General features: G+C 61.2%; 68 protein-coding genes (2 of these 68 cut by a window edge). 15 read left to right on the top strand and 53 right to left on the bottom strand.

The genetic code is table 11. The features are described 5' to 3' along the window. The 3 genes from LK03_RS08000 to LK03_RS07990 form a co-directional block, all read left to right on the top strand. Positions 1 to 881, top strand: partial view of a polyprenyl synthetase family protein gene (locus LK03_RS08000; RefSeq protein WP_038411824.1) — the 3' portion only. Its footprint begins 7 nt before the window's first position; 881 of the gene's 888 nt are visible here — the last part of the coding sequence; the start codon falls outside the window, past its left edge; it ends in the stop codon at positions 879 to 881. Between the two features lie 165 nt (positions 882 to 1,046). Further along, positions 1,047 to 2,960 carry a 1-deoxy-D-xylulose-5-phosphate synthase gene (gene dxs, locus LK03_RS07995; protein WP_038411823.1) on the top strand — a complete coding sequence of 638 codons (1,914 nt, stop codon included), beginning with the start codon at positions 1,047 to 1,049 and terminating at the stop codon, positions 2,958 to 2,960. Positions 2,961 to 3,119: 159 nt separating this feature from the next. Continuing rightward, positions 3,120 to 4,994 (top strand): TonB-dependent receptor plug domain-containing protein, encoded by a 1,875-nt coding sequence (locus LK03_RS07990; protein WP_038411822.1) that lies wholly within the window; start codon positions 3,120 to 3,122, stop codon positions 4,992 to 4,994. On the opposite strand, the gene LK03_RS07985 is transcribed toward LK03_RS07990, so the two are convergent. From LK03_RS07985 to nrdR, 10 genes are all read right to left on the bottom strand, one after another. Further along, entirely contained in the window at positions 4,972 to 5,823 is an 852-nt protein-coding gene (locus tag LK03_RS07985) for a cobalamin-binding protein (RefSeq protein ID WP_430962061.1), read from the bottom strand. The genes LK03_RS07990 and LK03_RS07985 overlap by 23 nt on opposite strands. Further along, on the bottom strand, positions 5,820 to 6,437 hold the full coding sequence (ribA, locus tag LK03_RS07980; RefSeq protein ID WP_038411821.1) for a GTP cyclohydrolase II: 618 nt from the start codon (positions 6,435 to 6,437) through the stop codon (positions 5,820 to 5,822). Before ribA ends, LK03_RS07985 begins: the two co-directional genes overlap by 4 nt. A 74-nt stretch (positions 6,438 to 6,511) precedes the next feature. Continuing rightward, positions 6,512 to 7,252 (bottom strand): substrate-binding periplasmic protein, encoded by a 741-nt coding sequence (locus tag LK03_RS07975; protein WP_038411820.1) that lies wholly within the window; start codon positions 7,250 to 7,252, stop codon positions 6,512 to 6,514. Positions 7,253 to 7,341: 89 nt separating this feature from the next. Then, positions 7,342 to 8,307, bottom strand: coding sequence for a thiamine-phosphate kinase (thiL, locus tag LK03_RS07970; protein ID WP_038411819.1), 966 nt, complete (start codon positions 8,305 to 8,307; stop codon positions 7,342 to 7,344). Between the two features lie 18 nt (positions 8,308 to 8,325). Then, positions 8,326 to 8,826 carry a transcription antitermination factor NusB gene (nusB, locus tag LK03_RS07965; RefSeq protein WP_038411818.1) on the bottom strand — a complete coding sequence of 167 codons (501 nt, stop codon included), beginning with the start codon at positions 8,824 to 8,826 and terminating at the stop codon, positions 8,326 to 8,328. Next, a complete protein-coding gene (gene ribH / locus LK03_RS07960) occupies positions 8,823 to 9,299 on the bottom strand; it encodes a 6,7-dimethyl-8-ribityllumazine synthase (protein WP_028695463.1) in 477 nt (158 codons plus the stop codon). Before ribH ends, nusB begins: the two co-directional genes overlap by 4 nt. 89 nt (positions 9,300 to 9,388) lie before the next feature. Further along, complete coding sequence (gene ribBA / locus LK03_RS07955) at positions 9,389 to 10,483, bottom strand: bifunctional 3,4-dihydroxy-2-butanone-4-phosphate synthase/GTP cyclohydrolase II (protein ID WP_038411817.1); 1,095 nt, start codon at positions 10,481 to 10,483, stop codon at positions 9,389 to 9,391. 23 nt (positions 10,484 to 10,506) lie between these two features. After that, a complete protein-coding gene (locus LK03_RS07950) occupies positions 10,507 to 11,172 on the bottom strand; it encodes a riboflavin synthase (protein WP_038411816.1) in 666 nt (221 codons plus the stop codon). A 43-nt stretch (positions 11,173 to 11,215) separates the two neighbouring features. After that, positions 11,216 to 12,346, bottom strand: coding sequence for a bifunctional diaminohydroxyphosphoribosylaminopyrimidine deaminase/5-amino-6-(5-phosphoribosylamino)uracil reductase RibD (ribD, locus tag LK03_RS07945; RefSeq protein WP_038411815.1), 1,131 nt, complete (start codon positions 12,344 to 12,346; stop codon positions 11,216 to 11,218). 2 nt (positions 12,347 to 12,348) lie between these two features. Further along, entirely contained in the window at positions 12,349 to 12,813 is a 465-nt protein-coding gene (gene nrdR / locus LK03_RS07940) for a transcriptional regulator NrdR (RefSeq protein WP_033727684.1), read from the bottom strand. 105 nt (positions 12,814 to 12,918) lie between these two features. Between nrdR and LK03_RS07935 the strand changes: the two genes are divergently transcribed. Genes LK03_RS07935 through trxA form a run of 3 tightly spaced genes read left to right on the top strand, consistent with a single transcriptional unit; the run spans position 12,919 to position 14,931 of the window. Then, the gene (locus tag LK03_RS07935; protein ID WP_038411814.1) at positions 12,919 to 13,374 is read left to right on the top strand and encodes a YbaY family lipoprotein; all 456 of its coding nucleotides are present in this window, start codon (positions 12,919 to 12,921) and stop codon (positions 13,372 to 13,374) included. A gap of 1 nt (position 13,375) precedes the next feature. Beyond that, positions 13,376 to 14,026, top strand: coding sequence for a class I SAM-dependent methyltransferase (locus LK03_RS07930; RefSeq protein WP_038411813.1), 651 nt, complete (start codon positions 13,376 to 13,378; stop codon positions 14,024 to 14,026). A gap of 29 nt (positions 14,027 to 14,055) precedes the next feature. Further along, the gene (gene trxA, locus LK03_RS07925) at positions 14,056 to 14,931 is read left to right on the top strand and encodes a thioredoxin (protein WP_038411812.1); all 876 of its coding nucleotides are present in this window, start codon (positions 14,056 to 14,058) and stop codon (positions 14,929 to 14,931) included. A gap of 1 nt (position 14,932) precedes the next feature. On the opposite strand, the gene LK03_RS07920 is transcribed toward trxA, so the two are convergent. After that, entirely contained in the window at positions 14,933 to 15,295 is a 363-nt protein-coding gene (locus tag LK03_RS07920; RefSeq protein WP_038414647.1) for a hypothetical protein, read from the bottom strand. Between the two features lie 133 nt (positions 15,296 to 15,428). On the opposite strand from LK03_RS07920, the gene LK03_RS07915 reads away from it, so the two are divergent. The 5 genes from LK03_RS07915 (at position 15,429) to LK03_RS07895 (ending at position 19,349) form a co-directional block, all read left to right on the top strand. Beyond that, positions 15,429 to 16,013, top strand: a complete 585-nt coding sequence (locus LK03_RS07915) for a DUF2796 domain-containing protein (protein ID WP_038411811.1) — start codon at positions 15,429 to 15,431, stop codon at positions 16,011 to 16,013. Beyond that, positions 16,014 to 16,724: an ABC transporter ATP-binding protein gene (locus LK03_RS07910; protein ID WP_038411810.1), complete on the top strand. Its 711-nt coding sequence runs from the start codon at positions 16,014 to 16,016 to the stop codon at positions 16,722 to 16,724. After that, positions 16,724 to 17,989, top strand: a complete 1,266-nt coding sequence (locus LK03_RS07905; protein ID WP_038411809.1) for an ABC transporter permease — start codon at positions 16,724 to 16,726, stop codon at positions 17,987 to 17,989. Before LK03_RS07910 ends, LK03_RS07905 begins: the two co-directional genes overlap by 1 nt. A gap of 77 nt (positions 17,990 to 18,066) precedes the next feature. Then, the gene (locus LK03_RS07900; RefSeq protein ID WP_430962072.1) at positions 18,067 to 18,558 is read left to right on the top strand and encodes a DUF3299 domain-containing protein; all 492 of its coding nucleotides are present in this window, start codon (positions 18,067 to 18,069) and stop codon (positions 18,556 to 18,558) included. Between the two features lie 107 nt (positions 18,559 to 18,665). Beyond that, positions 18,666 to 19,349 (top strand): OmpW/AlkL family protein, encoded by a 684-nt coding sequence (locus LK03_RS07895; RefSeq protein ID WP_028695450.1) that lies wholly within the window; start codon positions 18,666 to 18,668, stop codon positions 19,347 to 19,349. Positions 19,350 to 19,425: 76 nt separating this feature from the next. Here the strand turns inward: LK03_RS07895 and LK03_RS07890 are convergent, their stop codons facing one another. From LK03_RS07890 to LK03_RS07880, 3 genes are all read right to left on the bottom strand, one after another. Next, entirely contained in the window at positions 19,426 to 20,358 is a 933-nt protein-coding gene (locus LK03_RS07890; RefSeq protein ID WP_038411807.1) for an NAD-dependent epimerase/dehydratase family protein, read from the bottom strand. Further along, the gene (locus tag LK03_RS07885; RefSeq protein ID WP_038414646.1) at positions 20,351 to 21,235 is read right to left on the bottom strand and encodes a sugar nucleotide-binding protein; all 885 of its coding nucleotides are present in this window, start codon (positions 21,233 to 21,235) and stop codon (positions 20,351 to 20,353) included. Before LK03_RS07885 ends, LK03_RS07890 begins: the two co-directional genes overlap by 8 nt. A 96-nt stretch (positions 21,236 to 21,331) precedes the next feature. Further along, positions 21,332 to 22,150, bottom strand: coding sequence for a Cro/Cl family transcriptional regulator (locus tag LK03_RS07880; RefSeq protein WP_038411806.1), 819 nt, complete (start codon positions 22,148 to 22,150; stop codon positions 21,332 to 21,334). A 174-nt stretch (positions 22,151 to 22,324) separates the two neighbouring features. Here LK03_RS07880 and LK03_RS07875 point away from each other — a divergent pair, with 174 nt between their 5' ends. Together LK03_RS07875 and LK03_RS07870 are read left to right on the top strand one after the other, a co-directional pair. Continuing rightward, positions 22,325 to 23,767, top strand: coding sequence for an alanine/glycine:cation symporter family protein (locus LK03_RS07875; RefSeq protein WP_038411805.1), 1,443 nt, complete (start codon positions 22,325 to 22,327; stop codon positions 23,765 to 23,767). A 70-nt stretch (positions 23,768 to 23,837) separates the two neighbouring features. After that, positions 23,838 to 24,827, top strand: coding sequence for an asparaginase (locus tag LK03_RS07870; RefSeq protein WP_038411804.1), 990 nt, complete (start codon positions 23,838 to 23,840; stop codon positions 24,825 to 24,827). Positions 24,828 to 24,906: 79 nt separating this feature from the next. On the opposite strand, the gene LK03_RS07865 is transcribed toward LK03_RS07870, so the two are convergent. After that, the gene (locus LK03_RS07865) at positions 24,907 to 25,653 is read right to left on the bottom strand and encodes a sulfite exporter TauE/SafE family protein (protein WP_038411803.1); all 747 of its coding nucleotides are present in this window, start codon (positions 25,651 to 25,653) and stop codon (positions 24,907 to 24,909) included. Between the two features lie 118 nt (positions 25,654 to 25,771). Between LK03_RS07865 and LK03_RS07860 the strand changes: the two genes are divergently transcribed. Continuing rightward, positions 25,772 to 26,671 (top strand): LysR substrate-binding domain-containing protein, encoded by a 900-nt coding sequence (locus tag LK03_RS07860; RefSeq protein WP_038411802.1) that lies wholly within the window; start codon positions 25,772 to 25,774, stop codon positions 26,669 to 26,671. An 81-nt stretch (positions 26,672 to 26,752) separates the two neighbouring features. Here the strand turns inward: LK03_RS07860 and LK03_RS07855 are convergent, their stop codons facing one another. The 3 genes from LK03_RS07855 to LK03_RS07845 form a co-directional block, all read right to left on the bottom strand. Next, a complete protein-coding gene (locus LK03_RS07855) occupies positions 26,753 to 27,241 on the bottom strand; it encodes a hypothetical protein (RefSeq protein WP_156109523.1) in 489 nt (162 codons plus the stop codon). Between the two features lie 204 nt (positions 27,242 to 27,445). Next, the gene (gene ssb / locus LK03_RS07850) at positions 27,446 to 27,985 is read right to left on the bottom strand and encodes a single-stranded DNA-binding protein (RefSeq protein WP_038411800.1); all 540 of its coding nucleotides are present in this window, start codon (positions 27,983 to 27,985) and stop codon (positions 27,446 to 27,448) included. A 9-nt stretch (positions 27,986 to 27,994) separates the two neighbouring features. Beyond that, positions 27,995 to 29,389, bottom strand: a complete 1,395-nt coding sequence (locus LK03_RS07845; protein WP_038411799.1) for an MFS transporter — start codon at positions 29,387 to 29,389, stop codon at positions 27,995 to 27,997. Between the two features lie 129 nt (positions 29,390 to 29,518). On the opposite strand from LK03_RS07845, the gene uvrA reads away from it, so the two are divergent. After that, complete coding sequence (gene uvrA / locus LK03_RS07840) at positions 29,519 to 32,353, top strand: excinuclease ABC subunit UvrA (RefSeq protein ID WP_038411798.1); 2,835 nt, start codon at positions 29,519 to 29,521, stop codon at positions 32,351 to 32,353. A gap of 69 nt (positions 32,354 to 32,422) precedes the next feature. Here uvrA and bfr read toward each other — a convergent pair whose 3' ends face one another. The 35 genes from bfr to rpoC all read right to left on the bottom strand — a co-directional run. Further along, complete coding sequence (bfr, locus tag LK03_RS07835) at positions 32,423 to 32,887, bottom strand: bacterioferritin (protein WP_038411797.1); 465 nt, start codon at positions 32,885 to 32,887, stop codon at positions 32,423 to 32,425. 163 nt (positions 32,888 to 33,050) lie between these two features. Then, positions 33,051 to 34,490: a catalase gene (locus tag LK03_RS07830; protein ID WP_038411796.1), complete on the bottom strand. Its 1,440-nt coding sequence runs from the start codon at positions 34,488 to 34,490 to the stop codon at positions 33,051 to 33,053. A gap of 170 nt (positions 34,491 to 34,660) precedes the next feature. Then, positions 34,661 to 35,047: a 50S ribosomal protein L17 gene (gene rplQ, locus LK03_RS07825; protein ID WP_028695417.1), complete on the bottom strand. Its 387-nt coding sequence runs from the start codon at positions 35,045 to 35,047 to the stop codon at positions 34,661 to 34,663. Positions 35,048 to 35,089: 42 nt separating this feature from the next. Continuing rightward, a complete protein-coding gene (locus LK03_RS07820) occupies positions 35,090 to 36,091 on the bottom strand; it encodes a DNA-directed RNA polymerase subunit alpha (protein WP_028695416.1) in 1,002 nt (333 codons plus the stop codon). Between the two features lie 22 nt (positions 36,092 to 36,113). After that, complete coding sequence (gene rpsD / locus LK03_RS07815) at positions 36,114 to 36,734, bottom strand: 30S ribosomal protein S4 (protein WP_028695415.1); 621 nt, start codon at positions 36,732 to 36,734, stop codon at positions 36,114 to 36,116. Positions 36,735 to 36,749: 15 nt separating this feature from the next. Continuing rightward, positions 36,750 to 37,139: a 30S ribosomal protein S11 gene (gene rpsK, locus LK03_RS07810; RefSeq protein ID WP_003255454.1), complete on the bottom strand. Its 390-nt coding sequence runs from the start codon at positions 37,137 to 37,139 to the stop codon at positions 36,750 to 36,752. An 18-nt stretch (positions 37,140 to 37,157) separates the two neighbouring features. Next, a complete protein-coding gene (rpsM, locus tag LK03_RS07805) occupies positions 37,158 to 37,514 on the bottom strand; it encodes a 30S ribosomal protein S13 (RefSeq protein ID WP_028695414.1) in 357 nt (118 codons plus the stop codon). A 130-nt stretch (positions 37,515 to 37,644) separates the two neighbouring features. Beyond that, complete coding sequence (rpmJ, locus tag LK03_RS07800; protein ID WP_002555468.1) at positions 37,645 to 37,761, bottom strand: 50S ribosomal protein L36; 117 nt, start codon at positions 37,759 to 37,761, stop codon at positions 37,645 to 37,647. Positions 37,762 to 37,788: 27 nt separating this feature from the next. Continuing rightward, entirely contained in the window at positions 37,789 to 39,120 is a 1,332-nt protein-coding gene (gene secY, locus LK03_RS07795; RefSeq protein WP_038411795.1) for a preprotein translocase subunit SecY, read from the bottom strand. Next, on the bottom strand, positions 39,121 to 39,555 hold the full coding sequence (gene rplO, locus LK03_RS07790) for a 50S ribosomal protein L15 (protein WP_038411794.1): 435 nt from the start codon (positions 39,553 to 39,555) through the stop codon (positions 39,121 to 39,123). It lies immediately after the preceding gene. Between the two features lie 3 nt (positions 39,556 to 39,558). Continuing rightward, the gene (rpmD, locus tag LK03_RS07785; protein WP_028690238.1) at positions 39,559 to 39,735 is read right to left on the bottom strand and encodes a 50S ribosomal protein L30; all 177 of its coding nucleotides are present in this window, start codon (positions 39,733 to 39,735) and stop codon (positions 39,559 to 39,561) included. Positions 39,736 to 39,737: 2 nt separating this feature from the next. Beyond that, positions 39,738 to 40,238: a 30S ribosomal protein S5 gene (gene rpsE / locus LK03_RS07780; protein WP_023382626.1), complete on the bottom strand. Its 501-nt coding sequence runs from the start codon at positions 40,236 to 40,238 to the stop codon at positions 39,738 to 39,740. 3 nt (positions 40,239 to 40,241) lie between these two features. Then, a complete protein-coding gene (gene rplR / locus LK03_RS07775; RefSeq protein WP_003255467.1) occupies positions 40,242 to 40,592 on the bottom strand; it encodes a 50S ribosomal protein L18 in 351 nt (116 codons plus the stop codon). A gap of 10 nt (positions 40,593 to 40,602) precedes the next feature. Then, the gene (rplF, locus tag LK03_RS07770) at positions 40,603 to 41,136 is read right to left on the bottom strand and encodes a 50S ribosomal protein L6 (protein WP_003255469.1); all 534 of its coding nucleotides are present in this window, start codon (positions 41,134 to 41,136) and stop codon (positions 40,603 to 40,605) included. A 12-nt stretch (positions 41,137 to 41,148) separates the two neighbouring features. After that, positions 41,149 to 41,541, bottom strand: a complete 393-nt coding sequence (gene rpsH, locus LK03_RS07765; RefSeq protein WP_028695411.1) for a 30S ribosomal protein S8 — start codon at positions 41,539 to 41,541, stop codon at positions 41,149 to 41,151. Between the two features lie 209 nt (positions 41,542 to 41,750). Then, complete coding sequence (gene rpsN / locus LK03_RS07760) at positions 41,751 to 42,056, bottom strand: 30S ribosomal protein S14 (RefSeq protein ID WP_038411793.1); 306 nt, start codon at positions 42,054 to 42,056, stop codon at positions 41,751 to 41,753. Between the two features lie 13 nt (positions 42,057 to 42,069). Next, complete coding sequence (gene rplE, locus LK03_RS07755) at positions 42,070 to 42,609, bottom strand: 50S ribosomal protein L5 (protein WP_023535025.1); 540 nt, start codon at positions 42,607 to 42,609, stop codon at positions 42,070 to 42,072. 20 nt (positions 42,610 to 42,629) lie between these two features. Further along, entirely contained in the window at positions 42,630 to 42,944 is a 315-nt protein-coding gene (gene rplX, locus LK03_RS07750; RefSeq protein WP_028695409.1) for a 50S ribosomal protein L24, read from the bottom strand. Positions 42,945 to 42,955: 11 nt separating this feature from the next. Beyond that, the gene (gene rplN / locus LK03_RS07745; protein ID WP_008089810.1) at positions 42,956 to 43,324 is read right to left on the bottom strand and encodes a 50S ribosomal protein L14; all 369 of its coding nucleotides are present in this window, start codon (positions 43,322 to 43,324) and stop codon (positions 42,956 to 42,958) included. A gap of 23 nt (positions 43,325 to 43,347) precedes the next feature. After that, complete coding sequence (gene rpsQ, locus LK03_RS07740; protein WP_023534981.1) at positions 43,348 to 43,614, bottom strand: 30S ribosomal protein S17; 267 nt, start codon at positions 43,612 to 43,614, stop codon at positions 43,348 to 43,350. Positions 43,615 to 43,616: 2 nt separating this feature from the next. Then, positions 43,617 to 43,808: a 50S ribosomal protein L29 gene (gene rpmC, locus LK03_RS07735; RefSeq protein ID WP_002555481.1), complete on the bottom strand. Its 192-nt coding sequence runs from the start codon at positions 43,806 to 43,808 to the stop codon at positions 43,617 to 43,619. Then, entirely contained in the window at positions 43,808 to 44,221 is a 414-nt protein-coding gene (gene rplP, locus LK03_RS07730; RefSeq protein WP_009397508.1) for a 50S ribosomal protein L16, read from the bottom strand. Before rplP ends, rpmC begins: the two co-directional genes overlap by 1 nt. Positions 44,222 to 44,233: 12 nt before the next feature. Next, the gene (gene rpsC / locus LK03_RS07725; RefSeq protein ID WP_003255481.1) at positions 44,234 to 44,920 is read right to left on the bottom strand and encodes a 30S ribosomal protein S3; all 687 of its coding nucleotides are present in this window, start codon (positions 44,918 to 44,920) and stop codon (positions 44,234 to 44,236) included. A gap of 13 nt (positions 44,921 to 44,933) precedes the next feature. Continuing rightward, the gene (gene rplV, locus LK03_RS07720) at positions 44,934 to 45,266 is read right to left on the bottom strand and encodes a 50S ribosomal protein L22 (RefSeq protein WP_003103908.1); all 333 of its coding nucleotides are present in this window, start codon (positions 45,264 to 45,266) and stop codon (positions 44,934 to 44,936) included. An 11-nt stretch (positions 45,267 to 45,277) separates the two neighbouring features. Continuing rightward, entirely contained in the window at positions 45,278 to 45,553 is a 276-nt protein-coding gene (gene rpsS / locus LK03_RS07715; RefSeq protein WP_003255482.1) for a 30S ribosomal protein S19, read from the bottom strand. 16 nt (positions 45,554 to 45,569) lie between these two features. Continuing rightward, entirely contained in the window at positions 45,570 to 46,394 is an 825-nt protein-coding gene (gene rplB, locus LK03_RS07710; protein ID WP_038411792.1) for a 50S ribosomal protein L2, read from the bottom strand. A 14-nt stretch (positions 46,395 to 46,408) separates the two neighbouring features. Next, positions 46,409 to 46,708 carry a 50S ribosomal protein L23 gene (gene rplW / locus LK03_RS07705; RefSeq protein ID WP_003255484.1) on the bottom strand — a complete coding sequence of 100 codons (300 nt, stop codon included), beginning with the start codon at positions 46,706 to 46,708 and terminating at the stop codon, positions 46,409 to 46,411. Then, positions 46,705 to 47,307 (bottom strand): 50S ribosomal protein L4, encoded by a 603-nt coding sequence (rplD, locus tag LK03_RS07700; protein ID WP_009397517.1) that lies wholly within the window; start codon positions 47,305 to 47,307, stop codon positions 46,705 to 46,707. The genes rplW and rplD overlap by 4 nt, the downstream gene beginning before the upstream one ends. A gap of 12 nt (positions 47,308 to 47,319) precedes the next feature. After that, positions 47,320 to 47,955 (bottom strand): 50S ribosomal protein L3, encoded by a 636-nt coding sequence (gene rplC / locus LK03_RS07695; RefSeq protein ID WP_028695407.1) that lies wholly within the window; start codon positions 47,953 to 47,955, stop codon positions 47,320 to 47,322. Positions 47,956 to 48,035: 80 nt separating this feature from the next. After that, positions 48,036 to 48,347 (bottom strand): 30S ribosomal protein S10, encoded by a 312-nt coding sequence (gene rpsJ / locus LK03_RS07690; RefSeq protein WP_003186070.1) that lies wholly within the window; start codon positions 48,345 to 48,347, stop codon positions 48,036 to 48,038. Positions 48,348 to 48,488: 141 nt separating this feature from the next. Further along, the gene (tuf, locus tag LK03_RS07685) at positions 48,489 to 49,682 is read right to left on the bottom strand and encodes an elongation factor Tu (RefSeq protein ID WP_038411791.1); all 1,194 of its coding nucleotides are present in this window, start codon (positions 49,680 to 49,682) and stop codon (positions 48,489 to 48,491) included. A gap of 27 nt (positions 49,683 to 49,709) precedes the next feature. After that, positions 49,710 to 51,854, bottom strand: a complete 2,145-nt coding sequence (fusA, locus tag LK03_RS07680; RefSeq protein WP_028633702.1) for an elongation factor G — start codon at positions 51,852 to 51,854, stop codon at positions 49,710 to 49,712. A gap of 30 nt (positions 51,855 to 51,884) precedes the next feature. After that, positions 51,885 to 52,355 carry a 30S ribosomal protein S7 gene (gene rpsG, locus LK03_RS07675; protein WP_003246741.1) on the bottom strand — a complete coding sequence of 157 codons (471 nt, stop codon included), beginning with the start codon at positions 52,353 to 52,355 and terminating at the stop codon, positions 51,885 to 51,887. A gap of 106 nt (positions 52,356 to 52,461) precedes the next feature. Next, positions 52,462 to 52,833 carry a 30S ribosomal protein S12 gene (rpsL, locus tag LK03_RS07670; protein ID WP_003257088.1) on the bottom strand — a complete coding sequence of 124 codons (372 nt, stop codon included), beginning with the start codon at positions 52,831 to 52,833 and terminating at the stop codon, positions 52,462 to 52,464. Between the two features lie 209 nt (positions 52,834 to 53,042). Beyond that, positions 53,043 to 53,655, bottom strand: the end of a protein-coding gene (gene rpoC / locus LK03_RS07665; RefSeq protein ID WP_038411790.1) for a DNA-directed RNA polymerase subunit beta'. Its footprint extends 3,587 nt past the window's final position; only the last 613 of its 4,200 coding nucleotides appear in the window; its start codon lies off the right edge, out of view; the stop codon is at positions 53,043 to 53,045.

Raw genomic sequence — 53,655 nt, 5'->3', positions numbered from 1 at the left:
GCGCCTACCAGGCCAGCAGCCAGGCGCGCGTCGACGCGGCCCTCGAACCGCTGTTCCAGGCCCCGGCGCCTGAGCTGGAACGGCTTTACGCAGCGATGCGCTACAGCGTCATGAATGGTGGCAAACGGGTCCGCCCGCTGCTCGCCTATGCGGCCTGCGAAGCATTGGACGCGCCCGCCGAACTGGCCAACGGTGCGGCCTGCGCGGTCGAGCTGATCCACGCCTATTCGCTGGTGCATGACGATCTGCCGGCCATGGACGACGACGACCTGCGCCGCGGCCAGCCCACCACCCACAAGGCCTTCGATGAAGCCTGCGCGATTCTCGCCGGCGACGGCCTGCAAAGCCTGGCGTTCGGCGCGTTGCTCGACCCGCGCCTGAGCCCGCAGAGCGACAGCATTCGCCTGCGCATGGTGCAGGCCCTGTCGGCCGCAGCGGGCCCTGCCGGGATGGTCGGCGGTCAGGCCATCGACCTCGGTTCGGTGGGTGTGAAACTCGACCAACAGGCCCTGGAGTTCATGCACCGGCACAAGACCGGCGCCCTGATCGAAGCCAGCGTGCGCCTCGGCGCCCTGGCCAGCGGCCAGGCCGACGAGCAACGCCTGCAGGCATTGCAGGTGTACGCCCGGGCGGTGGGCCTGGCGTTCCAGGTGCAGGACGACATCCTCGATGTGGAAAGCGATACCGCCACCCTGGGCAAGCGCCAGGGCGCTGACATCGCCCGTGACAAACCCACCTACCCGGCATTGCTCGGGCTGGAGGCCGCCAAGGCCTATGCGATCGAACTGCGCGACCAGGCGCTGGTCGCAGTGCAAGGGTTCGGTGAAAGCGCCGAGCCCTTGCGCGCCTTGGCCCGCTATATCGTCGAACGCCGCCACTGAAGCGTTTCTGACCATTGCGCAGGTCTAGCCCGGCCGACCTCGGTCGTCGCTGACCTTCAGCCGATACCCGCGATTTCGCTCAACCTGGCGCCGCCCAGTGCAGGGGGCAGCTTTTCCCTCAATGGGGTAAACTGCCGCGTCTTCAAACCTATAACGACTCGCCTGATGCCCACGACGTTTCAAGAGATTCCCCGCGAACGCCCGGTCACGCCGTTGCTCGACCGCGCCGACACGCCCGCCGGCTTGCGCCGCCTGGCCGAAGCCGACCTGGAGACCCTGGCCGACGAGTTGCGCCAGGAACTGCTCTATACCGTGGGCCAGACCGGCGGTCACTTCGGTGCGGGCCTGGGCGTCATCGAACTGACCATCGCCCTGCATTACGTCTTCAATACCCCCGATGATCGGCTGGTGTGGGACGTCGGTCACCAGGCCTATCCGCACAAGATCCTCACCGGTCGCCGCGAGCGCATGCTCAGCCTGCGCCAGAAGGACGGCATCGCCGCCTTCCCGCGCCGTGCGGAAAGCGCCTACGACACCTTTGGCGTCGGTCATTCGAGCACCTCGATCAGTGCCGCGCTGGGCATGGCCATCGCCGCCCGCCTGCAGGACGACCCGCGCAAGTCCATCGCCGTGATCGGCGACGGCGCGCTGACCGCCGGCATGGCCTTCGAAGCGTTGAACCACGCCCAGGAAGTCGACGCCGACATGCTGGTGATCCTCAACGACAACGACATGTCGATTTCGCGCAACGTCGGCGGCCTGTCCAACTACCTGGCCAAGATTCTCTCCAGCCGCACCTACGCGAGCATGCGCGAGGGCAGCAAGAAAGTGCTGTCGCGCCTGCCTGGCGCCTGGGAAATCGCCCGCCGCACCGAGGAGTATGCCAAGGGCATGCTGGTGCCCGGCACGCTGTTCGAAGAGCTGGGCTGGAACTACATCGGCCCCATCGACGGCCACGACCTGCCGACGCTGATCGCCACGCTGCGCAACATGCGCGACCTCAAGGGCCCGCAGTTCCTCCACGTGGTCACCAAGAAGGGCAAGGGCTTCGCCCCAGCCGAAGTCGACCCGATCGTCTACCACGCCATCACCAAGCTCGAACCGCTGGACAAGCCGGCCGCGCCTAAGCCGGCCGCACCGAAAACGGTCAGCGGGCCGAAGTATTCCAGCGTGTTCGGCCAGTGGCTGTGCGACATGGCCGCAGCTGACCCGCGCCTGGTCGGCATCACCCCGGCGATGAAGGAAGGCTCCGACCTGGTGGCCTTCAGCGAGCAGTACCCTGAGCGCTACTTCGACGTGGCGATCGCCGAGCAGCACGCGGTCACCTTCGCCGCCGGCATGGCCTGTGAAGGCGCCAAGCCGGTGGTGGCGATCTATTCGACCTTCCTCCAGCGCGCTTACGATCAGCTGATTCACGACGTCGCGGTGCAGAACCTCGATGTGCTATTCGCCATCGACCGCGCCGGGCTGGTTGGCGAAGACGGCCCGACCCACGCCGGCAGCTTCGATCTGTCGTACCTGCGCTGCATCCCCGGCATGCTGGTGATGACCCCAAGCGACGAAAACGAACTGCGCGCGATGCTCACCACCGGCCACCTGTACGACGGTCCGGCAGCGGTGCGCTATCCACGCGGCACCGGGCCGAACGCGCCGATCAGCGCCGAACTGCAGCCGCTGGACATCGGCAAGGGTGTGATTCGCCGCCAGGGCAGCAAGGTCGCCCTGATGGTGTTCGGCGTGCAACTGGCCGAAGCGCTCACCGTCGCCGAGACGCTCGGCGCCACGGTGGTCGACATGCGTTTCGTCAAGCCGCTGGATGAAGCCCTGGTGCTGGCGCTGGCCGCCTCCCATGAGTTGCTGGTCACCATCGAGGAAAACGCCATCATGGGCGGTGCCGGCTCGGCGGTCGGCGAGTGCCTCGCACGCGAGGCGGTGGTCAAGCCGTTGTTGCAGCTGGGCCTGCCTGACGTTTACGTCGAACACGCCAAACCTGCGCAGATGCTGACTGAGTGCGGCCTGGATGCCGCAGGGATCAAGGCGTCGATTGAAGCCCGTATGGCCAGGCTGGGCCTGTCATAACCCTGTAGGAGCGACGCGAGTCGCGAAAGGCCGGCAAAGCCGGCCCAGTGTCCGCGATTCAATCCCCCAGGAGACGCAGGGTCGCCTGGCTTGGGCCGGCGTTGCCGGCCATCGCGACTTTCCCGGAGCGCCGGCCGGTCGCTCCTAAACGGTACCCTTATGAAACGACCTGCCCTCGCCACCCTGCTCTGCCTGCCCGGCACCTTGTTTGCCGTAGAACCTGATCGAGACGAAGCACTCAAGCTGGCCGATGTCGTGATCAGCGCCAACCGCCAGGTTGAATCGCGCAGCACCAGCAGCGCCGCCAGCACGGTGTTCACCCGCGCCGACATCGACCGCCTGCAACCACCTGGGGTCACCGACCTGCTGCGTCGGGTGCCAGGCGTGCAGGTAGCGCCGACCGGGGGCCGCAGCAGCGTGCCAGGCATCTTCATACGTGGCACCAAGACCGCCCAGGCGCTGGTGCTGGTCGATGGCGTGCGCATCGCCAACGCGACCTCCGGTGACAGCGGCCTGCAGTTTCTCGACATCGACCAAGTCGAACGGGTCGAAGTACTGCGCGGCTCGCGCTCGGCGGTGTACGGCAGCGACGCCATCGGCGGCGTGATCCAGATCTTCACCCGCCGCAGCAGCGGCCCTGGCCTGCAACCTCGCCTGCACCTGGCTGGCGGCAGTCAACACACCTGGCAGCGCAGCCTGGGGCTTTCCGGCGGTGACGACGCCACCCGCTTCAACCTCGGCGCCAGCCTCGATGAGAGCGCCGGCATCGATGCCACCGGCCCCTCGTTCGCCAGCGACGCTGACCACGAGGCGTACCGCAATCGCTCGCTGAACCTGAGCCTGAGCCACACCTTCAACGAACGTTTCGAGGCTGGGCTGAACCTGCTCGACAGCCAGGGCCGCAGCGAATACGACAACCCTTACGGACGCTTCGACCCGGTCACCTTCGACAGCCTGGCGCAGAAGCCGTACACCGATTTCACCGTCAGCAGCCTGGGCAGCTACCTCGATGCACAACTGAGCGAACGCTGGCACAGCCGCCTGGAGCTGGGCCACAGCGAGAACCGCAGCGAAAGCCGCGACAAGCTCAGCAGCGAGCGCTCGGCGTTCAACACCTACCGTGACCAGCTCACCTGGCAGAACACCCTGACCCTGAGCGAGCAGCACAGCCTGTCAGCGGGCGTCGACGGTTATCAGGACCGTGTCCACGCCAGTGAACGCTTGGCGCGAGATAGCCGCTGGAACCGGGCAGCGTTCGTTCAGCACCGCTTCGAAGGCGAGCACTTCAACACCGAACTGGGCGTGCGCCGCGACCAGAACCAGCAGTACGGCGGACAAACCAGCTGGAGCGCGAGCCTGGGCGTGCCGCTGAATCCGGCCAACGACCTGCTACTGTCCTACAGCGAAGGCTTCCGCGCACCGACCTTCAACGACCTCTACTACCCCGGCTACAGCAACCCTACGCTGGACCCTGAACACTCCAAGAGCGTCGAGCTGCAATGGCGCAGTCGATTGAGCAGCGATAGCCGCCTGGAGGCGTCGCTGTACCGCACCGAGCTGCGCGATGCCATCGTCTTCGCCGGCCTGCAACCCGAGAACGTCGCTGCCGCGCGGATCAACGGTTTCGAACTGAGCCTCGACCAGCGCTGGGGCGCCTGGCAGAGCCAGCTCGGCCTGGCGCTGATCGACCCGCGCGACCGCGACAGCGGGCATACCTTGGCCCGCCGCGCCCGCCGCACCCTGAGCCTGGACCTTGATCGCCAGTTCGATGCCTTCAGCGTCGGCGCCAGTTGGCAGGCGGTCAGCGCCAGCTTCGATGGCGAAGACAACCGCCAGCGCCTCGCCGGCCATGGCGTGCTTGGACTGCGCGGGGAATGGTCAGCCAGCCCTGCGCTGAAGCTGCGCCTGAGCCTCGACAACCTGTTGGACACGTCTTACAGCCGGGCCTTGTACAGCTTTGACGGCGCCAGCTATGGCTACCGGGAAGAGGGCCGCACCTGGCTGATGAGCGTTACTTGGACGCCGGCGCTGTAGTTTCGATCAGGGCGCAGAGCTTGGCCGTCGCCTCGATCATCTGCCCGCTGGGCCGCTCGATGCCGTTGTCCGGCACCACCAGCAAGCGCGCGTGGGCAACCGCATCGACCTGTTTGCGGGCCTTCCAAGCGTTGAGCTGGGCCTGATCGTTGCCCAGGATGACCTGCGGATCACGTTCGATCACCGACTCGACACTGACCATCGGCGCGGGTGGGTCGAGGTCTTCGAACACATTGCGCGCGCCGCACACGCGCAGGGCATTGCTGATGATCTGTTTGCCACCGAGGGTGTACAGCGGGTTGTCCCACACCTGGTAGAACACCTTCAGCGGCTCTGCCCGACGGTACTGTGCACGCAGTGCCTGTAAGCGCGTGCGCAGGGCGGCGGCGTGCTGCCTGCCTTGCTCGGAACGGCCGAGCCGCACGGCCAGCGCTTCGATCTTGTCGATCAGTTGGTCGAGGTCACGTGGCACGATCGACAGGCTGGCAATGCCCAGATTCTGCAATTGCTTGAGCTCAGCCGGCGACACCCCGCCCTCCCACAGCAACACCAGATCCGGCTTGAGGCTGACCAGTCGCTCCATGTTCAGTGCACCATAGGTGCCGACCGAAGGCAGTCCGGGCAGCGGCGCTGCAACGCCATTGGCCTCGACCACACCCACCAGCAGGTCCTGGGCATCCAGCTCGATCATCATCTCGGTGAGTGCCGGGGCCAGGCTGACCACCCGGGACAGCGCGGCCTGGGCGCTGGACGCAAAAAGCAACGACAGACCCAGCAACGACTGCGCCAGGCAGTGACGGACACGGCCTGCTCTGGCCAGGAAACTCACCCCTGTGGCACTTCGCCCTGATGCTCGTTGCCCATCATGTGGCCGAGCTTGCCGGCCTTGGTGGCCAGGTAGTGCAGGTTGTGTGGGTTCTGCCCGGTGTGCAGCGGCACACGCTCGGCCACGGCGATGTTCATGCTGGTGAGCGCCTTGACCTTGCGTGGGTTGTTGGTCATCAGCCGTAGCGAACTGACGCCAAGGTGCTCGAGCATCGGCAGGCACATGGCGTAGTCGCGCTGGTCGGCGGCAAAGCCCAGGCGCTCGTTGGCCTCGACGGTATCGGCACCGCCATCCTGCAGCTCGTAGGCGCGAATCTTGTTCAGCAGGCCGATACCACGGCCTTCCTGACGCAGGTACAGCAACACGCCACGGCCCTCGCGGGCGATGGCCTGCAACGCCGCCTCCAGCTGTGAGCCGCAGTCGCAGCGCTGACTGAACAGCGCATCGCCCGTCAGGCACTCCGAATGCAGACGCCCCAGCACCGGCTGACCATCGGCAATGTCACCCAGGCTAAGCACGACGTGCTCGCGGCCAGTGGCTTCGTCGAGAAAGCCATGCATGGTGAAGGTTGCGAAGGGCGTCGGTAGTTTTGAGGCGGCGACAAAGACGACGGGCACGTTGTGCTCCTGATAGGTAACTAGGGGTTTCACGTGGGGCGATTGTATCAGCAGACCCGGCAACTGTGCGCAGGCTACTGCGGCTGGCTGTTGGCGGTGAATGGATACGGTTGTTGCCAACGCTGGAAGATCGGCTTGAGCTCGCCGCTGCGTACCAGCTCAGCCATGCGCCGATCGAACAGCTCCAGCAACTGGCGGGCGTCGTTGGTATCGGCGAAGGCCAGGTACAGCGGCAGTTCGGCGATGTGGGTGCGTCGAAAGCGCTGCGGTTCGGCGGCGTGGCCCAGCACGTAGTCGACCTCGGTCAGGGCGTCGATATAGAAGTCGACGCGGTGATGCTCGAGCATCGGCAGAATGCCTTCACGGCGCTGCACCTCGCGGCCATTACCGACGTTGGGCAGGTAGCGCGCGTAGTCGTAGCCGCGCACCCAGGCCAGGCGATAGCTGCCGATATTCTCGGCGCTCGGCACAGGCCCGTCGGCGAGGCCCAGGGCGTAGATGTGATCGACATCGAAGTGCCAGCGCGGGTACAGGTTGTCGGCATTCTCGGCCTTGTACGAGCCAACCCAGGCGTCGGCCTCGGCGCGCTTCACCAGGCCGATGGCACGGCTGTACGGCGCGGTTTGCGCCACCACCTTGACCCCGGCCGGCTCGAACACCTTGCGCAGCACGTCCCAGGCCAGGCCGCTGCCATCGGCCTCGGTGTACTGATCCCAGTCTTCACTGACCAGAATGATCTGCGCAGGCGATGCTGCACAGGCAGCCCCCGCGCAGACCATCATCACCAGCATTAGCAGAACCGCTCTCATGCTCAACCCCTTGTCGCTCCACAGCGTCCACGTTTGCAGCCAAGCGAAGACCGCGACCAGCGGCTCGTCAAGCTCACTGCGGCTTTCGGCATCGCTCAGGGCACGGCGTGGAAATGCTGATAACCGCGTAGCGCCGGCGTGACATCACGTCCCTGATCGTCGACCACACTCACACCCTGCCCGGGCAACACCCGGCCGATGACGTGAACACCCGCCACGGCCCGGGTCAGACCTGCCAGCTCTGCAGGGGGCACGGTGAACGCCAGCACGTAGTCATCGCCGCCACTGAGCGCCGCCTGCAACGCGCCCTGCTCGCCCAGCAGCGCGTGCAAGGCCGGCGACACCGGAACACGCTGCCGGTCGATCTGCAACGCCACCGCCGAGGCCTTGGCGATATGGCCGCAATCGGCCAGCAATCCGTCGGAGATATCCAGCGCTGCGCTGGCGCGTCCCCGCAGCGTCTGGCCCAGGGCCAACTGCGGTGGCGGCGACCAATAATGCGCCAGCAGCGGCGCGCTGATGTGCTGGGCCGCCGTTTGGCTGCCGAGCACCAGCGGCAAGGCACCGGCGGCATTGCCCAGGTTGCCGCCCACGCACAGCAGGTCGCCCGGCTGCGCGCCACTGCGGCGCAGCGCCTGGCCGTGCGGCACGCGACCGAACACGGTCAGGGTCAGGCTCAGTGGGCCACGGGTGGTGTCCCCGCCAACCAGGCTAAGCCGGCATTGCCCGGCCATGCACTGCAGGCCCTCGGCAAAGGCCTTGAGCCAGGCAGCGCCGACATCGGCAAGGGTCAGGGCGAGGGTAAAGGCCAGGGGCGTGGCGCCCATGGCGGCAAGATCACTGGCAGAGACGGCCAGCGCGCGCTGGCCGAGCAGGTAGGGGTCGGCATCGTGGGGAAAATGCACACCGGCCACCAGGGTATCGGTGGACACCGCCAGGTGCTCGCCAGGGGGCACCTGCAACAGGGCGCAGTCGTCGCCGATCCCCAGCGCCACGCCCTCGCCACCTTGCGCGCAGGGCGCCGCAGCGAAGTAGTGGTTGATCAGCTCGAACTCACCCATTGAGCGTCAGCGCCGTACTCAGCGCTTGTTCGCCTTGACTTCGACTTCGCGCAGAATCGGCGCCAGCTTGTCGAGCACGCCGTTGACGAACTTGTGTCCATCGGTTGCCCCGAACACTTTGGCCAGCTCGACGCCTTCGTTGATCACCACGCGGTACGGCACATCGACACGCTTGATGAACTCCCAGGTGGACAGGCGCAGAACCGCCAGCTCCACCGGGTCGAGTTCGTCCAGGGCGAGGTCGAGGCACGGCGCCAGGGCCGTGTCGATTTCCACCTTGCTGGCGGGAACACCGTGGAGGATTTCGCGGAAGTAGGCGCCATCGACATCGGAGAAATCGTTATCGACCCGGAACTGCGCTTCGATCTCGTTCAGCGAGTGCTTGGCCATGTGCCACTGATACAGCGCCTGGGTCGCGAGCTTGCGGGCTTCACGACGCTTGGCGCTTTTCGAGGGCTTGCCAGCATCCGCAGGTTTTGGATCGCGCGGGTTGAAACGATCGCTTTCGTCGCTAATCACTTGGCCTCCAGCTGCGCCAGCAGACTTACCATTTCCAGGGCCGACAGCGCCGCTTCGGCGCCTTTGTTGCCAGCCTTGGTGCCGGAACGCTCGATGGCCTGTTCGATGGAGTCGACGGTCAGGACACCGAAGGCCACCGGCACGCCGAACTCCATGGAAACCTGGGCCAGGCCCTTGGTGCATTCACCGGCAACGTATTCGAAGTGCGGGGTGCCGCCACGAATCACTGCGCCCAGGGCGATGATGGCGTCGTATTCGCCCTGCTGCGCGACCTTCTGCGCCACCAGCGGGATTTCGAACGCGCCTGGCGCACGGATCAGGGTGATTTCGCTTTCGCTGACGCCGTGACGCACCAGCGCGTCGACCGCGCCGCTGACCAGGCTTTCGACGACGAAGCTGTTGAAGCGGCCAACCACCAAGGCATAGCGACCTTTGGGGGCGATGAAGGTACCTTCGATGGTCTTCAGGGTCATTCCAGAGTTCTCATATTCAGTAGCGAGGCCGCGCTAGGCGGCCTCGCAGGGTTCGGACTCGAGGTCCAGGGCCTGGGCGGCGCCTGGTGTCACTCGGAGGGCACGTATTCTACAACTTCCAGATCGAATCCGGATATCGCATTGAACTTCATCGGCGAACTCATCAGGCGCATCTTGCGCACGCCCAGGTCACGCAGGATCTGCGAGCCGGCACCGACGGTGCTGTAGGTGGTCGGGGTCTTGACGACCGGTGCTTCGCCGGCGCTTTCACGAATGTGCGAGAGCAGCACGTCGCCATCGAGCGGATGCCCCAGCAGCAGCACCACGCCGCTACCGGCCTCGGCCACGGCCGCCATGGCCGCGCGCAGGCTCCAACGCCCCGGCTGCTTGACCAGCAGCAGGTCGCGCAGCGGGTCCATGTTGTGCACCCGCACCAGGGTCGGCTGCTCGCCATTGATGTCGCCCAGGGTCAGCGCCATGTGCACGTCGCCTTCCACCGCATCGCGGTAGGTGACCAGGTTGAACTCGCCCAGCTCGCTTGCCACCGACTGCTCGGAAACCCGCTGAACGGTACGTTCGTGGATCATGCGGTAGTGGATCAGGTCGGCGATGGTGCCGATCTTCAGGCCGTGCTCGGCAGCGAACACTTCCAGCTCGGCGCGGCGCGACATCGTGCCGTCGTCGTTCATCACCTCGCAGATCACCCCGCTCGGCTCGAAACCGGCCATGCGCGCCAGGTCGCAGGCCGCTTCGGTGTGCCCGGCGCGGGCCAGGGTGCCGCCGGGCTGGGCCATCAGCGGGAAGATGTGGCCGGGGCTGACGATGTCTTCAGCCTGGGCATCCTTGGCCGACGCCGCCTGCACGGTGCGCGCGCGGTCAGCGGCGGAGATGCCGGTGGTGACGCCTTCGGCCGCTTCGATGGACACGGTGAACTTGGTGCCGAAGCCCGAGCCATTGCGCGGCGCCATCAATGGCAACTTGAGGGTTTCGCAGCGCTCGCGGGTCATGGGCATGCAGATCAGGCCACGGGCATGCTTGGCCATGAAGTTGATGTGCTCGGCCTGGCAGCACTCGGCGGCCATGATGATGTCGCCTTCGTTCTCGCGGTCTTCGTCATCCATGAGGATGACCATTTTGCCCTGGCGGATGTCTTCTACCAGTTCTTCGATGCTGTTGAGCGCCACGCGGCACCCCCTTCTCAATTCAATCAGGATTTCAAGAAGCCATTGGCGGCCAGGAAGCTTTCGGTGATGCCACTGCCCTTGCTCGACTCGGCCGCCTTGTCGCCCAGCAGCAGACGCTCCAGGTAACGGGCCAGCAGGTCGACCTCAAGGTTGACCCGACGCCCTGCGCGGTAGTCGGCCATGATGGTTTCGGACAGCGTGTGCGGAACGATGGTCAGCTCGAATTCGGCGCCGTCGACCGCATTGACCGTGAGGCTGGTGCCGTCGACGGTGATCGAGCCCTTGTGGGCGATGTACTTGGCCAGTTCCTTGGGTGCACGCACGCGGAACTGGATGGCGCGGGCGTTATCGCTGCGCGAGATGATTTCACCGACACCGTCGACATGCCCACTGACCAGATGACCGCCCAGGCGGGTGGTCGGGGTCAGGGCCTTTTCCAAGTTGACCCGGCTGCCGGTCTTGAGATCGACGAACGCGGTGCAGTCGAGGGTTTCACGGCTGACGTCGGCCCAGAAACCATCGCCGGGCAGTTCAACCGCAGTGAGGCACACACCGTTGACCGCGATGCTGTCGCCAAGCTTGACGTCGCCCAGGTCGAGCTTGCCGGTCTGCACGTAGACGCGCACATCGCCGCCTTTGGGGGTCAGGCTGCGGATGGTGCCGATGGATTCGATGATACCGGTGAACATGGTGTCTTCCTCGGGAACAGGGCTGCGCGGGGCAAGCCGGGCATTATACGTGGCCGGGCGGCAGGGGGATGGCAGTGATCTGCCAGTCGTCGCCGACGGCGCGCATGCCGGTGATTTTCAGCCGCGGCGCTTCGCTCATGCGGGCCAGCGGCCAGTCGAGCAGCGGCCTGGCGCTGGAACCCAGGAAGGTGCCGGCGACGAACAGGCGGTACTCGTCGATCAACCCCAATTGGGCAAAGGCGCCGACCAGGCCGGCGCCAGCTTCCAGCAGGATTTCGTTGACGCCACGCGCTGCCAGGGCTGGCAACACCGCGGTCAGGTCGACGCGACCATCGCTACCCGGCAGGCGCAGCAGCTCATGACCGGCGGCCTTGTAGCGTGGGTCGTCATCTGCCGCGGTGATCACCAGCGCGGGGCCGGCCTGGAAGAACGGCGCACTCAGCGGCAGGCGCAGGCGGCCATCGATCAGCACCCGTAGCGGCGGACGCGATTCGGCCAGGGCGCTGAGTTCGGCATCCAGCCCCAGCTCGGCACTGCGCACGGTCATGCGTGCGCTGTCGGCTAGCACGCTCTGGGCGCTGCTCAGCACTACGCTTGAACGGGCGCGCAGACGCTGTACGGCGGCTCGCGCAGCAGGGCCGGTGATCCATTGGCTTTCGCCGCTGGCCATGGCGGTGCGGCCGTCCAGGCTCATGGCAAGTTTCGCCCGCAGATATGGCAGGCCGTGTTCCATACGCTTGAGAAAGCCAGGATTGAGCGCCCGCGCCTCGGCCTCGAGCACGCCACTGGCGACAGCGATGCCAGCCGCGGCCAGCCGCGTCAGGCCCTGTCCGGCAACGCTGGGGTTGGGGTCTTGCATGGCCGCGACCACCCGGGCCACGCCAGCGTTGATCAGCGCATCGGCACACGGCGGGGTACGCCCATGGTGGCTGCACGGCTCGAGAGTGACATAGGCGCAGGCACCGCGCGCGCGTTCGCCCGCCTGGCGCAACGCGTGCACCTCGGCATGGGGTTCACCCGCGCGTACGTGCCATCCCTCGCCGACCACTTCGCCGTCGCGCACGATGACGCAACCGACACGCGGGTTGGGATGGGTGCTGTAGAGGCCCTTGCGCGCCAGTTGCAGCGCCCTGGCCATGTACTGGGCATCGAGCTGAGCGGTCAGGCTGGACATGTTCACTCTTTGGCCGGCTCACGGGCCAGGCGGTCGATCTCTTCGCGGAATTCTTCCAGATCCTGGAAGCGCCGGTACACGGAGGCGAAGCGAATGTAGGCGACTTCGTCGAGCTTGCGCAGCTCGCTCATCACCAGCTCGCCGACCACCAGCGACTTGACCTCACGCTCGCCGGTAGCGCGCAGCTTGTGCTTGATGTGCGCCAGCGCTGCCTCGACCCGTTCGATGCTCACCGGGCGTTTTTCCAGCGCCCGCTGCACACCGGCGCGCAGTTTGTCTTCGTCGAACGGTTGTCGGGTGCCGTCCTGCTTGATCAGCCTGGGCAGCACCAGCTCGGCGGTTTCGAAGGTGGTGAAGCGCTCGCCGCAGGCCACGCATTCACGGCGACGGCGCACCTGCTCGCCCTCGGCGACGAGGCGGGAGTCGATGACCTTGGTGTCGTTGGCACCGCAAAAGGGACAGTGCATGGTGGCAGGCAACAGAAAAAAGGGGGCCTCATGGTAGCGCATCCCACTGGCAAGACAAGCCAAAGGGTTTACCATCAGCGAAATCTGCCCGTGAAGGATTACCCCATGCACCCTCGTGCGCTCATCGTGCTGTGCTGCGCCGCCCTGCTGGCTGCCTGCGGCAGCGATCGTCCAAAAACCCCACCTGCCGTGGCCGCGCCGCCCGAGAAGGTGGCGGTGAAGAAGGTCGATGAACCCGGTCCGCTGCTCGCCTGGCAGCGCGAACTGAACGGTTCGCTGGAAAACATTCCGCCGGGGGCGGACGTGGAACTGGCGCTGCTGGTGGTGGACGACAAAGGCCGTCCGCAACGCCTGCTGGCCAACAGCAACCTCACCGGCACCGGCCAGCCGCTGGCCTATCACCTGCGCTTCAACCCCGACGCCTTTCCTGCCAACGCGCGGGTCGAGCTGCGCGGCCGCGCCAGCCAGTCGGGGCAGTTGATTCTGCACATGCAATCGCAGCGTATCGCCCAGGCGCAGACCCAGACCCTCGCCCCCGTTCGCTTCGACAAGGCGCCCTGAGGTGCCGCTGCAGCAGGCCTTGAGCGCGCTGATCGGCGAAGCGCGCCTGGCCGTCAGTGCCTTGCCCGGCACCGACCTGCAGCTTTGGCTGCTCGACGAACAGAACATGGACCGCGCCTTCAGCAGTGAAGAAACCCAGCGAATCCTGGCCGAGCCACCGTACTGGAGCTTTTGCTGGGCCAGTGGCCTGGCCCTGGCTCGGTATCTGGCCGCACAGCCGCACTGGGTGCAGGGCAAGCGCGTGCTGGACTTCGGCGCCGGCTCAGGGGTTGCCGGGATCGCCGCTGCGCGTGCCGGGGCCGCCGAAGTGGTGGTGTGCGACCTCGACCCGCTGGCCTTGCACGCATGCCGGGCAAACGCCGAGCTGAACGAGGTGAAACTGGGCTATAGCGCCGACTTCTTCCGCGAGGCGGACCGCTTCGACCTGATACTGGTCGCCGATGTGCTGTACGACCGCGCCAACCTGCCCTTGCTCGACCAGTTCCTCAGCCGCGGCCGCCAGGCGCTGGTGGCCGATTCACGGGTGCGCGATTTCAGCCATCCGCTTTACCGCCCCCTCGGCACGCTGCACGCCGTGACCTTGCCGGACCTTGCCGAACCCCACGAATTCCGGTGCGTCAGCCTGTACCACGCGGCGCGCCAGCCTTTATAGTGGCGTCACCTTGCCTTGCGAGAATCACGATGAGCGCTACCGACACCCCGTACATCTTCGATGCCACCGAGGCCGACTTCCAGCAGTCGGTGATCGAGAACTCCTTCCACAAACCGGTACTGGTGGATTTCTGGGCCGAATGGTGCGCGCCCTGCAAGGCCCTGATGCCGATGCTGGCGAAAATTGCCGAGGAATATCGCGGCGAGCTGCTGCTGGCCAAGGTCAACTGTGATGTCGAGCAGCAGATCGTCGGCCAGTTCGGTATCCGCAGCCTGCCCACCGTGGTGCTGTTCAAGGATGGCCAGCCGGTCGACGGGTTCGCCGGCGCCCAACCTGAGTCAGCCATCCGCGCGATGCTCGAACCCCATGTGCAGTTGCCGCCCGCGCAAGAACAATCGCCGCTGGAGCAAGCCCAGGCGCTGTTCGCCGAAAGCCGCTTCACCGAAGCTGAGGCGACCCTCAAGCAACTGCTCAGCGAAGACAACAGCAATGCCTTGGGCCTGATTCTGTATGCCCGCTGCCTGGCCGAGCGTGGCGAACTGGGCGAAGCCGAGACCGTGCTCGGCGCGGTGACCGGTGACGAACACAAGGCCGCGCTGGCCGGCGCCAAAGCCCAGCTGACCTTCCTGCGCCAGGCCGCCAGCCTGCCGGAAGTCGCCGAGCTGAAAAGCCGCCTGGCGCAGAACCCGGGCGATGACGAAGCGGCCTACCAGCTGTGCATCCAGCAACTGGCTCGTCAGCAGTACGATGCGGCGCTGGACGGTTTGCTGAAGCTGTTCCAGCGCAACCGCAGCTATGCCGATGGCCTGCCGCACAAGTCGTTGCTGCAGGTCTTCGAACTGCTCGGCGGCGATCACCCGTTGGTCACTCAGTACCGCCGCAAACTGTTCGCGGCCATCTATTGAGTCAACCCTGCCCCGCATTACCCTGCCAACGGTACAGCGGGGCATCGCCTGCACTTTCGACCTTGACCTCTGCCGCATGGCGCAAGCGCACCAGCAGGCGTTTGCCGGCAACCTCACTACCCGCCAATGCTTCCAGCCGCTGCAGCAGTTGAGGCCCGTCGAGCTCACCCGCTTGCTGCAACACCGCCTTGGCGGCTTCCCACGTGCGGTCATCGCCACGCGCAATAGCCGGGCGCGGCGTTTGCGCTTCGGGCTCAGGCTCGGCAGGTGCGATCTGACCGCGCAACTGCGCCCATTCGCCGGGCTCCAGTTCGAGGGTCAGTTCCACCGGCCAGTCGCCGATCTGTCCGCGTATTCTCACGATGTCACCTTCTGCATGATCCGACGATGCCGCGCATGCTCCCATGACATGAAACTTGCGCCAAGCACTCTGGCAGCCGGAATGACCTTTGTTATAACATCACAAAACCTTCCCGCATCCGCTTCCGGAGCCTTACATGCGTCGTCTGCTGCTTGCCCTGCCCTTCGCTTTGCTGCCACTGGCCGTTGCCCAGGCCCACGACGATCACGACCATGATCATGATCATGACCATGCTCACGGCACTCTCGCGGCCCACGAGCACGGCGTCGCCAGCCTCAACGCCGTGCTCGACGACAGCACCCTGGAGCTGCAACTGGTCAGCCCGGCCATGAACCTGGTGGGCTTCGAACACGCCGCCAGCAGCGATGCCGACAAGGCCAAGGTCGCCGCCGCTCGTCAACAGCTCGAGCAGCCGCTGAAACTGTTCGCCCTGCCCGCCGCCGCAGGCTGCAAGGAAGACTCCCAGGAATTGGAAAGCCCGCTGTTCGGCGATGCGCCCGAGGCTGACGACGACGATGGCGATGCCCACGAGCACGGCCACGCAGACGTGCATGCACACTACCAGCTGACGTGCGCCAACCCCGGCAAGCTCACCCAGGTCGACCTGGCGCCGCTGTTCAAGGCCTTCCCTGCCACGCAGAAAATCAACGTGCAGGCGATTGGCCCGAACGGTCAGAAAGGACTGGAAACCACGCCCGGCAAGGCCGTGGTCGCGTTCTGAATGAGCCAGCCGCTGATCGATCTGAATGATCTGACCTTCGCCTGGCCTGGGCAACCGCCCTTGCTCGACATTCCGCGCTTTCAGCTTGAGCGCGGCGAGGCGTTGTTCCTCAAAGGTCCCAGCGGCAGTGGCAAGACCACCCTGTTGGGGCTGCTCGGCGGGGTCAATCGGGCGCAGCAAGGCAGCATCCGTCTGCTCGGGCAAGACCTGGCCGCCCTCGGCCAGGGCGCCCGCGACCGTTTTCGCGTCGATCACACCGGCTACATCTTCCAGCAGTTCAACCTGCTGCCGTTTCTGTCGGTGCGTGAGAACGTCGAACTGCCTTGCCGCTTTTCCCGCAGCCGTGCGCAGCGCGCCAGCCAGCGTTTCGGCAGTGTCGAGCGGGCAGCAGCGGCGTTGCTGGCGCATCTGGGGCTGGCCGATGAAACGCTGCTGGCGCGGCGTGCCGACAGCTTGTCGATTGGCCAGCAACAGCGCGTGGCAGCCGCCAGGGCGCTGATCGGCCAACCAGAACTGGTGATCGCCGACGAGCCGACCTCGGCGCTCGACGCCGATACCCGAGAAAGCTTCATCCGTCTACTGTTCGCCGAATGCCGCGAAGCCGGCGCCAGCCTGCTGTTCGTCAGTCACGATCAAAGCCTGGCGCCGTTGTTCGACCGCCACCTGTCGCTGCTCGATCTCAACCGCGCCAGCACGCCCCAGGAGGCCTGATGCACCTGCTTCGTATTGCCCTGGCCAGCCTGGCCAACCGGCGTTTCACTGCGCTGCTCACGGCGTTCGCCATTGCCCTCTCGGTGTGCCTGCTGCTGGCGGTGGAGCGCGTGCGTACCGAAGCCCGCGCCAGCTTCGCCAGCACCATCAGCGGCACTGACCTGATCGTCGGTGCCCGCTCAGGGTCGGTGAATCTGCTGCTGTATTCGGTGTTTCGCATCGGCAACGCCACCAACAACATTCGCTGGGACAGTTTCCAGCACTACGCCAACGACCCCCGGGTGAAGTGGGCGATTCCGATTTCTTTGGGCGACTCACACCGCGGCTACCGGGTCATGGGCACCAGCGCGGCGTATTTCGACCACTACCAGTACGGCCACCGGCAGAACCTGCAACTGGCGCAGGGCCGCGCCTTCGCCGACGATCCATTCGAGGTGGTGCTCGGCGCGGAAGTCGCCGAAGCGCTGCACTACACGCTGGGCGATCACCTGGTGCTGGCCCACGGCATCGCTGCGGTGAGCCTGGTCAAGCACGACGACAAGCCGTTCACCGTGGTCGGCGTGCTCAAGCGCACCGGTACCCCGGTCGACCGCACCCTGCACATCAGCCTGGCGGGCATGGAAGCCATTCACATCGACTGGCACAACGGCGTGCCCGCCCGCGGTGCCGGGCGCATCAGCGCCGAACAGGCGCGCGCCATGGACTTGCAGCCGGCGGCCATCACGGCTTTCATGCTTGGCCTGAACAACAAGATCGCCACCTTCAGCGTGCAGCGCGAAATCAACGAATTTCGCAACGAACCGCTGCTGGCGATTCTGCCTGGGGTGGCCCTGCAAGAGTTGTGGAGCCTGATGAGCACCGCCGAGCAGGCGCTGTTCGTGGTGTCGCTGTTCGTCGTGCTGACCGGCCTGATCGGCATGCTCACGGCGATTCTCACCAGCCTCAACGAGCGGCGCCGGGAGATGGCGATTCTCCGCTCGGTGGGCGCACGGCCCTGGCACATCGGCGGCTTGCTGGTGCTGGAGGCCGCTGCCCTGGCCGCGGCCGGTATCGTCGCCGGTCTGGCCCTGCTGTATGCGGGCATTGCCCTCGCCCAAGGCTACGTGCAAGCCAACTACGGTCTGTACCTGCCCCTGGCCTGGCCCAGCGCCCACGAGTGGAGCCTGCTGGGGCTGATCTTCGCCGCCGCCTTGCTGATGGGCAGCGTGCCGGCCTGGCGCGCCTACCGACAGTCACTGGCCGACGGCCTGTCGATCCACCTGTGAGGCCGCCCGCGATGAACCGCCGCATGCCACCGGCAAAACGCCTGGGACCGGGCGCGCTGACACTGATTCTGCTGCTGATGCTGGCGCTGATCGCCCCTGTCTGGGCGGGCGAGCCGCGTGAGCTCGACTGGCCGGCGCTGATCCCCGAGGGCGCGCCGATCATCGAGCCGCAGATGGCGCCGCTGCACGACCTGTCGCAACTGAGCGATGCGCTGTCGGCCGAGTCGGCGCCAGCGGCGCTGCAACCAGCGCCCAACGCCCCGGTGGTGCAGGCACTGGACGGCCAGATGATCAAGCTGCCCGGTTACATCGTGCCGCTGGAAGTCAGCGAGGAAGGCCGCACCACCGAGTTTCTACTGGTGCCGTACTACGGCGCCTGCATCCACGTGCCACCGCCCCCGGCCAACCAGATCGTGCACATCGTCAGCGAAATGGGCGTGCGCGTTGAAGACCTCTACCAGCCGTACTGGATCGAGGGCACGCTCAAGGTCGCGCATTCGAGCAGCGAGCTGGCCGAGTCGGGGTATCAGATGGAAGCCGAGAAGATCTACGCCTACGAATTGAAGTGAGCAAGAGTTCCCTGACCCCAACGCTTTGTTGAGCTGTGTCAAATCTTGCGCTAAGGCCGCTCCGTACCATTGCGCCATTCACTTCATAACGTCCTTTCGGAGCTTCCATGAACAAGTCCTTGCTCGGTGCCTCGCTGATCGCCCTGGCCCTGGCAGCGCCGGCTGCCCACGCTTATCAGGCGGGTGATTTCATCCTGCGTTCCGGCGCCATCACCACCGCGCCCAACGAAGACAGCGGCGAAATCAAGCTCGACGGCGCACGGGTATCGGGCACCAAGGCCACCCTCAACAGCGACACCCAGCTGGGCCTGGCCTTCGCCTACATGCTCACCGAGCACGTCGGTATCGAACTGCTGGCCGCCACCCCGTTCAAGCACACCGTTGGCGTCAAGGGCCTGGGCGCAGGCCTCGATGGCAAGCTGGCCGACATCAAGCAACTGCCACCCACCCTTTCGTTGCAGTACTACCCGATGGACGCCTCCTCGAAGTTCCAGCCCTACGCGGGTATCGGCGTCAACTACACGCTGTTTTTCGATGAAGAACTGAGCAGCTCGCGCAAGCAGCAAGGCTTCAGCAACATGAAGCTGCAAGACTCGGTAGGCCTGGCCGGCCAGCTGGGCATGGACTACATGCTCACTGACAACCTGCTGGTCAACGCCGCGGTCTGGTACGTCGACATCAACACCAAGGCCACCATCGACGGGCCAAGCGCCCTGGGCGTTGGCAAGACCAAGGTCAACGTCGAAGTCGACCCATGGGTCTACATGGTCGGTATCGGCTACAAGTTCTGATCTGACCCCAGTCAGAGCAACGCCCCACCCCCGCGACAGCGGAGGTGGGGCGTTTTCATGTGCGTCTGAAATAAGCTCAGGGCTGCTTGAGCAGCTCGCGCAGACCATCCACCAGAGCAGTCGGCTCGGCCAGGATGAAGCGCGCCAGCAGGCGGCTGTTGTCGGCCCGCGAGTGACGAATGTCGCCGGAACGTGCCGGCAGGTGGCTGATTGCCGGCAGGCCGTCCAGCGCCTGGCCCAGCGCGGCCAGCAGTTGATTGAGCGAGGTGGCCTGGTTCAGGCCGATGTTCACCGCGCCCTCCTCGACCCGAGGCTGATCCAGCGCCTGTTGCATGATCTGCACCAGGTCGGTGACGTAGAGGAAGTCACGGGTCTGCTCACCATCGCCGAACACGGTGATCGGCAACTGCTGCAGCGCGCGCTGACAGAAGATGCTGATGACCCCTGAATACGGTGACGAAGGGTCCTGGCGCGGACCGAAGATGTTGAAGAAGCGAAACACCACCGGCTCCAGGCCGTGCTGGCGGCGGTAGAAATCCAGGTACTGCTCGCTGGCGAGCTTATCCACCGCATAGGGCGTCAACGGCGCCTTGGGCGTGTCTTCAGCGATGGCCTGCCCTTCGCCATTGTTGCCGTACACCGCCGCGCTGGAGGCGAACAGCACCCGCCGAATGCCGTGCACGCGCAGGGCTTCGCAAACGTTCAGGGTGCCGATGAAATTGCTCTGGTGGGTTTTCACCGGATCATCCACGGACGCCTGCACCGAGGCCACTGCGGCCAGGTGCACCACGGCGCGACAACCTTGCGCGGCGCGCAGCACCAGGGCGCTGTCGGCGACATCGCCTTGAATCAGCTCAAGGTGCGGGTGATCGAGTTGCAGGTTGCCAGGCTTGCCAGTGGACAGGTCATCCAGCACCCGCACGCGCTGACCGCTCGCCAGCAGCGCGTCGCACAGGTGCGAGCCGATGAAGCCGGCGCCGCCGGTGATAAGAACGGGGGCATCAGACATTTCGGTAGAAGCGCTCTAGTAGAGGGGGCAGTCCAGCGCGCCAGGCACGCGGCTTGATGCCGAAGGTGTGCAGGATCTTCTTGCAGGCCAGCACCGCGTTCTGCGGCTCTTCGCTGGCGTCGAGGCTGGCCGCATGGGCTTGCGCACTGGGCACCTGAATGGCCAGGGTACGACGCTGCGACGCTTCGGCGAGAATCGCCTGGCCGAGTACCACCGGAGTGGTCGCCTCGTTGCCGGCGTAATGGTACGTCCCCCACAGCGGCGCGGCGCAATCGAGCTGCTTGAGCACCGAGATGATTACCCGCGCGGCATCGTCTACCGGCGTTGGATTGCCGCGTCGGTCATCGGCCAGCAGCAACTCCTGCGGCAGCTCGGCGCGGGTCAGGAAGCGCCCCAGCAGGCCGTCGATGCTCTCGTCGAGCACCCAGCCGAAACGTAGCAGGATGTGCTGCGGGCAAGCGGCGCGCACGCTTTGCTCGATCCGCCACAGGGCCTGGCCGCGCTGACCGAGCGGTACCGGCTCGTCCTTTTCGCTGTATGCGGTAGCCCGTGAGCCATCGAACACGCGGTAGCTGGAGGGCTGCACAAGGGTGATCTGGTGGTGCTGGCACAGTTCAGCCAGGCGCTCCACCGCACGTTCCTGCTGGGTCAGGCGCTGGTCGCTGACCGACTCGGCCTGGAACCAGTCGAAATAATAGGCAAGGTTTATCAGCGCATCGGGACGATTGTCGTCGAGCAACTGGGTCAGGCTTGCGGCATCCCAGCCGTCTTCGGGTGGCCGCGGTGCGAGAAATCCGATGTTTTCCTCGGCCCCGAGACGAATCAGCGCTTGCCCGAGGGCATTGCCACCACCCAACAGCATCAGGCGCATACGCATAGAGTCAGCAGATCCGAACAGGTTGATAAGGAAAGCGAACATTGTGGGGTTTACCTTCCTGCCAGCGCAACCCCGGCAATGGCGCGGCCCACACGGCTATTCGATTTCGAACAAGCCGTGGCTGATCGGCCCGACGCTGAGGCGCTCGCGCACATCGTCGTCGATGCGCGGATCGTCCGGCCGGTACAGCTTGACCTGACGGTAGGCGTTGATCCGATTGATGTCTGCGCCCAGGTACTCCCAGACCACCCGGGTACAGGCCGGGTTGCGTCGATCGCCGCTCGATACGCCGGTCTTGAGGCCATTGAGGCGGGTAATGCGGCTCTTGAAGCTGGGGATCAGGATGGTCTGGCTCATTTCATTGAGCGTCAGTGATTCGTAGTCGATCAGGAACAGGCGATCCTGCAGTTGAAAGGCTGCGCCCAGATAACGGCAGCGCACCCAGTCCTCGGCCTGTACGTCGGTGCTGCTGGTGCGTTCCTGGCGCTCTTGGCGCTCGAACAGAAAGCGCCCGCGTTCTTCGCGCAGGTGCACCAGCGACAGCAGCACCATGCCTGGTACCGACATACAGTTGGAATACTCGAAGTAATAACCGCAGTAGCGCGACAGGTTGCCACCGTGTTCATGCAATGGCTGGAACAGCTCGGCGATCGGATCGCCCAGTTGCTTGGCCAGTGTCGAGGAATGCCGCGCGCCGATCAGCCGCGCGAACTGATCGGGCGGCAGGCCCAGTTCGTAATCCTCGACGCCGAAGAAATCGCCGATCCGTTTGAGGTTGTAGTTCGTCGGATGGCTCTGTCCGCTGAGGTATTTGTTGAATTGCGCGCGGTTGATCGACAACTGCCGGCAAACCTCGGAGATAGAGCGGTAATGGCTGCAGGCCAGCTTTAGATTGAGGGCGAAGTGCTCGCTCATGTGTCCGTCCAACTGATGCGAAGGACGCAATTCTAGCATCAAGTCGCATCAAGTAAGACCAAGCCGCGAAATTGTAACCCTTCGTGTCATAGCCAACCATGCGCCCCATCGAATTGCGCCGCGCCCTGCCGCGCGGGTCATCCAACGCGAAAAATAAGAATCGAGGTTCTTTTCATGCTCGACGCACTCAACGATTTCCTCTCGGGGAAACTCCTCATCGTGCTCATCGTCGGTCTCGGTGGCTACTTCACGATCCGCTCGCGGTTCGTGCAATTCCGCCACTTTGGCCACATGTTCGGGGTATTCAAGGAATCCCTTCGCGGCCAGGCAGGCCAGCTCAGCTCGTTCCAGGCGCTCATGCTCAGCCTTGCAGGCCGGGTGGGTGCCGGCAACATCGCCGGTGTCGGTATCGCCGTGACCCTGGGCGGCCCAGGTGCAGTGTTCTGGATGTGGGTCACCGCGCTGGTGGGCATGTCCAGCAGCTTCTTCGAATGTACCTTGGCCCAGGTGTACAAGCGCGCCGACGGCGACGGCCTGTACCGCGGTGGTCCGGCCTACTACATCCTGCACGGCCTCAAGCGCCGCAGCATGGCCATCGTCTTCTCGATCCTGTTACTGGTCACCTACGGCTTCGCCTTCATCGGCCTGCAGTCGTACACCGTGACCCACTCGCTGCAGAACGCCTTCGACTTCTCGCCCAGCCACACCGGCATCGTCCTCGCGGTACTGCTGGCGATCACCTTCATTGGCGGCATCAAGCGTATCGCTGCGGTGTCCGACCTGCTGGTACCGGTCAAGACCCTGGCCTACATCGGCGTGACCCTGTACGTCATCGGCACCCAGATCGAACACGTGCCGGCGATGCTGGAAACCATCTTCAAGAGCGCCTTCGGCCTCGACCCGGCATTCGGCGGCCTGCTCGGCAGCGCCATCGTCATGGGTGTGAAGCGCGGCGTGTTCGCCAACGAAGCCGGCCTTGGCAGTGCGCCCAACGTCGCGGCAGTGGCAGCGGTCAAGCACCCGGGGGCGCAGGGCGTGGTTCAGGCGTTCAGCGTGTTCCTCGATACCTTCGTGATCTGCACCTGCACCGCGCTGCTGATCCTGCTGTCGGGCTTCTACACCCCAGGCTTCGAAGGCGATGGCATCGTGCTGACGCAGAACTCGCTGGCCGCTGTGGTCGGTGACTGGGGCCGTATTTTCGTCAGCGTGGCGCTGTCGCTGTTCGTCTTCACCTGCATCCTCTACAACTACTACCTGGGCGAGAACAGCCTGCAGTTCCTGACCCGTAATCGCGCCGTACTGATGGGCTTCCGCGCACTGGTCCTGGCACTGGTGGTGTGGGGTTCCATGCAGGATCTGTCGACTGTCTTCGCCTTCGCCGACATCACCATGACCTGCCTGGCCTTCGTCAACCTGATCGCCCTGACCCTGCTGTTCAAGGTCGGCCTGCGTGTGATGCGCGACTACGACGCCCAGCGCCGTGCCGGCATCAAGCAGCCGGTGTTCGACTCCAGCAAGTTCGCCGATCTGGACCTGGACCGCGCCGCCTGGCCGGCCAACCCGCAGCACGAAACCGCTGCCGACCACAGCATCGTCCACCCTCAGACGCAACGCTGATACCCTCCCCCTGTCAGCCGCCCCGTTCGCGGGCGGCGGCTTCTCTTTGCCCATCGCTACGGAATGCTCCATGCGCGCAGTCAAGAATCTTCTGGTTTTGTATACCGGCGGCACCATCGGCATGCTCGAAACCCCAAACGGCCTGGCGCCGGCCGGCGGCTTCGACGCCCGTATGCGCGAGCATCTGCTGCAGCGCAGCGATGCCCCGCAAATCGATTGGACCTTGCGTGAACTGAACCCGCTGCTCGACAGCGCCAACATGCAGCCGGGCAACTGGCTGGCGATGCGCGATGCCATCGTCGAAGCGGTCGACCAGCATGGCCATGACGGCGTGCTGGTGCTGCACGGCACCGACACCCTGGCGCACAGCGCCGCTGCGCTTAGCTTCCTGCTGCTCGGCTTGCCGGTGCAGGTGCTGCTGACTGGCTCGATGCTGCCGGCCGGCGCGCCAGACAGCGATGCCTGGGACAATCTCTGCGGCGCTCTCAGGGCATTCGAACAGGGCCTGGAAGACGGCGTGCAGGTGTACTTCCATGGCAAGCGGCTGCACGGCTGCCGGGTGTCGAAGCTGCGCAGCGAAGCGTTCGACGCGTTCGTAGCACTGCCACGCCACCGTGAAGGCGAAAAGGCCAGCGCCCTCCCTGCCAACCTCGATTATCGCCACCCGCGCCAGCCGGTGAATCTGGCGGTGCTGCCGGTATTCCCAGGCTTGCAGGCCGAACAGGTCCGCGGCCTGATCGACAGCGGCGTTCAAGGCCTGGTGCTGGAATGCTACGGCAGCGGCACTGGTCCGTCCGACGATCAAGCGCTGCTCGACGTGCTGCACGACGCCCGCCAGGCCGGCGTGGTGATCGTTGCCATCAGCCAATGCCCGGAAGGTGCCGTGCTGTTCGACACCTACGCCGCCGGCAGCCGCCTGCGCGACACCGGCCTGCTCAGCGGTGGCGGCATGACCCGCGAAGCGGCCTTGGGCAAGCTGTTCGCCCTGCTCGGCGCAGGGCTCGACCAGCAGGCCGCCGAGCACTGGTTCATGCTCGATCTGTGTGGTGAGCGAGCCTGAGTCGCTGACCGGTGCTGAAAAAACCGTGGCCTCAAGCCACGGTTTTTTTTTGCGCAGCGTACGCGGTCGGCGACCGCGCTCAGATGAACGGACGACAGACCAGCTCCAGGCCGAGCACGATCAAAAAGACCAGGAAACACTGGCGAAAACGCGCCGCACTGATGCGCACTCTGATCCGCTGCCCCAGCCACATCCCCAGCAGCGCGGGCACCACCGCCAGCGTCGACACACCGGCCTGCGAAACCTGAAACGCACCGTTGAAGAACAGTCCAACGGCCAGCGCCAGCGTGGAAACGGTGAACGACAGACCGAGCGCCTGCACTAATTTTTCGCGGCTCATGTGCAATGAGCCCAGGTACGGCACCGCCGGCATGACGAACACGCCGGTGGCACCTGTGACGATGCCGGTAAGCGCACCGATCAACGGTGAGAGCCAGCGCTCAGCGATGATCGGAACGGCCAGTTTCGGCGCGACCAGCGCGTACCCGGCATACACCAGCAAGGCCAGGCCAAGCGCGAACCCTGACCACAACGGATCGACTGCGACCAGCAGCGCAGCACCAGCTATCGTCCCCACGCTGATGCACAGCATCATCGGCCAGAACCGCCGAAGCAGCCGAGCCAATGATGGTCCGCTGAACAACTGCCAGATATTGGTCACGAACGAAGGGATGATCAGCAACGCTGCTGCGGCCGCTGGCGACATCACCACGCCGAGCAAGCCCATCGCTACTGTCGGCAGGCCCATGCCGGTAACGCCCTTGACTAATCCGGCCGCCAGAAAGGTCCCCGTCAGCAGAAGCGCGAAGACAATCGAATCATGCATGTGTGAGCGCCTGGCCTGAGGTGGGTTTGGGTCAAATTGAAGCGCGTGAGCACCTGCGGCACAATCAGGAAACCTCAGCCACGCCTTCGGACTACCCGAAGGCAGACATAGGTACGCCATGCGCCTCGATGTAGCCGATCTGCAATTGTTCCTGTGCATCGTGGACGCCGGCAGCATCACCGCCGGCGCCGAACGCGCCAATCTCGCACTGGCATCGGCCAGCGAGCGACTGCGCAACATCGAGAAGGCGGTAGGAGTCGAACTGCTGCAGCGCCGCTCCAGAGGTGTGACCACCACCGAAGCCGGCGAAGCACTGGCGCACCACGCACGCTTGATTCTGCGTCAGCAGGAAGCGCTCAGGAGTGAACTGGAAGATTACGCCAGGGGCGCTCGCGGCACCGTTCAGTTGTACGCCAACACTGCGGCGCTCTCGGACTTTTTACCCAGCCGCCTCGCACCCTGGCTGGCGCAGCGTCCGCGCTTACGTATGGAGATCAAGGAGCGGACCAGCACGGATATCATCCGCGCGGTCGCGGCGGGGCTGATCGAAGCCGGGGTGGTTTCGACCGCTGTACAGGCGCAGGACGTCCAGCTGATAGCGATCGCACAGGATCATCTGGTGATCATCGCCGATCCGGTACTCGCGAGCGGCTTCGCCCGAGAGGTCGCTTTCGCAGACCTGCTCACCCTGCCCTTTGTCGGCCTCTACCAGGGAAGCGCGCTGCAGGATCACATCGATCAGCATGCCCACGATGCCGGAAGGCCTTTGGACATCCGAATCAGGATGAGCAGTTTTGAGGACGTGTGTGAAATGGTTGCTCACGGCGTGGGCGTTGCGATTGTTCCAAAGAGGATCGCTCAGCGATACAGACGGCGACATTCGCTACGTGTGCATACGCTGAGCGATGTGTGGGCGAAGCGTGAATTGTGTCTTTGCCTGCGTGACTGGGAAGCGTTGTCTGCACCGATGCAGAGCCTGCTCACGTATCTTCTGGAGGGTGCAGAAAAGCGGGACTGAGGGTCGACAGCCGACTTTATATGGCAGATAGATCGTCACCGACCGCTCTGAAAGCAGAATCTAGCCCTCGCATTCTGCCGGCTACTCGTTTCCGAACACAGCGTTGGCCTCATCGGCCTTAAATGAAATAGTGAAACGGTCATCATCAAGATATTCGATATCGATCTTCCCAATTATCGGCTGGCCATCGACAGTGACGAACCTATAGGTGTTCGCCATGAAGACGACTGGCTCCCACACCTCCCTTGCCGCCACATGACAACCCAATCCGAACAACATACCGCCCATTGAGGCAATAGGTGCGGCATAGGCTTGAACATATTGAAACCAAGTTGGGCCTGTGGAAACCAGATAAAGAATCTGCGACGGCCTGACGATCAAGGCATAGATGCCCATCACAGTGCAGGCGGCTCCAAGAGCGATCAGCACCCAACCGAGAGCCCGAGCGTTTTCTCCACGGCCCCTGAGATACCGGGCATATCGCTCGCGAAACCCTTGCAAGTTGTAATCCGTCTTGTGATGACTCAACCGTACCTGTAGGGGGTCAACTGCTTGATGTTCTGACTGCATGAGCCACTCCTCAAAAAGAGTGAATATTAAGCAGTCCAAGGCAGTAATCATGGCCTCGAGACCAAGTGCAGACAACTCCTACAACGAAAGCAGATTCACCTTTCAGCCTTGCTTCTAACTGATTTCATTCATTTACAGTACACATAAAAAAGCCCGAAGCAATGCTCCGGGCTTTTGATTCAAAGCGCTACATGCCGGTTCGAATCAGAACGGAATATCATCATCGAAACTGTCGAAGTCGGCCGCTGGCTGCTGCTGTTGCGCCGGCTGCTGGGCTGGGCGCTGAGCCTGTTGCGGACGCGGGGCCTGCTGACGAGGCGCCTGGTTGTACTGCTGCTGACCGTGATCCTGATTGTAGGAATCACCGTTGTCGCGTGGACCCTGGGCGTTGCCGCCGCCGCCGCTACCACCCAACAGCTGCATGGTGCCGTTGATGTCGACGATGATCTCGGTGGTGTAGCGCTTGACGCCGTCCTTTTCCCACTCGCGGGTCTGCAGCTTGCCTTCGATGTAGCACTGCGAGCCCTTGCGCAGGTACTGGCCGGCAATCTCGGCAACCTTGCCGAACAGCGAGACGCGGTGCCACTCGGTGCGCTCGACCTTCTGACCGGACTGTTTGTCGGTCCACTGCTCGCTGGTGGCCAGGCTCAGGTTGGTCACGGCGTTACCGTTGGGCAGGTAGCGGGTTTGAGGATCCTGACCACAGGTACCGACCAGAATGACTTTGTTAACCCCACGGGCCATAACGTTCTCCTAGGCTTCGCACGCCGCCGCGGGTGGATTCACCAGCCGCTCCAGGGTCGCACGATCCAAAATTTTCGTATCCAGTTTGATGTAGATGGCAGCTTCGTCCGCCACCACCACGGCGTCGGTCACACCCGGCACGGCCATGAGGCGCTCGGCCAGCCCGGCGTCACGGGTTGCCTCTGGCGTCAGCGGCATGCGCAGACTGGTGACATAAGGCGGTTCGTTCATGCCCAGCGCGCTGATCAGCCACACCGCGCACAGCACTGCACAACCGACGAACACGCCGTTGAGGCCACCGTGCTGGAACAACCAGCCACCGAGAATGCCGCCCAGTGCAGCGCCAAGGAACTGGCTGGTGGAATACACCCCCATCGCCGTGCCTTTGCCACCCGCCGGCGACACCTTGCTGACCAGTGAAGGCAAGGACGCCTCCAGCAGGTTGAACGCGGTGAAGAATATCACGGTGCCAATCAGCAGTCCGCGCAAGTTGTCAGCCCACTGCCAGAAAAACACTTCCACCAGCAACAGCACACTGACCGCGCCAAGCAACACGCGTTTCATCTTGCGCTTTTTCTCGCCGTAGATGATGAACGGCACCATTGCGAAAAATGAAACGAGCAACGCGGTCAGGTACACCCACCAGTGCTCTTCCTTCGGCAAACCACCGCGCTCGACGAACGCCAGCGGCAGCGCGATGAAGCTGGCCATGAGGATGGCGTGCAGGATGAAAATGCTCACATCCAGACGCAGAAGGTCCGGGTGACGCAGGGTTGGGCCCAGTGCCTGGCGCGCAACGCCCGACTCACGATGCTGCAGGGCCGTGTGCGCGTTCGGCACGACGAAGGCGACGATGCCCAGGCCAATGACGGCCAGTCCTGCAGTAGCGAGGAAAAGGCCTGACAAACCGAAGGCACTTGTCAGCAATGGCCCGACGACCATGGCCACCGCGAAAGATAAGCCGATGCTCATGCCGATCATCGCCATGGCTTTGGTGCGGTGCTGCTCCCGGGTAAGGTCCGACAACAACGCCATGACCGCGGCCGAGATCGCGCCCGCGCCCTGCAGGATACGTCCGGCGATCACGCCCCAGATCGAATCGGCCTGGGCTGCAAGGATGCTGCCCAGAGCGAACACCAGCAGCCCGAGGTAAATGACCGGACGCCGGCCGATACGGTCGGAGATCATCCCGAACGGGATTTGCAGCACCGCCTGGGTCAATCCATAGGCACCGATCGCCAGGCCAATCAATGCAGGCGTGGCGCCGGCCAGGTCCATCCCATAGGTCGCCAGCACCGGCAGCACCATGAACATGCCCAGCATGCGAAAAGCGAAGACCAGGGCAAGGCCGCCTGCGGCGCGCGTTTCAGTGCCACTCATGCGGTCGCTATGGGTGTCGTGCATGGATAAACCTCGTGTGAACCGGCGGCGATTCTATCAGTCGGACGGCTTATGGGCATACACGCGACGCTTTGCCGCGTAATGGCACAGCGCCGTATACTTCTTCGTTTGTGCCCGCCAAGCGAGGCTGCAGTGGACAAGATCCTGATCCGTGGGGCACGTACCCACAACCTGAAGAACATCGACCTTACCCTTCCGCGTGACAAACTGATCGTCATCACCGGCCTGTCCGGTTCGGGCAAGTCCTCCCTCGCCTTCGACACCCTCTATGCGGAGGGTCAGCGTCGCTACGTGGAATCACTCTCGGCCTATGCTCGGCAGTTCTTGTCGATGATGGAAAAGCCCGACGTCGACACCATCGAGGGTCTGTCGCCGGCCATTTCCATCGAGCAGAAATCGACCTCGCACAACCCACGTTCCACCGTCGGCACCATCACCGAGATCTACGATTACCTGCGCCTGCTGTACGCCCGTGTCGGCACCCCGCGCTGCCCTGACCACGACATCCCGCTGGAGGCGCAGACCGTCAGCCAGATGGTCGATCTGGTGCTCGAACGCCCAGAGGGCAGCAAACTGATGTTGCTGGCGCCAGTGATCCGTGAACGCAAGGGCGAACATCTGGCAGTGTTCGACGAGCTGCGCGCACAAGGCTTCGTTCGCGCGCGCATCAACGGCAGGCTGTACGAGATGGACGAACTGCCCAAGCTCGACAAACAGAAGAAGCACAGCATCGACGTGGTGGTCGACCGCTTCAAGGTGCGTGCCGACCTCCAGCAGCGTCTGGCCGAATCCTTCGAGACCGCGCTGAAGCTGGCCGACGGGCTTGCCTTGGTGGCGCCGATGGACGACGAACCAGGCGAAGAAACCATTTTCTCCGCCCGCTTTGCCTGCCCGGTGTGCGGTCACTCGATCAGCGAGCTAGAACCCAAGCTGTTTTCTTTCAACAACCCGGCGGGTGCCTGCCCAACCTGCGATGGCCTGGGGGTGAAACAGTTCTTCGACGTCAAACGCCTGGTCAACCACGAACTGACCCTCGCCGAAGGTGCGATCCGTGGCTGGGACCGGCGCAATGTCTACTACTTCCAGATGCTCGGTTCGCTGGCTCAGCAGTTCGGTTTCAGCCTGGACAAGCCGTTCGGCGAGCTGTCTGCCGATCACCAGAAAGTCATCCTCCATGGCAGCGGCAAGAACAACGTCGATTTCAAGTACCTGAACGACCGCGGCGATATCGTCAAACGCTCGCACCCGTTCGAGGGCATCGTGCCCAATCTGGAACGACGCTATCGGGAAACCGAATCGAACACCGTCCGTGAGGAGCTGGCCAAGTTCCTCGGCACCCAGCCCTGCCCGGACTGCCGCGGTACGCGTCTGCGCCGCGAGGCGCGCCATGTGTGGGTAGGGGAAAAAACCCTGCCGGCCGTGACCAACATGCCGATCGGCGATGCCAGCGGTTACTTTGCCGACTTGACCCTGACCGGTCGTCGCGGAGAAATCGCCGCGAAAATTCTCAAGGAAATCTGTGAGCGTCTGCAGTTCCTGGTCAACGTCGGCCTCGACTACCTGACGCTGGATCGCAGTGCCGAAACGCTGTCGGGCGGTGAGGCACAGCGCATTCGTCTGGCCAGCCAGATCGGCGCTGGCCTGGTCGGGGTCATGTACATCCTCGATGAGCCTTCCATCGGCCTGCACCAGCGCGACAACGACCGCCTCTTGGGCACGCTCAACCACCTGCGCGACCTGGGTAACACCGTGATCGTCGTCGAGCACGACGAAGACGCCATCCGACTGGCCGATTACGTGGTCGACATCGGCCCTGGCGCGGGCGTCCATGGCGGGCAGATCGTTGCCGAGGGTACCCCGGACGAGGTCATGGCTCACCCCGACTCGCTGACGGGCAAATACCTGTCGGGGCGCAAGAAGATCGTCGTACCGGCCAAGCGCACCCCGCGTAACAAGAAGCTCTCACTCAAGCTCAAAGGCGCGCGTGGCAACAACCTGCAGAACGTCGACCTGGAAATTCCCATCGGCCTGCTGACCTGCGTGACCGGCGTCTCCGGCTCAGGCAAGTCGACGCTGATCAACAACACGTTGTATCCGCTGGCCGCCGCGGCGCTCAATGGCACCACCAGCCTGGAAGCTGCGGCCCATGCAAGCATGGACGGGCTGCAACACCTGGATAAGGTGGTGGATATCGATCAAAGCCCGATCGGTCGTACTCCACGCTCCAACCCGGCCACCTACACCGGGATCTTCACGCCGATTCGCGAGCTGTTCTCCGGCGTACCGGAAGCACGTTCGCGCGGTTATGGTCCGGGGCGTTTCTCATTCAACGTCAAGGGCGGTCGCTGCGAGGCCTGCCAGGGCGATGGTCTGATCAAGGTCGAGATGCACTTCCTGCCAGACATCTATGTGCCGTGTGACGTGTGCAAGAGCAAGCGTTACAACCGCGAGACGCTGGAGATCAAGTACAAGGGCAAGAACATTCACGAAGTGCTGGAAATGACCATTGAGGATGCTCGAGAGTTCTTCGATGCAGTACCTGCACTGGCGCGCAAGCTGCAAACGCTGATGGATGTCGGCTTGTCGTACATCAAGCTCGGCCAGTCGGCGACGACTCTGTCAGGTGGCGAGGCGCAGCGGGTCAAGTTGTCGCGCGAGCTGTCCAAGCGCGACACAGGCAAAACGCTGTACATCCTCGACGAGCCAACCACGGGCCTGCATTTTGCCGACATCCAGCAGCTGCTCGACGTGTTGCACCGCCTGCGCGACCACGGCAATACCGTGGTGGTGATCGAGCACAACCTGGATGTCATCAAAACCGCCGACTGGCTGGTCGATCTCGGCCCGGAAGGCGGCTCCAAGGGTGGTCAGATCATCGCATGCGGCACGCCTGAAGACCTTGCAAAGCACAAGCAGTCGTATACGGGCCATTACCTCAAGCCCCTGCTGGAGCGTGACCGAGCATAGTCTGGTTCGAGCAGTAAAAAGCCCCGCCAGTGTGCACTGGCGGGGCTTTCTTTACAGCGATTGCATCACTTACATCTGCGATTGCAGGTAGTTCTGCAGGCCAATGGACTTGATCAGGCCCTGCTGCTTTTCCAGCCAGTAGGTGTGATCTTCCTCGGTGTCAGCCAACTGCGCGCGAAGAATGTCACGGCTGATGTAGTCCTTGTGCGACTCACACAGCTCGATGCCCTTGCACAGCGCGGCGCGCACTTTGTATTCAAGGCGCAGGTCCGAGGCGATCATCTCCGGCACCGTGGTGCCGACATCGAGGTCGTCAGGACGCATGCGCGGGGTGCCTTCGAGCATGAGGATACGACGCATCAAGGCATCAGCGTGCTGAGCCTCTTCTTCCATTTCGTGATTGATACGCTCGTAGAGCTTGCTCAGGCCCCAGTCTTCGTACATGCGCGAGTGGATGAAGTACTGGTCACGTGCTGCCAGTTCGCCCGTCAGCAACGTGTTTAGATAATCGATAACGTCCGGGTGGCCTAACATCGACGTGGTGCTCCCTGAGTAATAACGGTAGTGCACATAGTGTGAACCAGGGCATCGAGCAGGTCACTGAAAAAAGACCAAAACATGCAAAAAAGCCAGTAAACAGAAGTGATATTCATTGAAAAACCGCCCAAATGAGGGCGGTTCTTCTTAGCATTACGACTTAGCTGAAATTACCACCCAATGCTTTCGCAACACCGGCCCCATAGTGTGGATCGGCCTCGTGGAAGTACTGCAACTGCCGCTGGATGACATCCTCACTGACACCCTGCATCGCACCGGCGATGTTGCTCACCAGCAGCGCTTGCTGCTCAGGGCTCATCAGACGGAACAACGCGCCAGCGTGACTGAAATAATCGCCATCGACGCGGTGGTCGTGGCGATCCGCCGTGCCGTTCAACGCGAGCGACGGCTCGGCGTGCTGCGGCGACTGCTTGGGCGCATCCTGGTAGCTGTTGGGCTCGTAGTTCGGTGCAGCGCCGTAGGCACCCATCGCCATCGAACCATCACGCTGATAGCTGTTTACCGGGCTGCGCGGTGCGTTCACAGGCAACTGCTGGTGGTTGGTGCCCACGCGGTAGCGATGCGCATCGGCATAGGCGAACACACGGCCCTGCAGCATGCGATCTGGCGACAAGCCGACACCTGGCACCATGTTGCTAGGCCCAAACGTCGCCTGCTCGACTTCAGCGAAGTAATTGAGCGGGTTACGGTTGAGCTCCAGTACACCGACTTCGATCAACGGAAATTCTTTCTGCGACCAGGTCTTGGTGACATCGAACGGGTTCTCCGAGCGCTGCGCAGCCTGCTCTTCGCTCATGACTTGAATGCACGCTGTCCACTTGGGGAAGTCACCACGCTCAATGGCCTCGAACAGGTCACGCTGTGCGTAGTCTGGATCACTGCCCGCCAGGCGAGCCGCCTCTTCACCTGAAAGATTCTTGATGCCCTGCTGGGTCTTGAAATGCCATTTGACCCACGTGCGCTGGCCCTGTGCATTGATCAGGCTGTAGGTGTGGCTGCCAAAGCCGTGCATATGCCGGTAGCCGTCCGGAAGACCACGGTCCGAGAACAGAATGGTCACCTGATGCAGTGCTTCGGGCGAGTGCGACCAGAAGTCCCACATCATCTGGGCATTCTTCAGGTTGGTCTGCGGATGGCGCTTCTGCGTGTGGATAAAGTCGGGGAACTTCAACGGATCACGAATGAAGAACACCGGTGTGTTATTGCCCACGATGTCCCAGTTGCCTTCCTCAGTGTAGAACTTGAGGGCGAACCCGCGCGGGTCACGTTCGGTGTCCGCAGAGCCGCGCTCGCCGCCTACCGTGGAAAAACGCAGAAAGGTTTCGGTCTGCTTGCCAATATGATCGAACAGCTTGGCGCTGCTGTAGCGGGTAATGTCCGCAGTGACGGTGAATGTGCCATAGGCGCCGGAGCCTTTGGCATGAACACGGCGCTCAGGAATATTTTCACGATTGAAGTGGGCCAGCTTTTCGATGAGGTGGAAATCATCGAGCAACAGCGGGCCGCGTGCACCCGCCGAGCGGGAATTCTGATTGTCGCTTACGGGGGCACCGCTTGCGGTAGTGAGGATCTTGGTCATCGGCTCTCCTTATCGAACGGCTCTGCCGGCTTATCGGCTTGGAGAGGATTATGCAAAGACATTACTGCTAGATCTAATTGATTGCCCCTGGCCTTTCGATAGATGAAACACATGATTACGGGCATAAAAAAACCGGGCGCAAGGCCCGGTTCTTTTTGCAGACTGACGTCTTACTCAGCAGCTTCTACAGCGCCGCCGACAGGACGATCAACCAGCTCGACGTACGCCATAGGCGCGTTGTCGCCAGCGCGGAAACCGCACTTCAGGATGCGCAGGTAGCCACCCTGACGGGTTGCATAGCGCTTGCCCAGATCGTTGAACAGTTTGCCAACGATAGCTTTCGAACGAGTGCGGTCGAAGGCCAGACGACGGTTAGCAACGCTGTCTTCCTTGGCCAGAGTGATCAGCGGCTCGGCAACGCGGCGCAGTTCTTTGGCTTTCGGCAGGGTAGTTTTGATCAGCTCGTGCTCGAACAGCGACACCGCCATGTTCTGGAACATAGCTTTGCGGTGAGAGCTGGTACGGCTCAGGTGACGTCCACTTTTACGATGACGCATGATTCATTCCTTACCAAACACTACGTTCGGTGATTACGACGATCAGGCAGTCGCCTTGTCGTCTTTCTTAAGGCTTGCAGGCGGCCAGTTGTCGAGGCGCATGCCGAGAGACAAACCACGGGAAGCCAGGACGTCCTTGATTTCGGTCAGGGACTTCTTGCCCAGGTTCGGAGTCTTCAACAGCTCTACTTCGGTACGCTGAATCAGGTCGCCGATGTAGTAGATGTTCTCCGCCTTCAGGCAGTTGGCCGAACGTACGGTCAGTTCCAGGTCGTCTACCGGGCGCAGCAGGATCGGATCGATCTCGTCTTCCTGCTCAACCACTACCGGCTCACTGTCACCTTTGAGGTCGACGAACGCAGCCAACTGCTGTTGCAGGATGGTTGCAGCGCGGCGGATAGCCTCTTCAGGGTCCAGAGTACCGTTGGTTTCCAGATCAATGACCAGCTTGTCGAGGTTGGTACGCTGTTCAACACGGGCGTTTTCGACCACATAGGCGATACGACGCACAGGGCTGAACGAAGCGTCCAACTGCAAACGACCAATGCTACGGCTCTCGTCTTCATCACTCTGACGGGAGTCGGCTGGCTCGTAACCACGACCACGAGCTACGGTGAGCTTCATGTTCAAGGCGCCATTGGACGCCAGGTTAGCGATTACGTGATCGGGGTTGACGATCTCGACATCATGATCCAGCTGAATATCGGCAGCGGTAACCACCCCCGAACCCTTTTTCGACAAGGTCAGCGTAACTTCGTCACGACCGTGCAGCTTGATGGCCAGACCTTTCAGGTTCAACAGGATTTCAATGACATCTTCCTGTACACCTTCGATCGCGGAGTACTCGTGGAGTACGCCCTCGATCTCGGCCTCGACCACTGCACAGCCAGGCATAGAGGACAACAGGATGCGGCGCAGCGCGTTGCCCAGGGTATGGCCGAAACCACGCTCGAGAGGCTCGAGCGTAATCTTGGCGCGGGTTGGACTGACAACCTGCACATCGATGTGGCGGGGTGTCAGGAACTCATTTACCGAAATCTGCATGGATGCACCTATTTTCTAGCCCTTACTTGGAGTAGAGCTCGACAATCAGGTTTTCGTTGATGTCGGCGGACAGGTCGCTGCGAGCAGGAACGTTCTTGAAAACGCCCGACTTTTTGGCAGCATCCACGTCAACCCACTCAACGCGGCCACGCTGGGCGCACAGTTCAAGGGCTTGAACAATGCGCAGCTGGCTCAGCGACTTCTCGCGAACCGAGACCACGTCACCCGGACGAACTTGGTAGGATGGAATATTCACGGTTTTACCGTTGACGCTGATCGCTTTGTGCGAAACCAGCTGACGGGACTCGGAACGGGTAGAACCGAAGCCCATACGGTAAACGACGTTATCCAGACGGCATTCGAGCAGCTGCAGCAGGTTCTCACCGGTGGCGCCTTTTTTCGAGGCTGCCGCTTGGTAGTAACCGCGGAACTGACGCTCCAGAACACCGTAGATACGACGAACTTTCTGTTTCTCGCGCAGCTGGGTACCGTAGTCGGACTGACGGCCACGGCGCTGGCCGTGGATACCTGGGGCTGCTTCGATGTTGCACTTCGATTCCAGAGCGCGAACGCCGCTCTTCAGGAACAGGTCAGTGCCTTCACGGCGAGACAGTTTGCATTTTGGACCAATGTAACGTGCCATTTATCTGTCTCCTGATTACACGCGGCGCTTCTTCGGCGGACGGCACCCGTTATGCGGGATTGGCGTCACGTCGGTGATGCTGGCGATCTTGTAGCCGCAGCTGTTCAAAGCACGAACGGCGGACTCACGACCTGGACCTGGACCCTTGACGTTGACGTCGAGGTTCTTAAGACCGTATTCCAGCGCAGCTTGACCAGCACGCTCAGCAGCGATCTGGGCTGCGAACGGGGTGGATTTGCGCGAACCACGGAAACCGGAACCACCGGAGGTCGCCCAGGACAAAGCATTGCCCTGACGGTCGGTGATGGTCACGATAGTGTTGTTGAAAGAGGCATGGATGTGGGCGATGCCATCAACCACTGTCTTTTTGACTTTCTTACGAGGACGAGCAGCAGGTTTTGCCATGTCTATATTCCTGGGCGATTACTTGCGGATCGGCTTACGCGGGCCCTTACGGGTGCGTGCGTTGGTCTTGGTGCGCTGACCGCGGACCGGCAGACCTTTACGATGGCGCAGACCGCGGTAGCAGCCCAGGTCCATCAAGCGCTTGATCTTCATGTTGATGTCACGACGCAGGTCACCTTCGGTGGTGAACTTCGCGACTTCGCCACGCAGAACTTCGATTTGCTCGTCGCTCAGATCCTTGATCTTTGCGGCGGGGTTGACGCCAGCGTCTGCACAGATTTTCTGCGCAGTAGTGCGACCGACACCATAGATGTAGGTCAGCGAGATAACAGTATGCTTGTTATCTGGAATGTTTACGCCTGCAATACGGGCCATTCAGTGGGACTCCAATTGACAGCTACCTACGCCCCGGAAGCCAAGAAATAGGGCGCGAGATAATATCGCTGTAGAAACGATTAATCAACCCAGCAGCACACTAGCTGCTGGGTTTAAAGCGCAATCACACTCAGCCTTGGCGCTGCTTGTGACGCGGTTCCGCGCTGCAGATCACTCGTACGACGCCTTCGCGACGAATAATCTTGCAGTTGCGGCACAGCTTTTTCACCGATGCACGAACTTTCATTACCGACTCCTCGACCTTAGGGGCTGATCAGCGCAGCAGACTGCTGCCGCCGTAGCCTTTCAGGTTGGCTTTCTTCATCAGGGATTCGTACTGGTGCGAAACGAGGTGCGATTGTACTTGGGACATGAAGTCCATCACAACCACTACCACAATCAGCAACGAGGTCCCGCCAAGGTAGAACGGCACGTTTGCAGCCACCACCAGGAACTGGGGCAGAAGGCACACGGCCATCATGTATAGAGCACCGAACATGGTCAAACGGGTCAGAACGCCATCAATGTAGCGCGCCGACTGCTCACCAGGACGGATGCCCGGAATAAAGGCACCGGACTTCTTCAGGTTTTCCGCTACGTCTTTCGGATTGAACATCAGCGCTGTGTAGAAGAAGCAGAAGAAAATGATCCCTGCACTAAACAGCAAGATGTTCAACGGCTGACCAGGAGCGATTGACTGCGCGACGTCCTGCAGCCAGCCCATACCTTCGGACTGACCGAACCAGGCACCCAGCGAAGCCGGGAACAGCAGAATGCTGCTGGCAAAAATGGCTGGGATAACCCCTGCCATGTTTACCTTGAGCGGCAAGTGGCTGGTCTGCGCAGCGAAGACCTTGCGGCCCTGCTGACGCTTGGCGTAGTGAACGGCGATTCGCCGCTGACCGCGCTCAATGAACACCACAAAACCGATGATCGCTACTGCCAGCAACCCGATTGCGACCAGGGCGAAAATGTTGATATCGCCGGTACGCGCAGACTCGAAAGACTGCCCGATTGCTCTCGGAAGACCGGCAACGATACCTGCGAAGATCAACATCGAGATACCGTTGCCCACACCGCGCTCGGTGATCTGCTCACCCAGCCACATCATGAACATCGCGCCGGCCACGAAGGTGGCAACCGCAACGACATGGAAGCCGAGGCCTACAGAAAACGCCACGCCCTGCCCGGCCAGACCAATGGACATGCCAATGGCCTGGACCAATGCCAGGATTACAGTGAGGTAGCGGGTGTACTGGCTAATCTTGCGACGGCCAGCTTCACCTTCCTTCTTCAACTGCTCCAGCTGTGGGCTGACTGCGGTCATGAGCTGCATGATGATCGATGCCGAGATGTACGGCATGATCCCCAGTGCAAAGATGCTCATGCGCTCCAGCGCACCACCGGAAAACATGTTGAACAAGCTAAGAATGGTCCCCTCATTCTGCCGAAACAGATCCGCGAGACGGTCAGGATTGATGCCAGGAACCGGGATATGCGCGCCGATCCGATAGACGATGATCGCCAAGAACAGAAAGCGCAGACGAGCCCAGAGTTCCGACATCCCGCCCTTACCGAGCGAAGAGAGAGCACCTTGCTTAGCCATTTATTCCTCGAATTTGCCGCCAGCTGCTTCGATAGCCGCACGCGCACCTTTGGTGGCTGCGATACCCTTGATGGTGACTGCACGAGTGACTTTGCCAGACAGCATGATTTTCACGCGCTGTACGTTCTGGTTGATCACGTTGGCATCCTTCAAGGACTGCACGGAGACGATATCGCCTTCCACTTTGGCCAGCTCGGACAGACGCACTTCAGCGCGATCCATGGCTTTCAGGGAAACGAAACCGAACTTCGGCAGACGACGGTGCAACGGCTGTTGACCACCCTCGAAGCCTGGAGCGATGGTGCCACCGGAACGGGAGGTTTGACCCTTGTGGCCACGGCCACCGGTCTTACCCAGACCACTACCGATACCACGACCCGGACGATGCTTCTCGCGACGGGAACCCGGCGCTGGACTCAGATCATTGAGTTTCATCGATTAACCCTCGACCTTCAGCATGTAGTAAGCCTTGTTGATCATCCCGCGGTTCTCGGGAGTATCCTGGACTTCTACAGTGTGACCGATGCGACGCAGACCCAGGCCTTTAACACACAGTTTGTGGTTAGGCAGACGGCCGGCGGTGCTCTTGATCAGCGTTACTTTTACGGTTGCCATGATCAGATGATCTCCTCGACGCTCTTGCCGCGCTTGGCAGCAATGGATTCAGGAGATTGCATGGCTTTCAGACCCTTGAAGGTGGCGTAGACCACGTTCACTGGGTTGGTCGAACCGTAGCACTTGGCCAGAACGTTCTGGACACCAGCAACTTCCAGTACGGCACGCATTGCGCCGCCGGCGATGATACCAGTACCTTCCGAGGCAGGCTGCATGTAGACCTTCGAGGCGCCGTGGGCAGCCTTGGTGGCGTACTGCAGGGTGGTGCCCTTCAGGTCGACCTGGATCATGTTGCGACGGGCAGCTTCCATGGCTTTCTGGATCGCAGCAGGAACTTCGCGCGATTTGCCACGGCCGAAACCAACACGGCCCTTGCCATCACCCACCACGGTCAGCGCGGTGAAGGTGAAGATACGGCCGCCTTTAACGGTTTTAGCTACGCGGTTAACCTGAACCAGCTTCTCGATGTAGCCTTCGTCGCGCTTTTGATCGTTATTTGCCATAACTTAGAACTCCAGCCCGCCTTCACGAGCAGCATCAGCCAGCGCTTTGACGCGGCCGTGGTACTTGAAGCCGGAACGGTCAAAGGCAACTTGAGATACACCGGCGGCTTTCGCACGCTCAGCGACCAGCTTGCCAACCTTAGTGGCCGCGTCGATGTTGCCGGTGGCGCCATCACGCAGGTCTTTGTCCAAGGTCGAGGCGCTTGCCAGAACCTTGCTGCCGTCGGCCGAAATGACCTGGGCGTAGATGTGCTGCGACGAACGGAACACGCAGAGGCGCACGACTTCGAGTTCGTGCATTTTCAGGCGTGCTTTGCGAGCGCGACGCAGTCGAATAACTTTTTTGTCGGTCATTTGCTAGGCCCTACTTCTTCTTGGCTTCTTTACGACGGACGACTTCGTCCGCGTAACGCACACCTTTGCCTTTGTAAGGCTCTGGCGGACGGAAGTCGCGGATTTCAGCGGCCACCTGACCCACCAGCTGCTTGTCGATACCCTTGATCAGGATGTCGGTCTGGCTTGGGGTTTCAGCGGTGATGCCGGCTGGAAGTTCGTAGTCAACTGGGTGAGAGAAGCCCAGGGCCAGGTTCAGGACGGTGCCTTTGGCCTGTGCCTTGTAACCAACACCGACCAGCTGGAGCTTGCGCTCGAAGCCTTGGCTTACGCCTTGGACCATGTTGTTCACCAGGGCACGGGTAGTACCGGCCATGGCGCGAGCTTGCTGGTCACCATTGCGAGCGACGAAACGCAGCTCACCAGACTCTTCGGTAACTTCAACAGACGAGTGAACGTTCAGTTCGAGAGTGCCCTTGGCACCCTTCACCGAAAGCTGCTGGCCGGCGAATTTGACTTCGACGCCGGAGGGCAGCTTAACGGGGTTCTTAGCGACGCGAGACATGCCTATCCCCCCTTAGAACACAGTGCAGAGCACTTCGCCGCCAACACCGGCAGCACGCGCAGCACGATCCGTCATCACACCTTTGTTGGTGGAGACGATGGATACGCCCAGACCGCCACGTACTTTCGGCAGGTCAGAAACGGATTTGTACTGGCGCAGGCCTGGACGGCTGGAGCGCTTCAGTTCCTCGATGACCGGACGGCCTTCGAAGTACTTCAGTTCAAGGGAGAGGGAAGGCTTGGCTTCACCGGTGACCTGGTAGCCAGCGATGTAACCTTCGTCCTTCAGAACTTTGGCAACCGCAACCTTCAACGTCGAAGAAGGCATGCTCACGACTGACTTCTCAGCCATCTGGGCATTACGGATGCGAGTTAGCATGTCCGCTAACGGGTCCTGCATACTCATGGGCTAGATGCTCCTGATACAAGAATTATTAGCCTTGCGGCTATCACAACCACCTGAGCGGACAGGGCAAAAGACCCGGGCCCAGGTGAGCCGATCATTCTAGACACAAGACAAAAACGAAACAAGCCCCACGAGGGGGCTTGTTTCGTTGCAGGTTTACCGGCGGTCGGAAGGTTACCCCTCCTCCGCCTTGGCAACACCTCGCGGGATTACCAGCTGGCCTTGACCAGACCTGGTACGTCACCACGCATTGCGGCTTCGCGCAGCTTGTTACGCGCCAGGCCGAACTTACGGTAAACACCGTGAGGACGACCGGTCAGGCGGCAACGGTTGCGCAGACGCGCAGCGCTGGCATCACGAGGCTGCTTCTGCAGAGCGACAACGGCAGCGAAACGCTCTTCAGGAGAAGCGTTCAGGTCGACGATGGTCGCTTTCAGCGCAGCGCGCTTCTTGGCGAACTTAGCGACCGTGAGCTGACGCTTCAGCTCGCGGTTTTTCATGCTCTTCTTGGCCATTTTCCTACTCCAATCAGTTGCGGAACGGGAATTTGAATGCACGCAGCAGAGCGCGGCCTTCGTCATCCGAACGAGCAGTGGTGGTCAGGGTAATGTCCAAACCGCGCAGAGCATCGATCTTGTCGTAATCGATTTCCGGGAAGATGATCTGCTCTTTCACGCCCATGCTGTAGTTGCCACGACCATCGAAGGACTTGGCATTCAGACCGCGGAAGTCGCGGACACGTGGCAGGGAGATCGCCAGCAGGCGGTCCAGGAACTCGTACATCTTGTCGCTACGCAGGGTCACTTTGACGCCGATCGGCCATCCCTCACGGACTTTGAAGCCCGCGATGGATTTACGAGCGAAGGTCACGACCGGCTTTTGGCCGGTGATCTTTTCCAGATCAGCTACAGCGTGCTCGATGACTTTCTTGTCGCCGATCGCTTCGCCCAGACCCATGTTCAGGGTGATCTTGGTAACGCGAGGAACTTCCATCACGTTCGAAAGCTTAAGTTCATCCTTAAGCTTGGGAGCGATTTCGTTCCGGTAAATCTCTTTCAGTCGTGCCATGGTCTTCTACCTAGCAGTGTTCAAGCATCAACCGCTTTTTGGGTCGACTTGAAGACACGAATTTTCTTACCGTCTTCAACTTTGAAGCCAACGCGATCAGCCTTGTTGGTTTCACCGTTGAAGATGGCAACGTTGGAAGCGTGCAGAGGCGCTTCTTTTTCGACGATACCGCCCTGAACGCCCGCCATCGGGTTAGGCTTGGTATGACGCTTGACCAGGTTCAGACCGCTTACGACCAGACGGTCGTCAGCGAGAACCTTCAGCACCTTACCGCGCTTACCTTTGTCTTTGCCGGCGATCACGATGATCTCGTCGTCACGACGAATCTTTTGCATGTCGGATCTCCTTAGAGCACTTCAGGGGCGAGCGAAACGATCTTCATGAACTTCTCAGTACGAAGTTCACGGGTCACTGGCCCGAAGATGCGAGTGCCGATCGGCTCTTGCTTGGTGTTCAGCAGAACAGCAGCATTACCGTCGAAACGAATGATGGACCCGTCAGCGCGACGTACGCCGTGGCGGGTACGAACGACAACGGCAGTCATCACTTGGCCTTTTTTGACCTTACCGCGAGGAATCGCTTCCTTGACGGTAACCTTGATGATGTCACCGATGCCAGCGTAACGGCGGTGCGAACCGCCGAGTACCTTGATGCACATGACGCGACGAGCGCCGCTGTTATCGGCCACATCGAGCATGGATTGAGTCTGAATCATAAAATTTCTCCGACCCCTAGCCCTTAGACTTCAACAGCGCGTTCGAGGACTTCAACCAGTGCCCAGGACTTGGTCTTGGCCAGCGGACGGGTTTCGGTAATGGAAACCTTGTCGCCGATCTTGCACTGGTTAGTTTCGTCGTGCGCGTGCAGCTTAGTCGAACGCTTAACGTATTTACCGTAGATCGGGTGCTTGACGCGACGCTCGATCAGAACGGTGATGGTCTTGTCCATTTTGTCGCTGACGACACGGCCAGTCAGCGTACGGACGGTTTTTTCAGCTTCAGCCATGATCACTTACCTGCCTGCTGGTTGAGCACAGTTTTCACGCGAGCGATGTCACGCTTAACTTGCGAGAGCAGGTGCGACTGCCCCAACTGGCCAGTTGCTTTCTGCATGCGCAGATTGAACTGGTCGCGCAGCAGGCCGAGCAGTTGCTCGTTCAGCTGCTGTGCCGATTTTTCACGAAGTTCATTCGCTTTCATCACATCACCGTCCGCTTAACAAAGGAGGTGGCGAGAGGCAGCTTTGCAGCAGCCAGAGCAAATGCTTCGCGCGCCAGCTCTTCAGAAACACCCTCGATCTCGTACAGGACTTTGCCTGGTTGGATCTGGGCAACCCAGTACTCCACGGAGCCCTTACCTTTACCCATACGAACCTCGAGAGGCTTCTTGGTAACCGGTTTGTCCGGGAATACACGGATCCAGATCTTGCCGCCACGCTTTACGTGACGGGTCAGCGCACGACGCGCCGACTCGATCTGACGGGCGGTAAGACGACCGCGAGCAACAGCTTTCAGAGCGAACTCGCCGAAGCTGACTTTGCTACCGCGCAGTGCCAGACCACGGTTGTGGCCAGTCATCTGCTTGCGGAATTTTGTACGCTTAGGTTGCAACATTTGGCGTACCCCTTACTTAGCAGCTTTTTTACGAGGCGCTGGTGCTTGCGGCTTCAGCTCTTCTTGGCGACCACCAATTACTTCGCCTTTGAAGATCCAAACCTTCACACCGATCACACCGTAAGTGGTGTGAGCTTCGTAGGTGTTGTAGTCGATATCGGCACGCAGGGTGTGCAGAGGCACACGACCTTCGCGATACCACTCGGTACGTGCGATCTCGGCACCGCCGAGACGACCGCTCACCTGGATCTTGATGCCTTTGGCACCAATACGCATGGCGTTCTGTACGGCGCGCTTCATGGCGCGACGGAACATAACGCGGCGCTCCAGCTGCTGAGCTACGCTTTGCGCAACCAGCATGGCGTCGAGTTCCGGCTTGCGGATCTCTTCGATGTTGATGTGCACAGGCACACCCATCTGCTTGGTCAGGTCCTGACGCAGCTTCTCGACATCCTCACCCTTCTTGCCGATAACGATACCGGGACGAGCGGTGTGGATGGTGATGCGTGCAGTTTGTGCCGGACGATGAATATCGATACGGCTCACGGACGCGCTTTTTAGTTTGTCTTGGAGGTACTCACGCGTTTTCAGATCCTTCAAGAGGTAATCTGCGTAAGTCGCACCGTCTGCATACCAGACGGAGGTGTGCTCCTTGACGATTCCCAGGCGAATGCCAGTGGGATGTACTTTCTGACCCATCTGATCGACTCCGTTACTTGTCCGCAACCTTGACAGTGATATGGCAAGACCGCTTGACGATGCGATCAGCGCGGCCTTTGGCACGCGGCATGATGCGCTTCAGCGAACGCCCTTCGTTGACGAAAACGGTGGAGACCTTCAGGTCATCAACGTCTGCGCCTTCGTTGTGTTCGGCGTTGGCAACGGCCGACTCGAGGACTTTCTTCATGATTTCAGCGGCTTTTTTGCTGCTGAAGGCCAACAGGTTGAGCGCTTCGCCCACCTTCTTCCCGCGGATCTGGTCGGCGACCAAGCGGGCTTTCTGGGCGGAGATTCGAGCGCCCGACAACTTAGCGGCTACTTCCATTTCCTTACCCCTTAACGCTTGGCTTTCTTGTCAGCCACGTGCCCACGATAAGTGCGGGTACCGGCGAACTCGCCCAGTTTGTGGCCGACCATGTCTTCGTTCACGAGAACGGGGACGTGCTGGCGACCGTTGTGTACCGCGATGGTCAGACCGACCATTTGTGGCAGGATCATCGAACGGCGCGACCAGGTTTTAACTGGCTTGCGATCGTTCTTCTCCACCGCCACTTCGACCTTCTTCAACAGGTGAAGATCGATAAAAGGACCTTTTTTCAGAGAACGTGGCACTGTCGTATCCCTCTAGTTACTTGCGACGACGGACGATCATATTGTCGGTACGCTTATTACCACGGGTTTTAGCACCCTTGGTTGGGAAGCCCCATGGCGATACCGGATGACGACCACCGGAGGTACGACCTTCACCACCACCATGCGGGTGGTCAACCGGGTTCATGGCAACACCACGAACGGTTGGGCGAACGCCACGCCAGCGTTTGGCACCTGCTTTACCCAGCGAACGCAGGCTGTGCTCGGAGTTCGAGACTTCGCCCAGGGTCGCACGGCATTCAGCCAGTACTTTACGCATCTCACCAGAACGAAGACGCAGGGTCACGTATACACCTTCACGAGCGATCAGCTGAGCCGAAGCACCAGCGGAACGAGCGATCTGGGCGCCTTTGCCCGGCTTCAGTTCGACACCATGAATGGTGCTACCAACTGGAATGTTGCGCAGCTGCAGCGAGTTGCCGGCCTTGATTGGGGCCAGGGCACCTGCGATCAGCTGGTCGCCAGCGCTCACGCCTTTAGGCGCGATGATGTAGCGACGCTCGCCGTCTGCGTAGCACAGCAGGGCGATGTGAGCAGTACGGTTTGGATCGTATTCGATGCGCTCGACAGTGGCTGGGATGCCATCTTTGTCGTTGCGACGGAAGTCGACCATACGGTAGTGCTGCTTATGACCACCACCCACGTGACGCGTGGTGATGCGGCCATTGTTGTTACGACCACCAGACTTCGATTTCTTCTCGAGCAGCGGTGCGTGAGGAGCGCCTTTGTGCAGCTCCTTGTTGACCACCTTGACCACGAAACGGCGGCCAGGGGAAGTCGGTTTGCATTTAACGATTGCCATGATGCACCCCTTCCTTACTCAGCACTGCTGCTGAAATCGAGATCTTGGCCTGGCTGAAGGGAGACAATCGCCTTCTTCCAGTCATTACGCTTGCCCAGACCACGTGCGGTACGCTTGGTTTTACCCAGAACGTTGACAGTCGACACGTTTTCAACTTTTACGTTGAACAGGCCTTCGACAGCTTTCTTGATTTCCAGCTTGGTTGCATCGGTAGCAACCTTGAATACGAACTGGCCTTTTTTCTCAGCCAGAACGGTAGCCTTCTCGGAAACGTGCGGGCCAAGGAGGACTTTGAATACGCGTTCCTGGTTCATCCCAGCAGCTCCTCGAATTTCTTCACGGCCGAGACAGTGATCAACACTTTCTCGTATGCGATCAGACTGACCGGATCGGAACCTTGTACGTCACGGACATCGACGTGCGGCAGGTTGCGAGCAGCCAGGTACAGGTTCTGATCAACAGCGTCGGAAACGATCAGTACGTCGTTCAGACCCATGCCGTTCAGCTTGTTCAGCAGATCTTTGGTTTTCGGCGCTTCGACAGCGAAGTCCTGAACCACGACCAGACGGTCGCTGCGCACGAGCTCGGAGAGGATGGAGCGCAGGGCTGCGCGGTACATCTTCTTGTTGAGCTTCTGCGAGTGATCTTGAGGGCGAGCTGCGAAGGTAACACCACCGCCACGCCAGATCGGACCACGAGTGGTACCAGCACGAGCACGGCCAGTACCCTTCTGACGCCATGGGCGCTTACCGCCACCTGCTACGTCGGAACGGGTCTTCTGTTGCTTGGTGCCCTGACGGCCGCCGGCCATGTAGGCCACGACTGCTTGGTGAACCAGCGTCTCGTTGAATTCGCCACCGAAAGTCAGTTCGGAAACTTCGATCGCCTGAGCGTCATTTACATTGAGTTGCATGTCAGTTTCCCCTTAACCGCGAGCCTTGACAGCTGGACGTACAACCACGTCGCCGCCAGTAGCGCCAGGTACGGCACCCTTGACGAGCAGCAGATTGCGCTCAGCGTCTACGCGAACAACTTCCAGGGACTGAACAGTCACGCGCTCGGCGCCCATGTGACCGGACATTTTCTTGCCCTTGAACACACGACCAGGAGTCTGGCACTGGCCGATGGAGCCTGGGACACGGTGCGACACGGAGTTACCGTGGGTGTTGTCCTGACCACGGAAGTTCCAGCGCTTGATGGTACCGGCGAAGCCTTTACCTTTGGACTGACCAGTAACGTCTACCAGCTGGCCTGCAGTGAAGAGTTCAGCTTTGATCGAGTCGCCAGCCTGGAAATCGCCTTCTTCAAGACGGAACTCCCAGACACCGCGACCAGCGGCAACGTTTGCTTTAGCGAAGTGACCTGCCTGAGCAGCGGTCACGCGCGAAGCGCGACGCTCGCCGACAGTGACTTGCACTGCACGGTAGCCATCGGTTTCTTCAGTCTTGAACTGGGTGACGCGATTCGGCTCGATCTCAATGACCGTGACCGGAATGGAGACACCTTCTTCGGTGAAAACGCGGGTCATACCGCATTTACGACCGACTACACCAATAGTCATGTTGTAACCTCATGAGTGTACGGGGCTTTCACCCGCTATGGCCGCCCATTTCAGAGCGTTACACGGACAAGACCGAAGTCTTAGCCGAGGCTGATCTGTACTTCCACACCTGCCGCAAGATCAAGCTTCATCAGCGCGTCAACGGTTTTATCCGTTGGCTGGACGATGTCCAGAACACGCTTATGAGTGCGAATCTCGTACTGGTCACGCGCGTCTTTGTTGACGTGCGGGGAAACCAGAACGGTGAAACGCTCTTTACGGGTAGGCAGTGGAATTGGACCACGCACTTGTGCACCAGTACGTTTCGCGGTTTCCACGATTTCCTGGGTGGATTGGTCGATCAGGCGATGGTCGAAAGCCTTCAACCTGATACGGATTTGCTGATTTTGCATTGGATTTCAGACTCCAGGCTGTTCCCAACGGACGCACTACGCCCGCTAAAAGGAGGCGTGATTCTATAGATGCCCCCATTTAGTGTCAACCCAATAAAAAAAGCCCCCGCTGAGCGGGGGCTTTTTCAATCGGTCGAGTGATTACTCGATGATTTTGGCTACGACGCCGGCGCCGACGGTACGACCGCCTTCACGGATAGCGAAGCGCAGACCGTCTTCCATCGCGATGGTCTTGATCAGAGTGACAGTCATCTGGATGTTGTCACCTGGCATTACCATTTCAACGCCTTCCGGCAGTTCGCAGTTACCGGTCACGTCAGTGGTACGGAAGTAGAACTGAGGACGGTAGCCTTTGAAGAACGGAGTGTGACGACCGCCTTCTTCCTTCGACAGAACGTAGACTTCTGCGGTGAACTTGGTGTGCGGCTTGACCGAACCTGGCTTGACCAGAACCTGGCCACGCTCAACGTCGTCACGCTTGGTACCACGCAGCAGGACGCCGCAGTTCTCGCCAGCACGGCCTTCGTCCAGCAGCTTGCGGAACATCTCAACACCGGTGCAGGTGGTGGTGGTGGTGTCACGCAGACCAACGATTTCCAGCGGATCCTGAACGCGGACGATACCACGCTCGATACGACCGGTAACGACGGTGCCACGACCCGAGATCGAGAACACGTCTTCGATTGGCATCAGGAATGGCTGGTCGATAGCACGAACTGGCTCAGGAATGTAGCTGTCCAGAGTCTCTACCAGCTTCTTAACAGCGGTAGTGCCCATTTCGTTGTCGTCTTTGCCTTCCAGGGCCATACGAGCGGAACCGATGATGATCGGGGTGTCGTCGCCTGGGAAGTCGTAGGTGGACAGCAGGTCGCGAACTTCCATCTCGACCAGTTCCAGCAGCTCAGCGTCATCTACCAGGTCAGCCTTGTTCAGGAAGACCACGATGTACGGAACGCCAACCTGACGGGACAGCAGGATGTGCTCACGGGTTTGTGGCATCGGACCATCAGCGGCCGAGCAAACCAGGATCGCGCCGTCCATCTGGGCAGCACCGGTGATCATGTTCTTCACGTAGTCAGCGTGACCTGGGCAGTCGACGTGAGCGTAGTGACGAATGGTCGAGTTGTATTCGACGTGAGCGGTGTTGATGGTGATACCGCGCGCTTTTTCTTCCGGAGCCGAGTCGATCTTGTCGAACTCAACGACTGCCGAACCGAAAACTTCGGAGCAGACGCGAGTCAGTGCTGCGGTCAGAGTGGTCTTACCGTGGTCAACGTGGCCGATGGTGCCGACGTTGACGTGGGGAAGGGAACGATCAAATTTTTCTTTAGCCACGACAGTGAACCTCTTGCCTAAAGGGGATTAGCCTTGTTTTTTAACGAGTGCTTCGACGATGTTCGACGGAGCTTCGGCGTATTTGGAGAATTCCATGGAGTAGCTTGCGCGACCCTGAGACATGGAACGTACGTCGGTCGCATAACCGAACATCTCTCCGAGCGGAACTTCAGCGCGGACTACACGGCCGGAGACCGATTCATCCATACCCTGTACCAGACCACGACGACGGTTCAGGTCACCCATCACGTCACCCAGGTAGTCTTCCGGGGTTACAACTTCGACCTTCATGATCGGCTCGAGGACCACGCCACCACCCTTCTGGGCCAGTTGCTTGGTCGCCATCGAAGCAGCGATCTTGAACGCCATTTCGTTGGAGTCGACGTCGTGGTACGAACCGTCGAATACCGTGGCCTTGAGGCCGATCAGAGGATAACCGGCAACGACGCCGTTTTTCATCTGTTCTTCGATACCTTTCTGGATCGGGGCGATGAATTCCTTAGGAATCACACCACCAACGACTTCGTTCTTGAATTCCAGACCTTCGGTGATGTTGCCTTTCGCGTCGACTTCCGGCTCCGAGAAACGGATCCAGCAGTGACCGAACTGACCACGACCACCCGACTGACGAACGAACTTGCCTTCGATCTCAACGTTGGACTTGGTGATCTTCTCGCGGTACGAAACCTGCGGCTTGCCGATGTTGGCTTCGACGTTGAATTCGCGCTTCATGCGATCAACGAGGATGTCCAGGTGCAGCTCACCCATACCGGAGATGATGGTCTGGCCAGTCTCTTCGTCGGTCTTGACGCGGAACGACGGGTCTTCCTGGGCCAGCTTGCCCAGTGCGATACCCATCTTCTCCTGGTCAGCCTTGGTTTTCGGCTCTACGGAGAGCGAAATGACCGGCTCAGGGAAGTCCATGCGCTCAAGGATGATTGGCTTGTCGGCGTTGCACAGGGTTTCGCCTGTGGTCACGTCTTTCATGCCGATCAGGGCCGCGATGTCGCCAGCGCGAACTTCCTTGATCTCTTCACGCTGGTTAGCGTGCATCTGCACCATACGACCAACGCGCTCTTTCTTGCCTTTGACCGAGTTGATGACCGAGTCACCAGAGGTCAGAACGCCGGAGTAGACGCGAACGAAGGTCAGGGTACCGACGAACGGGTCGGTCGCGATCTTGAACGCCAGAGCCGAGAAGGGCTCATCGTCATCTGCGTGACGCTCGTCCTTACGAACGGCCGGGTCTTCTTTATCCAGATCCTTGTCGTCCGGGTTGATACCCTGAATTGCAGGGATCTCGGTCGGAGCAGGCAGGAACTCGATAACGGCGTCGAGAACCAGGGGAACACCCTTGTTCTTGAACGACGAACCGCAGACAGCCGGAACGATCTCGCTGGCCAGGGTGCGCGCACGCAGGCCTGCCTTGATCTCTTCGACGGTCAGCTCACCTTCTTCAAGGTACTTGTTCATCAGTTCTTCGTTGGCTTCGGCGGCGGCTTCAACCATGTTGTTGCGCCACTCTTCGGCCAGCTCCAGCATATCGGCAGGAATCTCTTCCTCGCGATAGGTGGTGCCTTTGTCGTCTTCGTTCCAGTAGATAGCCTTCATCTTGATCAGGTCGACCTGACCCTGGAAGTTATCTTCCGAACCGATGGCCAGCTGAATCGGAACCGGGGTGTGGCCCAGGCGATTCTTGATTTGACCTACGACGCGCAGGAAGTTGGCACCAGCACGGTCCATCTTGTTCACGTAGACGATACGTGGAACGCCGTATTTGTTGGCCTGACGCCATACGGTTTCGGACTGTGGCTCAACACCGGAGGTGCCGCAGAATACGACGACAGCGCCGTCGAGTACGCGCAGCGAACGCTCTACCTCAATGGTGAAGTCGACGTGGCCGGGGGTGTCGATGACGTTGACGCGGTAGTTGTCGTACTGACCAACAGAACCCTTCCAGAAGGTGGTCACGGCAGCGGAGGTAATGGTGATACCCCGCTCCTGCTCCTGCACCATCCAGTCGGTCGTCGCGGCGCCGTCGTGCACCTCGCCCATCTTGTGGCTCAAACCTGTGTAGAACAGGATCCGCTCGGTGGTGGTAGTCTTGCCCGCATCAACGTGCGCGCAGATACCGATGTTGCGGTAGCGGTTAATTGCTGTAGTACGAGCCATAAAGCCCTCGCAAAATGATTGATGCTTGAATTAGAAGCGGTAGTGCGAGAACGCTTTGTTGGCTTCGGCCATACGGTGCACGTCTTCACGCTTCTTGACTGCAGCACCCTTGCCTTCAGCAGCATCCAGCAGTTCGCCGGCCAGGCGCAGAGCCATCGACTTCTCGCCGCGCTTGCGGGCGTAGTCTACGAGCCAGCGCATTGCCAGAGCGTTACGACGGGATGGACGAACTTCAACCGGAACCTGGTAAGTGGCACCGCCTACACGGCGGGACTTGACTTCGACCAGCGGAGCGATGGCGTCGAGAGCTTTCTCGAAGATTTCCAGGGGGTCGCTGTTCTTGCGCGCTTTGACGGTATCCAGAGCGCCGTAAACGATGCGCTCGGCTACAGCCTTCTTGCCGCTTTCCATCACGTGGTTCATGAACTTGGCGAGAATCTGCGATCCGTACTTAGGATCGTCGAGAATCTCACGTTTTGCTGCTACACGACGTCTTGGCATGATAAGCCCTCAAACGGTCTTCAGGTTAGCCCGGGACTCGGCCTCTCGACCCCTGCCCGACCTTACTCTTATCGACTCAAATAAATGGATGTCTGCAAACGACCGATTACTTCGGACGCTTGGTACCGTACTTCGAACGACCCTGGTTACGGCCTTTAACGCCCGAGGTATCCAGAGAGCCGCGAACGGTGTGGTAACGAACACCTGGCAAGTCTTTTACACGGCCGCCACGGATCAGGACGACGCTGTGCTCTTGCAGGTTGTGGCCTTCACCGCCGATGTACGAGGAAACCTCGAAACCGTTGGTCAGACGCACACGGCATACTTTACGCAGTGCCGAGTTAGGTTTTTTCGGCGTGGTGGTGTACACACGGGTGCACACGCCACGACGCTGCGGGCAGTTCTGCAGCGCAGGTACGTCGGATTTCTCGACGGTACGCTTGCGCGGCTGACGTACCAGCTGGTTGATAGTTGCCATCTACTAGCTCCACTGATTGTCTTGCGACGCTATTGTCTTGCAAGAAAGCCAAAAAATGGCGAGACGGAGCCTCACCAAATTTAAGGGTACAAAAGTCTAAAGAGGATCTTGCACCCAGTCAAGACAAAGGCCCCGCCCCTCCCCACCAGTCATCGGTGACAACGTGTGTCACCGATGCCGGCGGGAAGGGCCGAGGCCCTGCCCTGTACTTAGTTGCCGCTGGAGTTCAGCGCTTCGGTCAGTGCTGCTTCGACCTCACTGGCGCTCACACGCAGCGGTTTGTCGGCGTCACGGCGGCGCTTGCGCTCGCTGTGGTAAGCCAGACCGGTACCGGCCGGAATCAGACGACCCACGACCACGTTCTCTTTCAGACCACGCAGGTAGTCACGCTTGCCGGTAACGGCCGCTTCGGTCAGTACGCGCGTGGTTTCCTGGAAGGAAGCCGCGGAGATGAACGATTCGGTCGACAGCGACGCTTTGGTGATACCCAGCAGCACGCGAGAGAACTTGGCGATGAACTTGTCTTCGCTGGACAGCTTCTCGTTTTCCACCAGCACGTGAGTCAGTTCCATCTGGTCGCCCTTGATGAAGCTGGAATCACCCGACTCGGCAATTTCGACCTTGCGCAGCATCTGCCGCAGGATGGTCTCGATGTGCTTGTCGTTGATCTTCACGCCTTGCAGGCGGTAGACGTCCTGAATCTCGTTGACGATGTACTTGGCCAGGGCGCTGACGCCCAGCAAGCGCAGGATGTCGTGCGGATCGCTCGGGCCGTCGGAGATAACTTCGCCGCGGTTGACCTGCTCACCTTCGAACACGTTC

It is taken from the genome of Pseudomonas cremoricolorata (genome assembly GCF_000759535.1).
GTDB lineage: Bacteria > Pseudomonadota > Gammaproteobacteria > Pseudomonadales > Pseudomonadaceae > Aquipseudomonas > Aquipseudomonas cremoricolorata_A.
This window is presented reverse-complemented; position numbering and strand designations above follow the sequence as displayed.

What these genes read in the sequence shown, in the direction of transcription:
- dxs (WP_038411823.1), top strand. Translation starts at nt 1,047, where the DNA reads ATGCCCACGACGTTTCAAGAGATTCCCCGCGAACGCCCGGTCACGCCG.
- LK03_RS07990 (WP_038411822.1), top strand. Translation starts at nt 3,120, where the DNA reads ATGAAACGACCTGCCCTCGCCACCCTGCTCTGCCTGCCCGGCACCTTG.
- thiL (WP_038411819.1), bottom strand. Translation starts at nt 8,307, where the DNA reads ATGGGTGAGTTCGAGCTGATCAACCACTACTTCGCTGCGGCGCCCTGC.
- ribH (WP_028695463.1), bottom strand. Translation starts at nt 9,299, where the DNA reads ATGACCCTGAAGACCATCGAAGGTACCTTCATCGCCCCCAAAGGTCGC.
- LK03_RS07950 (WP_038411816.1), bottom strand. Translation starts at nt 11,172, where the DNA reads ATGTTCACCGGTATCATCGAATCCATCGGCACCATCCGCAGCCTGACC.
- ribD (WP_038411815.1), bottom strand. Translation starts at nt 12,346, where the DNA reads ATGTCCAGCCTGACCGCTCAGCTCGATGCCCAGTACATGGCCAGGGCG.
- nrdR (WP_033727684.1), bottom strand. Translation starts at nt 12,813, where the DNA reads ATGCACTGTCCCTTTTGCGGTGCCAACGACACCAAGGTCATCGACTCC.
- LK03_RS07935 (WP_038411814.1), top strand. Translation starts at nt 12,919, where the DNA reads ATGCACCCTCGTGCGCTCATCGTGCTGTGCTGCGCCGCCCTGCTGGCT.
- trxA (WP_038411812.1), top strand. Translation starts at nt 14,056, where the DNA reads ATGAGCGCTACCGACACCCCGTACATCTTCGATGCCACCGAGGCCGAC.
- LK03_RS07915 (WP_038411811.1), top strand. Translation starts at nt 15,429, where the DNA reads ATGCGTCGTCTGCTGCTTGCCCTGCCCTTCGCTTTGCTGCCACTGGCC.
- LK03_RS07910 (WP_038411810.1), top strand. Translation starts at nt 16,014, where the DNA reads ATGAGCCAGCCGCTGATCGATCTGAATGATCTGACCTTCGCCTGGCCT.
- LK03_RS07905 (WP_038411809.1), top strand. Translation starts at nt 16,724, where the DNA reads ATGCACCTGCTTCGTATTGCCCTGGCCAGCCTGGCCAACCGGCGTTTC.
- LK03_RS07900 (WP_430962072.1), top strand. Translation starts at nt 18,067, where the DNA reads ATGCTGGCGCTGATCGCCCCTGTCTGGGCGGGCGAGCCGCGTGAGCTC.
- LK03_RS07895 (WP_028695450.1), top strand. Translation starts at nt 18,666, where the DNA reads ATGAACAAGTCCTTGCTCGGTGCCTCGCTGATCGCCCTGGCCCTGGCA.
- LK03_RS07890 (WP_038411807.1), bottom strand. Translation starts at nt 20,358, where the DNA reads ATGTCTGATGCCCCCGTTCTTATCACCGGCGGCGCCGGCTTCATCGGC.
- LK03_RS07885 (WP_038414646.1), bottom strand. Translation starts at nt 21,235, where the DNA reads ATGCGTATGCGCCTGATGCTGTTGGGTGGTGGCAATGCCCTCGGGCAA.
- LK03_RS07880 (WP_038411806.1), bottom strand. Translation starts at nt 22,150, where the DNA reads ATGAGCGAGCACTTCGCCCTCAATCTAAAGCTGGCCTGCAGCCATTAC.
- LK03_RS07875 (WP_038411805.1), top strand. Translation starts at nt 22,325, where the DNA reads ATGCTCGACGCACTCAACGATTTCCTCTCGGGGAAACTCCTCATCGTG.
- LK03_RS07870 (WP_038411804.1), top strand. Translation starts at nt 23,838, where the DNA reads ATGCGCGCAGTCAAGAATCTTCTGGTTTTGTATACCGGCGGCACCATC.
- LK03_RS07865 (WP_038411803.1), bottom strand. Translation starts at nt 25,653, where the DNA reads ATGCATGATTCGATTGTCTTCGCGCTTCTGCTGACGGGGACCTTTCTG.
- LK03_RS07860 (WP_038411802.1), top strand. Translation starts at nt 25,772, where the DNA reads ATGCGCCTCGATGTAGCCGATCTGCAATTGTTCCTGTGCATCGTGGAC.
- LK03_RS07855 (WP_156109523.1), bottom strand. Translation starts at nt 27,241, where the DNA reads ATGCAGTCAGAACATCAAGCAGTTGACCCCCTACAGGTACGGTTGAGT.
- ssb (WP_038411800.1), bottom strand. Translation starts at nt 27,985, where the DNA reads ATGGCCCGTGGGGTTAACAAAGTCATTCTGGTCGGTACCTGTGGTCAG.
- LK03_RS07845 (WP_038411799.1), bottom strand. Translation starts at nt 29,389, where the DNA reads ATGCACGACACCCATAGCGACCGCATGAGTGGCACTGAAACGCGCGCC.
- bfr (WP_038411797.1), bottom strand. Translation starts at nt 32,887, where the DNA reads ATGTTAGGCCACCCGGACGTTATCGATTATCTAAACACGTTGCTGACG.
- LK03_RS07830 (WP_038411796.1), bottom strand. Translation starts at nt 34,490, where the DNA reads ATGACCAAGATCCTCACTACCGCAAGCGGTGCCCCCGTAAGCGACAAT.
- rplQ (WP_028695417.1), bottom strand. Translation starts at nt 35,047, where the DNA reads ATGCGTCATCGTAAAAGTGGACGTCACCTGAGCCGTACCAGCTCTCAC.
- LK03_RS07820 (WP_028695416.1), bottom strand. Translation starts at nt 36,091, where the DNA reads ATGCAGATTTCGGTAAATGAGTTCCTGACACCCCGCCACATCGATGTG.
- rpsD (WP_028695415.1), bottom strand. Translation starts at nt 36,734, where the DNA reads ATGGCACGTTACATTGGTCCAAAATGCAAACTGTCTCGCCGTGAAGGC.
- rpsK (WP_003255454.1), bottom strand. Translation starts at nt 37,139, where the DNA reads ATGGCAAAACCTGCTGCTCGTCCTCGTAAGAAAGTCAAAAAGACAGTG.
- rpsM (WP_028695414.1), bottom strand. Translation starts at nt 37,514, where the DNA reads ATGGCCCGTATTGCAGGCGTAAACATTCCAGATAACAAGCATACTGTT.
- rpmJ (WP_002555468.1), bottom strand. Translation starts at nt 37,761, where the DNA reads ATGAAAGTTCGTGCATCGGTGAAAAAGCTGTGCCGCAACTGCAAGATT.
- secY (WP_038411795.1), bottom strand. Translation starts at nt 39,120, where the DNA reads ATGGCTAAGCAAGGTGCTCTCTCTTCGCTCGGTAAGGGCGGGATGTCG.
- rplO (WP_038411794.1), bottom strand. Translation starts at nt 39,555, where the DNA reads ATGAAACTCAATGATCTGAGTCCAGCGCCGGGTTCCCGTCGCGAGAAG.
- rpmD (WP_028690238.1), bottom strand. Translation starts at nt 39,735, where the DNA reads ATGGCAACCGTAAAAGTAACGCTGATCAAGAGCACCGCCGGCCGTCTG.
- rpsE (WP_023382626.1), bottom strand. Translation starts at nt 40,238, where the DNA reads ATGGCAAATAACGATCAAAAGCGCGACGAAGGCTACATCGAGAAGCTG.
- rplR (WP_003255467.1), bottom strand. Translation starts at nt 40,592, where the DNA reads ATGACCGACAAAAAAGTTATTCGACTGCGTCGCGCTCGCAAAGCACGC.
- rplF (WP_003255469.1), bottom strand. Translation starts at nt 41,136, where the DNA reads ATGTCTCGCGTCGCTAAGAACCCCGTTAAGCTGCCCTCCGGCGTCGAA.
- rpsH (WP_028695411.1), bottom strand. Translation starts at nt 41,541, where the DNA reads ATGAGTATGCAGGACCCGTTAGCGGACATGCTAACTCGCATCCGTAAT.
- rpsN (WP_038411793.1), bottom strand. Translation starts at nt 42,056, where the DNA reads ATGGCCAAGAAGAGCATGAAAAACCGCGAGCTGAAGCGTCAGCTCACG.
- rplE (WP_023535025.1), bottom strand. Translation starts at nt 42,609, where the DNA reads ATGGCACGACTGAAAGAGATTTACCGGAACGAAATCGCTCCCAAGCTT.
- rplX (WP_028695409.1), bottom strand. Translation starts at nt 42,944, where the DNA reads ATGCAAAAGATTCGTCGTGACGACGAGATCATCGTGATCGCCGGCAAA.
- rplN (WP_008089810.1), bottom strand. Translation starts at nt 43,324, where the DNA reads ATGATTCAGACTCAATCCATGCTCGATGTGGCCGATAACAGCGGCGCT.
- rpsQ (WP_023534981.1), bottom strand. Translation starts at nt 43,614, where the DNA reads ATGGCTGAAGCTGAAAAAACCGTCCGTACGCTGACTGGCCGTGTCGTC.
- rpmC (WP_002555481.1), bottom strand. Translation starts at nt 43,808, where the DNA reads ATGAAAGCGAATGAACTTCGTGAAAAATCGGCACAGCAGCTGAACGAG.
- rplP (WP_009397508.1), bottom strand. Translation starts at nt 44,221, where the DNA reads ATGTTGCAACCTAAGCGTACAAAATTCCGCAAGCAGATGACTGGCCAC.
- rpsC (WP_003255481.1), bottom strand. Translation starts at nt 44,920, where the DNA reads ATGGGTCAGAAAGTACATCCCACTGGCATTCGCCTGGGAATCGTCAAG.
- rplV (WP_003103908.1), bottom strand. Translation starts at nt 45,266, where the DNA reads ATGGAAGTAGCCGCTAAGTTGTCGGGCGCTCGAATCTCCGCCCAGAAA.
- rplB (WP_038411792.1), bottom strand. Translation starts at nt 46,394, where the DNA reads ATGGCAATCGTTAAATGCAAACCGACTTCCCCTGGCCGCCGTTTCGTG.
- rplW (WP_003255484.1), bottom strand. Translation starts at nt 46,708, where the DNA reads ATGAACCAGGAACGCGTATTCAAAGTCCTCCTTGGCCCGCACGTTTCC.
- rplD (WP_009397517.1), bottom strand. Translation starts at nt 47,307, where the DNA reads ATGCAACTCAATGTAAATGACGCTCAGGCGATCGAAGTTTCCGAACTG.
- rplC (WP_028695407.1), bottom strand. Translation starts at nt 47,955, where the DNA reads ATGACTATTGGTGTAGTCGGTCGTAAATGCGGTATGACCCGCGTTTTC.
- rpsJ (WP_003186070.1), bottom strand. Translation starts at nt 48,347, where the DNA reads ATGCAAAATCAGCAAATCCGTATCAGGTTGAAGGCTTTCGACCATCGC.
- fusA (WP_028633702.1), bottom strand. Translation starts at nt 51,854, where the DNA reads ATGGCTCGTACTACAGCAATTAACCGCTACCGCAACATCGGTATCTGC.
- rpsG (WP_003246741.1), bottom strand. Translation starts at nt 52,355, where the DNA reads ATGCCAAGACGTCGTGTAGCAGCAAAACGTGAGATTCTCGACGATCCT.
- rpsL (WP_003257088.1), bottom strand. Translation starts at nt 52,833, where the DNA reads ATGGCAACTATCAACCAGCTGGTACGTCAGCCGCGCAAGCGTACCGTC.